52 protein-coding genes (2 of these 52 only partly in view) are annotated in these 57,123 nt (G+C 64.2%); 29 read left to right on the top strand and 23 right to left on the bottom strand.

The window, feature by feature from the left end; all coding sequences use genetic code 11:
- The 4 genes from WG900_RS03125 to WG900_RS03110 form a co-directional block, all read right to left on the bottom strand.
- On the bottom strand, positions 1-1,258 hold the 5' portion of the coding sequence (locus tag WG900_RS03125; RefSeq protein WP_339964592.1) for an XrtA system polysaccharide chain length determinant. It extends 263 nt beyond the left edge of the window; only the first 1,258 of its 1,521 coding nucleotides appear in the window; it begins with the start codon at positions 1,256-1,258; the stop codon falls past the left edge of the window.
- A 23-nt stretch (positions 1,259-1,281) separates the two neighbouring features.
- Entirely contained in the window at positions 1,282-1,926 is a 645-nt protein-coding gene (locus tag WG900_RS03120) for an XrtA/PEP-CTERM system exopolysaccharide export protein (protein WP_339964591.1), read from the bottom strand.
- A gap of 200 nt (positions 1,927-2,126) precedes the next feature.
- Positions 2,127-3,353, bottom strand: a complete 1,227-nt coding sequence (locus tag WG900_RS03115) for a pyridoxal-dependent decarboxylase, exosortase A system-associated (protein ID WP_339964590.1) — start codon at positions 3,351-3,353, stop codon at positions 2,127-2,129.
- Positions 3,350-4,885 (bottom strand): acyl-CoA ligase (AMP-forming), exosortase A system-associated, encoded by a 1,536-nt coding sequence (locus tag WG900_RS03110; protein ID WP_339964589.1) that lies wholly within the window; start codon positions 4,883-4,885, stop codon positions 3,350-3,352. Before WG900_RS03110 ends, WG900_RS03115 begins: the two co-directional genes overlap by 4 nt.
- Positions 4,886-4,916: 31 nt before the next feature.
- On the opposite strand from WG900_RS03110, the gene WG900_RS03105 reads away from it, so the two are divergent.
- Genes WG900_RS03105 through WG900_RS03090 form a run of 4 tightly spaced genes read left to right on the top strand, consistent with a single transcriptional unit; the run spans position 4,917 to position 7,687 of the window.
- On the top strand, positions 4,917-5,930 hold the full coding sequence (locus tag WG900_RS03105; RefSeq protein ID WP_339964588.1) for a GNAT family N-acetyltransferase: 1,014 nt from the start codon (positions 4,917-4,919) through the stop codon (positions 5,928-5,930).
- A 43-nt stretch (positions 5,931-5,973) separates the two neighbouring features.
- The gene (locus WG900_RS03100) at positions 5,974-6,237 is read left to right on the top strand and encodes an acyl carrier protein (protein ID WP_339964586.1); all 264 of its coding nucleotides are present in this window, start codon (positions 5,974-5,976) and stop codon (positions 6,235-6,237) included.
- Positions 6,234-6,914, top strand: coding sequence for an alpha/beta hydrolase family protein (locus WG900_RS03095; protein ID WP_339964585.1), 681 nt, complete (start codon positions 6,234-6,236; stop codon positions 6,912-6,914). The genes WG900_RS03100 and WG900_RS03095 overlap by 4 nt, the downstream gene beginning before the upstream one ends.
- On the top strand, positions 6,911-7,687 hold the full coding sequence (locus WG900_RS03090) for a hydrolase 1, exosortase A system-associated (RefSeq protein WP_339964584.1): 777 nt from the start codon (positions 6,911-6,913) through the stop codon (positions 7,685-7,687). Before WG900_RS03095 ends, WG900_RS03090 begins: the two co-directional genes overlap by 4 nt.
- Before the next feature lie 35 nt (positions 7,688-7,722).
- Here the strand turns inward: WG900_RS03090 and trxB are convergent, their stop codons facing one another.
- Positions 7,723-8,679, bottom strand: a complete 957-nt coding sequence (trxB, locus tag WG900_RS03085) for a thioredoxin-disulfide reductase (RefSeq protein WP_339964583.1) — start codon at positions 8,677-8,679, stop codon at positions 7,723-7,725.
- Positions 8,680-8,805: 126 nt separating this feature from the next.
- On the opposite strand from trxB, the gene WG900_RS03080 reads away from it, so the two are divergent.
- Complete coding sequence (locus WG900_RS03080; RefSeq protein WP_339964582.1) at positions 8,806-9,678, top strand: alpha/beta fold hydrolase; 873 nt, start codon at positions 8,806-8,808, stop codon at positions 9,676-9,678.
- On the opposite strand, the gene WG900_RS03075 is transcribed toward WG900_RS03080, so the two are convergent.
- Entirely contained in the window at positions 9,675-10,448 is a 774-nt protein-coding gene (locus tag WG900_RS03075; protein WP_339964579.1) for a tyrosine-protein phosphatase, read from the bottom strand. The genes WG900_RS03080 and WG900_RS03075 overlap by 4 nt on opposite strands.
- Positions 10,449-10,531: 83 nt before the next feature.
- Here WG900_RS03075 and WG900_RS03070 point away from each other — a divergent pair, with 83 nt between their 5' ends.
- Both WG900_RS03070 and WG900_RS03065 read left to right on the top strand, forming a co-directional pair.
- On the top strand, positions 10,532-11,620 hold the full coding sequence (locus WG900_RS03070) for an HlyD family secretion protein (protein WP_339964577.1): 1,089 nt from the start codon (positions 10,532-10,534) through the stop codon (positions 11,618-11,620).
- Positions 11,621-11,625: 5 nt separating this feature from the next.
- Entirely contained in the window at positions 11,626-13,065 is a 1,440-nt protein-coding gene (locus WG900_RS03065; protein ID WP_339964575.1) for an efflux transporter outer membrane subunit, read from the top strand.
- Positions 13,066-13,164: 99 nt separating this feature from the next.
- On the opposite strand, the gene WG900_RS03060 is transcribed toward WG900_RS03065, so the two are convergent.
- Positions 13,165-14,607 carry an NAD-dependent succinate-semialdehyde dehydrogenase gene (locus tag WG900_RS03060; RefSeq protein WP_339964573.1) on the bottom strand — a complete coding sequence of 481 codons (1,443 nt, stop codon included), beginning with the start codon at positions 14,605-14,607 and terminating at the stop codon, positions 13,165-13,167.
- A 107-nt stretch (positions 14,608-14,714) separates the two neighbouring features.
- Between WG900_RS03060 and WG900_RS03055 the strand changes: the two genes are divergently transcribed.
- Positions 14,715-15,143, top strand: a complete 429-nt coding sequence (locus tag WG900_RS03055; RefSeq protein ID WP_339964572.1) for a nuclear transport factor 2 family protein — start codon at positions 14,715-14,717, stop codon at positions 15,141-15,143.
- Here the strand turns inward: WG900_RS03055 and WG900_RS03050 are convergent.
- Both WG900_RS03050 and WG900_RS03045 read right to left on the bottom strand, forming a co-directional pair.
- Positions 15,128-15,511, bottom strand: coding sequence for an EthD domain-containing protein (locus WG900_RS03050; protein ID WP_339964571.1), 384 nt, complete (start codon positions 15,509-15,511; stop codon positions 15,128-15,130). The two genes, WG900_RS03055 and WG900_RS03050, sit on opposite strands and share 16 nt — an antisense overlap.
- Complete coding sequence (locus tag WG900_RS03045) at positions 15,508-16,281, bottom strand: SDR family NAD(P)-dependent oxidoreductase (RefSeq protein WP_339964569.1); 774 nt, start codon at positions 16,279-16,281, stop codon at positions 15,508-15,510. Before WG900_RS03045 ends, WG900_RS03050 begins: the two co-directional genes overlap by 4 nt.
- A 136-nt stretch (positions 16,282-16,417) precedes the next feature.
- Here WG900_RS03045 and WG900_RS03040 point away from each other — a divergent pair, with 136 nt between their 5' ends.
- Positions 16,418-17,656, top strand: a complete 1,239-nt coding sequence (locus WG900_RS03040; RefSeq protein WP_339964568.1) for a CaiB/BaiF CoA transferase family protein — start codon at positions 16,418-16,420, stop codon at positions 17,654-17,656.
- 10 nt (positions 17,657-17,666) lie between these two features.
- Here the strand turns inward: WG900_RS03040 and WG900_RS03035 are convergent, their stop codons facing one another.
- Entirely contained in the window at positions 17,667-18,524 is an 858-nt protein-coding gene (locus WG900_RS03035) for a LysR family transcriptional regulator (protein WP_339964567.1), read from the bottom strand.
- Positions 18,525-18,610: 86 nt separating this feature from the next.
- Between WG900_RS03035 and WG900_RS03030 the strand changes: the two genes are divergently transcribed.
- From WG900_RS03030 to WG900_RS02980, 11 genes are all read left to right on the top strand, one after another.
- Complete coding sequence (locus WG900_RS03030; protein WP_339964565.1) at positions 18,611-19,765, top strand: acyl-CoA dehydrogenase family protein; 1,155 nt, start codon at positions 18,611-18,613, stop codon at positions 19,763-19,765.
- Positions 19,765-20,025, top strand: coding sequence for a hypothetical protein (locus tag WG900_RS03025; protein ID WP_417596765.1), 261 nt, complete (start codon positions 19,765-19,767; stop codon positions 20,023-20,025). Before WG900_RS03030 ends, WG900_RS03025 begins: the two co-directional genes overlap by 1 nt.
- Positions 20,022-21,623, top strand: coding sequence for a carboxyl transferase domain-containing protein (locus tag WG900_RS03020; RefSeq protein WP_339964563.1), 1,602 nt, complete (start codon positions 20,022-20,024; stop codon positions 21,621-21,623). The genes WG900_RS03025 and WG900_RS03020 overlap by 4 nt, the downstream gene beginning before the upstream one ends.
- A 5-nt stretch (positions 21,624-21,628) precedes the next feature.
- The gene (locus tag WG900_RS03015) at positions 21,629-23,473 is read left to right on the top strand and encodes an acetyl/propionyl/methylcrotonyl-CoA carboxylase subunit alpha (protein ID WP_339964560.1); all 1,845 of its coding nucleotides are present in this window, start codon (positions 21,629-21,631) and stop codon (positions 23,471-23,473) included.
- Position 23,474: 1 nt separating this feature from the next.
- The gene (locus tag WG900_RS03010; protein ID WP_339964558.1) at positions 23,475-23,933 is read left to right on the top strand and encodes a MaoC family dehydratase; all 459 of its coding nucleotides are present in this window, start codon (positions 23,475-23,477) and stop codon (positions 23,931-23,933) included.
- The gene (locus WG900_RS03005) at positions 23,933-24,397 is read left to right on the top strand and encodes a pyridoxamine 5'-phosphate oxidase family protein (protein WP_339964556.1); all 465 of its coding nucleotides are present in this window, start codon (positions 23,933-23,935) and stop codon (positions 24,395-24,397) included. Before WG900_RS03010 ends, WG900_RS03005 begins: the two co-directional genes overlap by 1 nt.
- Before the next feature lie 106 nt (positions 24,398-24,503).
- Positions 24,504-25,298, top strand: coding sequence for a carboxymuconolactone decarboxylase family protein (locus tag WG900_RS03000; protein WP_339964555.1), 795 nt, complete (start codon positions 24,504-24,506; stop codon positions 25,296-25,298).
- Positions 25,299-25,302: 4 nt separating this feature from the next.
- Positions 25,303-26,055: an SDR family NAD(P)-dependent oxidoreductase gene (locus WG900_RS02995; RefSeq protein ID WP_339964554.1), complete on the top strand. Its 753-nt coding sequence runs from the start codon at positions 25,303-25,305 to the stop codon at positions 26,053-26,055.
- Positions 26,052-26,861: an NAD(P)-dependent oxidoreductase gene (locus tag WG900_RS02990; RefSeq protein WP_339964553.1), complete on the top strand. Its 810-nt coding sequence runs from the start codon at positions 26,052-26,054 to the stop codon at positions 26,859-26,861. The genes WG900_RS02995 and WG900_RS02990 overlap by 4 nt, the downstream gene beginning before the upstream one ends.
- 70 nt (positions 26,862-26,931) lie before the next feature.
- A complete protein-coding gene (gene hppD, locus WG900_RS02985; protein WP_339964552.1) occupies positions 26,932-28,032 on the top strand; it encodes a 4-hydroxyphenylpyruvate dioxygenase in 1,101 nt (366 codons plus the stop codon).
- Positions 28,029-28,574 (top strand): VOC family protein, encoded by a 546-nt coding sequence (locus WG900_RS02980; RefSeq protein ID WP_339964551.1) that lies wholly within the window; start codon positions 28,029-28,031, stop codon positions 28,572-28,574. The genes hppD and WG900_RS02980 overlap by 4 nt, the downstream gene beginning before the upstream one ends.
- A gap of 4 nt (positions 28,575-28,578) precedes the next feature.
- Here the strand turns inward: WG900_RS02980 and WG900_RS02975 are convergent, their stop codons facing one another.
- Entirely contained in the window at positions 28,579-29,526 is a 948-nt protein-coding gene (locus tag WG900_RS02975; RefSeq protein ID WP_339964550.1) for a 2-hydroxyacid dehydrogenase, read from the bottom strand.
- A gap of 116 nt (positions 29,527-29,642) precedes the next feature.
- On the opposite strand from WG900_RS02975, the gene WG900_RS02970 reads away from it, so the two are divergent.
- From WG900_RS02970 to WG900_RS02960, 3 genes are all read left to right on the top strand, one after another.
- Positions 29,643-30,443, top strand: coding sequence for a crotonase/enoyl-CoA hydratase family protein (locus WG900_RS02970; RefSeq protein WP_339964549.1), 801 nt, complete (start codon positions 29,643-29,645; stop codon positions 30,441-30,443).
- Positions 30,444-30,559: 116 nt separating this feature from the next.
- Positions 30,560-32,635: a malate synthase G gene (locus tag WG900_RS02965; RefSeq protein WP_339964548.1), complete on the top strand. Its 2,076-nt coding sequence runs from the start codon at positions 30,560-30,562 to the stop codon at positions 32,633-32,635.
- A gap of 116 nt (positions 32,636-32,751) precedes the next feature.
- Positions 32,752-34,959, top strand: coding sequence for an acyl-CoA dehydrogenase family protein (locus WG900_RS02960; RefSeq protein WP_339964547.1), 2,208 nt, complete (start codon positions 32,752-32,754; stop codon positions 34,957-34,959).
- 82 nt (positions 34,960-35,041) lie between these two features.
- Here WG900_RS02960 and WG900_RS02955 read toward each other — a convergent pair whose 3' ends face one another.
- From WG900_RS02955 to WG900_RS02935, 5 genes are all read right to left on the bottom strand, one after another.
- Positions 35,042-35,272 (bottom strand): lipoyl domain-containing protein, encoded by a 231-nt coding sequence (locus WG900_RS02955; protein WP_310532980.1) that lies wholly within the window; start codon positions 35,270-35,272, stop codon positions 35,042-35,044.
- A 37-nt stretch (positions 35,273-35,309) separates the two neighbouring features.
- Positions 35,310-37,337, bottom strand: a complete 2,028-nt coding sequence (locus WG900_RS02950; RefSeq protein WP_339964545.1) for an alpha-ketoacid dehydrogenase subunit alpha/beta — start codon at positions 37,335-37,337, stop codon at positions 35,310-35,312.
- 193 nt (positions 37,338-37,530) lie between these two features.
- Positions 37,531-38,856 carry an MFS transporter gene (locus WG900_RS02945; RefSeq protein ID WP_417596759.1) on the bottom strand — a complete coding sequence of 442 codons (1,326 nt, stop codon included), beginning with the start codon at positions 38,854-38,856 and terminating at the stop codon, positions 37,531-37,533.
- Between the two features lie 79 nt (positions 38,857-38,935).
- Positions 38,936-41,053: an acetate--CoA ligase family protein gene (locus WG900_RS02940; RefSeq protein ID WP_339964544.1), complete on the bottom strand. Its 2,118-nt coding sequence runs from the start codon at positions 41,051-41,053 to the stop codon at positions 38,936-38,938.
- 23 nt (positions 41,054-41,076) lie between these two features.
- Complete coding sequence (locus WG900_RS02935) at positions 41,077-41,910, bottom strand: p-hydroxycinnamoyl CoA hydratase/lyase (RefSeq protein ID WP_339964542.1); 834 nt, start codon at positions 41,908-41,910, stop codon at positions 41,077-41,079.
- 93 nt (positions 41,911-42,003) lie between these two features.
- Here WG900_RS02935 and WG900_RS02930 point away from each other — a divergent pair, with 93 nt between their 5' ends.
- Positions 42,004-42,456 carry a MarR family winged helix-turn-helix transcriptional regulator gene (locus tag WG900_RS02930; protein WP_339964540.1) on the top strand — a complete coding sequence of 151 codons (453 nt, stop codon included), beginning with the start codon at positions 42,004-42,006 and terminating at the stop codon, positions 42,454-42,456.
- Position 42,457: 1 nt separating this feature from the next.
- Here WG900_RS02930 and WG900_RS02925 read toward each other — a convergent pair whose 3' ends face one another.
- Positions 42,458-43,642, bottom strand: coding sequence for a cytochrome P450 (locus WG900_RS02925; RefSeq protein WP_339964538.1), 1,185 nt, complete (start codon positions 43,640-43,642; stop codon positions 42,458-42,460).
- Positions 43,643-43,716: 74 nt separating this feature from the next.
- On the opposite strand from WG900_RS02925, the gene WG900_RS02920 reads away from it, so the two are divergent.
- The 4 genes from WG900_RS02920 to WG900_RS02905 are packed head-to-tail and all read left to right on the top strand — an operon-like array spanning position 43,717 to position 48,447.
- Positions 43,717-45,006 (top strand): MFS transporter, encoded by a 1,290-nt coding sequence (locus tag WG900_RS02920; RefSeq protein WP_339964537.1) that lies wholly within the window; start codon positions 43,717-43,719, stop codon positions 45,004-45,006.
- Positions 45,003-46,184: a multidrug effflux MFS transporter gene (locus WG900_RS02915; RefSeq protein ID WP_339964536.1), complete on the top strand. Its 1,182-nt coding sequence runs from the start codon at positions 45,003-45,005 to the stop codon at positions 46,182-46,184. The genes WG900_RS02920 and WG900_RS02915 overlap by 4 nt, the downstream gene beginning before the upstream one ends.
- Positions 46,181-47,671 (top strand): hypothetical protein, encoded by a 1,491-nt coding sequence (locus WG900_RS02910; protein ID WP_339964535.1) that lies wholly within the window; start codon positions 46,181-46,183, stop codon positions 47,669-47,671. The genes WG900_RS02915 and WG900_RS02910 overlap by 4 nt, the downstream gene beginning before the upstream one ends.
- Positions 47,668-48,447, top strand: coding sequence for a hypothetical protein (locus WG900_RS02905; RefSeq protein ID WP_339964534.1), 780 nt, complete (start codon positions 47,668-47,670; stop codon positions 48,445-48,447). The genes WG900_RS02910 and WG900_RS02905 overlap by 4 nt, the downstream gene beginning before the upstream one ends.
- Here the strand turns inward: WG900_RS02905 and WG900_RS02900 are convergent.
- From WG900_RS02900 to WG900_RS02875, 6 genes are read right to left on the bottom strand one after another with little or no spacing between them, the layout of a single operon-like run.
- Complete coding sequence (locus tag WG900_RS02900; protein WP_339964533.1) at positions 48,444-49,805, bottom strand: MmgE/PrpD family protein; 1,362 nt, start codon at positions 49,803-49,805, stop codon at positions 48,444-48,446. The genes WG900_RS02905 and WG900_RS02900 overlap by 4 nt on opposite strands.
- A complete protein-coding gene (locus WG900_RS02895; RefSeq protein ID WP_339964532.1) occupies positions 49,802-50,812 on the bottom strand; it encodes a hypothetical protein in 1,011 nt (336 codons plus the stop codon). The genes WG900_RS02900 and WG900_RS02895 overlap by 4 nt, the downstream gene beginning before the upstream one ends.
- Positions 50,809-51,930 carry a CapA family protein gene (locus WG900_RS02890; protein ID WP_339964531.1) on the bottom strand — a complete coding sequence of 374 codons (1,122 nt, stop codon included), beginning with the start codon at positions 51,928-51,930 and terminating at the stop codon, positions 50,809-50,811. Before WG900_RS02890 ends, WG900_RS02895 begins: the two co-directional genes overlap by 4 nt.
- A gap of 10 nt (positions 51,931-51,940) precedes the next feature.
- Positions 51,941-52,903 (bottom strand): poly(ethylene terephthalate) hydrolase family protein, encoded by a 963-nt coding sequence (locus WG900_RS02885; protein WP_339964530.1) that lies wholly within the window; start codon positions 52,901-52,903, stop codon positions 51,941-51,943.
- Entirely contained in the window at positions 52,900-54,456 is a 1,557-nt protein-coding gene (locus WG900_RS02880) for a carboxylesterase family protein (protein WP_339964529.1), read from the bottom strand. The genes WG900_RS02885 and WG900_RS02880 overlap by 4 nt, the downstream gene beginning before the upstream one ends.
- On the bottom strand, positions 54,438-55,889 hold the full coding sequence (locus WG900_RS02875; RefSeq protein WP_339964528.1) for a tannase/feruloyl esterase family alpha/beta hydrolase: 1,452 nt from the start codon (positions 55,887-55,889) through the stop codon (positions 54,438-54,440). Before WG900_RS02875 ends, WG900_RS02880 begins: the two co-directional genes overlap by 19 nt.
- 207 nt (positions 55,890-56,096) lie before the next feature.
- Here WG900_RS02875 and WG900_RS02870 point away from each other — a divergent pair, with 207 nt between their 5' ends.
- Positions 56,097-57,123: the 5' portion of a CapA family protein gene (locus tag WG900_RS02870; protein ID WP_339964527.1), read on the top strand. It continues 74 nt past the right edge of the window; 1,027 of the gene's 1,101 nt are visible here — the first part of the coding sequence; the start codon lies at positions 56,097-56,099; its stop codon lies beyond the right edge, outside the window.

Raw genomic sequence — 57,123 nt, 5'->3', positions numbered from 1 at the left:
CAAACAGCAGCAGCGGGCGATTGGGTGCCGCAGGGCCGCGCGGCGTGGTCGGCGGATCGATGATCTGGAACTTGGCGGTGCCCTGTTCGGTTTCCACCTGGCCACGCAGGCGCAGCGCCTCGCGGTCGGCGAACAGCTTGTCATACTGCGTCTTGAGCTGCTCATAATCGCGGCTGATGCGCTGGGCCTCGGCGGCCACTTCGGGATTCTGGATCTGCTTGGCTATGACCTGCGACATCTCGGTCTGCACCGAAGCGCGGCGCGATTGCAGCGCCTGAACATTGGCCTGGCGTTCGGCACGGATCGACACCAGCGAAGAATAGGCCGGGTTCGGCTGGCCCACCGGGCCGCCTTCATTGGCAGCGGCGGAACGGAGCGAGGCGATCTGGTTCTTGAGCGTGATGACGTCCGGATGGTTGTCGGTCAGGCCGCGCGCGCGCATTCCGGCCAATTGGCCCTGCGCCTCAGCGAGCGCGCCCCGGGCGCCGCCCGACTGGCCAATGCCCTGCAAGGTCTGCGGCGTGCCGGCAAGCTGGCCGTTGATCGCAGCCAGCGCACTCTGCGCGGCTGCGAGGTCGGCATCGAGACCGCGCAGTTCAGACCGGCTGGCCTCCATGCGCTGCAAGACCGACGAACCGCCCTGTGCAAGTTCAGGGAAGCGCGCTTCGAATTCGGTGCGCTTCTTTTCGGCTTCTTCCAGCGCCTTCTGGCGCGAGGCGAGCTGCTGGTCGAGGAATTCGAGATTGGAGCCCATGGCGCCATTGCCGCCAACGAGATTTTCCTCGCGGAAGATATCGATCAGTTTCTGGACGATGTCCTGCGCCAGCTTGGCGGTTTCGGCATCGGACAGAGATCCATCGCTCGCGACGGCGCTGATCTTGAACAGGTTGTCCTGCTCGCTTTCGACCTTGATCTTCTTAGACAGTGACTGGATCACCGATTCCATCTGCTTGGGCGTAGTGACGCCGTCGCCAAGACGGGTGGAGCGGACGACCTTTTCCAGGTTCACCGCGCCGGTCAGCGTCTGGCGAACGCGTTCAATGTCGCGCTTGCGATCGTTGACGCCAACGCCGATCTGTTCGGCCAGCGGGTCTTCGAGGTGGACGAAAATGCGGGCTCGCGATTCATAGCTGTTCGGGATCATCGCCACGACAAGCCAGCCCAGCATGCAGACGGCCCAGGCGACGGCCAGCACCACCCACCGGCGATGCCAGACGCTGTAGACCGCAGAGCGGAGTTCGTCGAAAACCGAGTTCATGTGTTCCCCTGCCCCCCGCGCTCTCAGAACGCGCTTTCGGGGATGATGATCACATCACCGGGCATCAGCATGACGTTGGCCTTGCTCTCGCCCTTCTTGAGCAGATCGCCGAGCCGCAGCGCGAATTCCTTCTGGCTACCGGTCGACTTGTCGAAGCGGATCAGCTTCGCGCGGTTGCCGGCGGCGAATTCGGACAGGCCGCCCACCGCGATCATCGCGTCGAGCAGAGTCATGTTGGCGCGGTATGGCAGCGAGGCCGGCTTTTCGGTCGCGCCGATCACGCGCACCTGCTGGCTGAATGTCCCGGCAAACTTGTTTACGATGACCGAGACCAGCGGGTCCTGAATGTACTGCGAAAGCTGGAGCTTGATATCTTCCGACAGCATTGAGGGGGTCTTGCCCACGGCTGGCATGTCGGTGATCAGCGGCGTGGTGATGCGGCCGTCAGGGCGGACCTGCACGTTCGCGCCAAGCTCCGGATTGCGCCAGACGAACACGGTCAGCTCGTCTAGCGGCCCGATCACGTATTCCTCGCCCGGACCTTCCTGCATCGACACGAAGCTGGCCGCAGGAAGCTGCGGTCCGCTCGACGAACCAGCGCAGCCGGTCAGCATCAGGCTGGCCACGGCAGTACCGGCTAGCAGTCGGGACAAACGATCGGTCGGCATACAAGCACACCCTCAGTTGTGGCGGCTTGTGAGGTGCAGAATACGACGGGCCCGTCCCATTCGTGCACATGGCATGCCGCCAGTTCAGCAGCGGCTATCGCCAAAAAGGGTGAACATACCGTTATCCTTGAGCGGATATTCCGGATTTCAGGCGGGTTTTTCCAGGACAATCCCTTAATGGGACAGACTGTTCCTTAACTCTAAACGAGCATTTCGTGCGCCGGACCATGGCCCAGAAAGGCCGCCGGACTGGCACTTGCTCCATAGGCACCGGCGCAGAATATGGCCACGAGATCACCGACATCGGCACGCGGGAAACCGGCCTTTTCAGCCAGCTTGTCCATCGGCGTACACAGGCAGCCGACCACGCTCGCCTCTTCCTCGACCGGCGCGCCGAAGCGCGTGGCAATGGCCACCGGATAATTGCGCCGGACAACCGTGCCGAAGTTGCCCGAAGCGGCCAGTTGGTGATGCAGGCCGCCGTCTGTGACCAGAAAGACCTCGCCATGGCTGATCTTGCGGTCGACGATGCGGGTCAGGTAAATCCCGGCTTCACCGACAAGATAGCGCCCCAGTTCGATATTGAAGCGGGTATCGCGCAAAACATCAGGAAGCGCGGCGAAGCGAGCTTCCAGCGCCGCCCCAATGGCGGCAACATCGACGGGCTCATCGCCTGGGAAATAGGGAATGCCGATGCCGCCGCCCAGATTGCAATGCGGCAGCGGCGCGCCAATTTCAGTGGCTAGCCTCGCGGCAAGGTCGAGCGTCTGTCCCTGCGTTTCGATGATCGCGTCCGCCGAAAGCGCCTGGCTGCCGGCGAAGATATGCAGGCCGTGCCATTCCGCGGCTGCTTCGATGATCCGCCGCGCCAGCGCCGGAACGCGTTCGGCATCGACGCCGAACGGCTTGGCGCCGCCGCCCATCTTCATGCCAGAGCCCTTGAGGTCGAAATCGGGGTTCACGCGGATGGCGAGGCGAGCAGTTCGCCCTTCCCGAGCGGCAATGGCGAGTGCGCGTTCCGCCTCCCCCTCGGATTCAAGGTTCAGCGTGACGCCGTGATGGATCGCTGCCGCCAGTTCGCTGTCGCGCTTTCCCGGCCCGGCAAAGCTGATCTTCTGCGGCGAAACACCCGCCGCAAAAGCCATGGTCATCTCACCTGCCGAAGCGACGTCGAAGCCATCCACCAGATTCGACATGACATCAAGAACCGGCGCGAAGGGATTGGCTTTCATGGCAAAATGAATGCCAAGCCGCTGCGGCATTGCAGCCCTTAGCTGGGCCACTTTCTCCATCAGCATCCGCCGCGAATAGACAAACAGCGGCGTTTCATGCGCGCGTTCGACCAGATCACTGACCTTGTGCCCGTCGATGGCGAGTTCGCCGTCGATCGCGGCGAAACCGGCGGGAATAGGACCGAGTGCCTTCATGCGGCTTCTGCCTGCTGGAGTTCCTGCGCCAGACCCGCGCGGTCAATCTTGCCATTGGGGCCGATCGGCATGGCATCGCGCCAGTGAATGACTTTAGGCTGCATAAAATTCGGCAAATCCTGCATAAGTTTACGCGGCAATTCTTCTTTAAAACCTGAACTTCCGGGTGCTGGCCTGACGACGAGGTGAACCACCTGCCCGAGCCGCGCGTCCTTCACGCCCAGCGCGACCGCCTCGGCGACCAATCCTGTTGCCAACGCCGCCTCCTCAACCTCTTGGGGGCTAATCCGATTGCCCGCGCTCTTGATCATCGCATCGCGCCGCCCGACGAAATAGAGCAGGCCTTCGGCATCGCGTTTTACCCGGTCACCGGACCATACCGCCATGCCTCCATATCTCGATGCCGCGGGTGCGGGCTTGTAGCGCTCTGCTGTTCGTTCAGCGTCTTGCCAGTAGCCCTGCGCCACCAGCGGCCCGCAGTGGACGAGCTCGCCCTCTTCACCATCGGCCGTGACTTCACCGTCGTCGCCAATGACGAGGATTTCGGCGTGAGGGATTTCCTTGCCCATCGAAGTCGGGTGGCTGTCAATCAGCGCGGGATCGAGGAAAGTTGAACGGAAAGCCTCGGTCAGGCCGTACATCGCAAACAAGCGGGCTTGCGGGAACTGGCCGCGCAATCGGCGAACCAGGTCTTCCGTCAGCGCACCACCCGAATTCGTCATCCGCCGCAGCTTTGCCGCCGTTTCCGGTGGCCATTCCAGTTCGGCCAGCTGCACCCACAGCGGCGGCACGGCAGCCAGTGTGGTCACGCCATTGCGTTCGACCGACTTCACCACATCGCGCGGTGTCAGGTAATCGAGCGGGACGACAGACCCGCCGGCATACCACGTCGAAAGCAGCTGATTCTGGCCGTAGTCGAACGACAGCGGCAGGACCGCCAGGGTCACATCATCATTCGTCAGCCCAAGATAGGAAGCGACACTTTCCGCCCCCAGCCACATATTTGCGTGGCTGAGCATCACGCCCTTGGGCCGACCCGTGGACCCAGACGTATAAAGAATGGCTGCCAGTTCGTTCGGATCAGCCTTCGAAGGCGCGAGATCGCCGCCGAAAGCCGCCGCCTGTTCAAGCGCCTCGCTCTCACCAACAAGCACCGCCTCCGCAGCATCCCCATCCTCAAGCGTCTGCAGCCGCGCGGGCGAACCGATCAGCAGCCGCGTGCCGCTGTCGGCAAGGATGTGCGCAACCTGCGCCCGCTTCAGCAGAGAGTTAACAGGAACGTGGACGAGCCCCGCCCGGGCCGCAGCCAGCGGCATCAAGCACGTCAGCTCACCCTTGGCCGCCCAGGTCGCCACCCGCGCGCCTTTTTCGAGCACCTGCGCCGCCAGCCAAGCCGCAAGGCGCGAGATACGCGATCTTAAGTCCTTGTAGCTAAGCGTCTCACCGCGCAGCACCAGCGCCGCCGCATCCTCCTCGCCCCTGAGGGCAAGATGGTCGAGCGGAAGGATGGTGGAAGACCGCGAGGTAGACACGAGTGGACAGGCTCCGGGGGGTACGTATCAAGTGATCGTGGTTACCTATCACGATGATCTTAAGGAAGTCCAAGCAGATGCTCCGTGGTCGGAGTTGCTGGGCGATGCGCAGTCCTGCGCACCTTTCGATCGTCTGGCCTGGTGGCAGAACCTGGCCGAAACCTGCGATATCCTCCCCCTGATCGCCGTTGCCCGCAGTGGCGAGCAGCGCGCCGTCCTCGGCCTGATGCGCCGCCAGCGGTCGATCCTTGCGCTGGCCAACTGGTATGCCTTTCGCGTGCGTCCGCTGTTCACCAAGGGCGCGGACGAGGCCGCACTCCTCACCGCCCTCGCTGCCGATCTGGCGGGACAGGCTCCGCATATCGAGCTTTCGCCGCTGCCGAACGAGAACGGCGAGACTGACCTGATCGAGGCATGTTTTCGCAAGGCCGGCTGGGCGGTGTTCCGCGAGCAAAGCGACGTCAACCACGTGCTGCCCGTCAATGGCCGCAGTTTCGCCGAATACCTCGCCTCGCGCCCCGGCCAGCTCCGCACCACGCTCAAGCGCAAGGGCGGCAAGGTTACGGTCGAACTGTTCGACCACTTCGATGCAAACGCCTGGGCCGCCTATGAAACGGTCTACGCGCAAAGCTGGAAGCCGGAAGAAGGCTCACCGCCATTCCTGCGCCGCTTCGCCGAGGAAGAAGGGACTGCGGGCAGGCTGCGCATGGCCGTTGCCCGTCACGAGGGCGAACCTGTCGCCGCGCAATTCTGGACGGTGGAAGGCGGCACGGCCTTCATCCACAAGCTGGCCCACACCGAAGCGTCAAAGCCGCTGTCCCCCGGAACGACCCTCAGCGCCGCGCTGTTTGAACGGGTGATCGACCGCGATAGGGTCACGCTTGTGGATTTCGGCACCGGCAACGATGGCTACAAGCGCGACTGGATGGAAGTGGTGCGCCCCCGCTACCGGCTCACGATGTTTCGGCCCGCTTGGCCGCAAAACTGGCTGCCTATGGCCAAGATCGCGCTGCGCCGCCTTGCAGCGGGGGCAAAGCATGTCTAGAGGCCGCGCCACCGCTACGCGGCTCGCTATGTTCGGGGAAGACATGAGCACCAAGACCGACCGGGAATTGCGCCGTATCCTTGCCGACGTGCTGGGCCTCAAAGCCGAGCAGGTTGCCGCGTTCGACGCCGATACCGGACTGTTCGGGCATTTGCCCGAACTCGATTCGATGTCGGTAGCCGGCCTGCTGACCGAAATGGAAGATCGCCTTGGCTTCATCATCGATGACGACGAGATCGATGGCGAACTGCTTGAAACCTATGGGTCGCTCCTCGCCTTTGCCGAGGCGAAACGCACGGGCGAATGACGCCGGCGACCTATCAGGTCGTGCAATCGGGCGGTGAGGTCATCGCCGAATATGCGCTGAGCTTTGATCAAGGCCGCACCGACCGGCTGCTGGTGATCCCTGCCCTGTTCGACGAAGCCAACCGCCTGCGCCGCCTGACAGTAGAGGTCATGCGGCGGCTCGATCATGCTGGCATCGATTCGATGCTTCCCGACCTTCCCGGCTGCAACGAGAGCCTGCAAGTGCTTGGCGAGCAGGATCTTGGCCACTGGCAACACGCGATGGTGTCGGCCGCGCGCGAATTTCGCGCCACCCGCGTCCTCGCTATTCGCGGCGGATCGCTGGTGGTGCCGCGCTCGCTGCCCGGCTGGCGCTATGCCCCGACTGGCGGCGCGACGATCCTGCGGCAGATGCTGCGGATGCGGATCCTGTCATCGCGCGAGGCCAGCCGCGAAGAAACGCAGGGCGGCTTGCTCGAACAAGGGCTGGCTGAAGGGCTCGAACTTGCGGGCTACCAGCTTTCCGCAGCCATGATCGCCGATCTGCAGGCCGCGATGCCGCCCGAGGAAACCGAGCAGACGATCATCGGGCAGGACATGCTGGGCGGCGGCGCGCTGTGGCTCCGCGCTGAACCGGGCGAGGCACCGGCACAGGCAGATGCCCTTGCCGCGATCATCACCGTGGGGATCAAGGCATGAGCCGCCGGCACATCGCTTTCGATTGCGAAGGCGCGCAGCTAATCGGCACGCTTGATGAGGGCGGTGAGACCACCGCCTTGCTGATCGTCACCGGCGGCAATGAAATACGCGCAGGGGCTTGGAACGGGCAGGCCCAGTTCGCAGCGCGGATCGCCAGCGCGGGCTTCCCGGTGTTTCGTTTCGACCGGCGCGGCGTGGGCGACAGCGATGGAGTCAACACTGGCTTCACCGAATCCGCTGCCGACATTGCTGCTGCCATCGCCGCCCTTCGCACAGCAGCGCCGCATTCCACCCGCGTGGTCGGCATGGGCAACTGCGACGGCGCCACGGCACTTGTACTGGCAAAAGGCGCTGGGTGCGATGCGCTGGTCCTGTCGAATCCGTGGACCATCGAAGGCGATGACAGCGATGAACCCGCCGCTGCCCCGCCGGCTGCCGTCCGCGCGCATTACTTGCGCCGATTGCGAGACCCGAGGGCTATCCTGCGCCTGCTGCGCGGCGGCGTGAAAATCGGCCAGTTGTTCAGTTCGTTGAAATCGGCGCTGCGCCCCGCACCGCCGCCAAGCTCGCTGGCGCAGATCTTTGCCGCTGACCTCAAGGCGTTCGGCGGGCCGGTCACGATCCTGCTGGCTGGCCGCGACCGCACCGCGCAAGTGTTTGAGGCGAGCTGGGACAAGTCAGACCCGCGCGTCAGGCGCTGCGCGGAGGCGACCCATTCCTACGTCGAATCGCAGGACTGGCTGGAAGCGCGGGTGCTGGAGGCACTGCGATAACATTCGTCGTCCCGGGCGTGATCCGGGTCGACGCATCATTCGGCGGCTTTGAAGTCCTTTTCGCCAAGGTAACGTTCGGCATCGAGCGCGGCCATGCAGCCCGTGCCTGCCGCCGTGACGGCTTGGCGATAGGTGTGATCCATCACGTCACCGCAAGCGAAAACGCCCGGAATCGCCGTCTTGGGCGTACCGACCTCAACAACGATGTAGCCCGATCCATCCAGCTCCAGCTTGTCCTTGAACAGTTCGGTTGCCGGCGCATGGCCGATGGCGACGAAAGCACCGTCCGCCGGGATGATCGAGGTTTCACCGGTCACCGTATCGACCACTTCAACGCCCGTCAGTCCGCCGCTCGCCGGATCACCGACGAAGCGCTTGACCGCCTTGTTCCACTCGACCGAGACCTTCTCGTTGGCGAAGAGGCGGTCCTGCAGAATCTTTTCCGCGCGGAACGAATCGCGGCGGTGGACCACCGTTACGTCGGGCGAATGGTTGGTAAGGTATAGCGCTTCCTCGACAGCCGTATTGCCGCCGCCGATCACCACGACCTTCTTGCCGCGATAGAAGAACCCGTCGCAGGTCGCGCAGGCCGACACGCCCTTGCCGCCCAGTTCCTGCTCACCCTCGACTCCAAGCCACTTGGCCTGCGCGCCGGTGGCGATGACCAGCGTTTCGCCTTCATAGACATCACCGCCATCGCCGATCGCGCGGAACGGCGAACCGTCCATCTGGACCTCAACGATGGTGTCCCACATCATCCGCGTGCCGACATGTTCGGCCTGGGCCTGCATTTCCTGCATCAGCCACGGACCCTGGATCACGTCGCGGAAGCCGGGATAATTTTCGACATCGGTGGTGATGGTCAGCTGGCCGCCCGGCTGCAGGCCCTGCACGACAATCGGCTCCATCCCGGCGCGCGCGCCGTAAATCGCGGCGGAGAGGCCAGCGGGGCCGGAGCCGATGATCAGCATGCGGGTCTTGTGAGTGGCCATGCGGCGATTCCTTGAAGAGAGGCGGTTGCGGCCAGATAGTTGCCCCGGCGCGCGATTGCGAGTCCCCGGCGCGGCAATTCCACACGGGCGATTGACGCAGGGCCACGCGCCGGGCCAAGTGCGGCCATGCTGACGACCGGACCCACCTCGAACTCTTTCATTTCGCAGCGCCTGCGCCTTCATTACGTCGACTGGGGCAATCCCGAAGCGCCGCCGCTGATCCTGCAGCATGGCGGGCGCGATCACTGCCGGTCGTGGGACTGGGTGGCGCAGGAATTGTCGCGGGACTGGCACGTTATTGCCGCCGACCTGCGCGGGCACGGCGATAGCGCGTGGTCGCCCGATGGGGACTATTCGGCCCACGCCTTCGTCTACGACTTCGCCCAGCTGGTGCAGACGCTCGGCCATGAGCAAGTGACAATCATCGGACACTCGCTCGGCGGGAATATTGTCATGCGTTTCACTGGGCTTTATCCGGAAAAGGTCCGCAAGCTGGTGAACATCGAGGGCCTTGGCCTTTCACCGCAGATGTTGGCCGAGCGGCAGGCGCAGGGCACGGCGGACAATCTGCGCACTTGGATCGAAAACAAGCGCGCGGCATCAGGCCGTACGCCCAAACGCTATGCTACGATCGAAGACGCCTATGCCCGCATGAAGGCGGAAAACGGGTTCCTGTCCGACGAACAGGCGCGCCACCTGACCATTCATGGGGCGAACCGGAATGAAGACGGCACGTGGAGCTGGAAGTTCGACAATTACCTGAATGTCGGGACCCCGTTCGATATTCCGCAGGCGGATATCGAGGCGCTGTGGTCAGCCGTCACCTGCCCTCTGCTGCTGCTTTACGGAGCCGACTCGTGGGCCTCGAACCCTGAAAAAGATGGCCGCGCCCGGCACTTTCAGGATGCCCGCGTGATCGAATATGAAAAGGCCGGCCACTGGTTGCACCACGACCAACTCGACAGGTTCCTGACAGACGTGAAGTCCTTCCTGGCCTAGCCCTCGAGCAGAGCAGCGCGCAACCGATCGCGCAAGGCATTGTCCACGCCGAGCATGTCCGCCTGATAGGCATCGACCGATCCGTGGCTGTCCTGCATCGCTTGCCACGCCGTGGCGAGGTATTCGGGCTCCACGCCCATGAGCACATGCAGGGCTTCGTGTTCGATATCGCCCAGCAGGCTGCTGACCGAGCGCATGCCGGCGGCGATGCGCTCCTCGGGGTTGCCGGCCGTATTAGTCAGCAGGTAATCGGCAACGATGTCATCGTAATGCACGCCCAGCGCGTGGTGGACCATGGCGACCGCAAAGCCGGTGCGATCCTTGCCGGCCATGCAATTGACCAGACTGGCCCCGTCGCCGCTCGCCAGCCGATCAATCATATTGCGCACCATCGCTACCAGCAGCGGGCGATAGGGCATGCCGGCATAGGAGCGTACCATGTTAGCCCGCGTAGTTTCCGCATCGCGGCGGGCAGAGGACACGTGCGGCGCATGATTGCCCGAGTCGTCGGCGACAGTATGGACCTGCGCCCCAAAACCCGCAGGTCGCCTGCAAGGATGGCTTGCCCGCTCGCGATCGCTGCGCAGGTCGAAGACATGGGCTATGCTGAGCGACTCGAGCCTGCCGAGATCCTCGTCGCTTGCGTCAAAATGCTGACCTGAACGCCACAGAACATCGCGCCGAACCGCGCCGCCGCCTTCTACGGCATAGCCGCCGTAGTCGCGAAAATTGTGTATTCCCGTGAAATCGACGACGCGGTCATTAGCCATACTGCTATCCCTCTTGCTGATTATAGCATTGCTTAGTATCTGCGGCCGCTCAACGCGCCCGGCAGCGCGCAGCGGAGATTCCTGTGAGCGATAACGCCCCTGTAGCAGAACCCCAAGTGTCCGGTTCGCGGCTGCGCCGTCCGCTGATGTTGGGCGGAATTCTCATCGCTGCGGCGGTCTGTCTGTGGTTCTATCTTTCCGGCGGCCGCTATGTCGAAACCGACAATGCCCAGTTGCAGGCGGGCAAGGTCATGATTGCCGCCAATGTCAGTGGCAAGGTCGTGGCGGTTGAGGTCAAGGAGAACCAGTTCGTCCATGCCGGCGACGTGCTGTTCCGCATCGATCCGTCTGACTTTCAGGCCGGGGTCGCCTCTGCCGAAGCCCAGCTTTCGGGCGCAATTGCCGAAGTCGGCGCCACCCGCGCCGATTACCTGCAGGCGCAGTCGGAAGTCAGCCGGATGCAGGCCCAACTCGCGTTTGCACGTTCACAGGCCGCACGGCAGCAATCGCTGCTGAAGGAAGGCATTTCCTCGCAGTCGCAGGTCGATCAGGCCGTGCTGGCCGTTCGCACCGCGAGCGACGGCATCGCCGCGGCACAGGCCCATGCCGCTGCGATTGCCGCGAAGATGCCCGCCGGTTCCCCCGCCACCCAACCTGCCTCGCGCCGCGCCGCTGCGATGGTCCAGACGGCCAGGATTGCGCTTGAAAACACCGTCGTTCGCGCCGCGCAGGACGGCATCGTCACCAAGGTCAACCAGGTGCAGGTGGGCAGCTATGTCACCGCCGGCAAGCCGCTCTTCGTCATGACCGGCACGCGTTATTGGGTCGAGGCGAACTTCAAGGAAAACCAGCTCCGCTACATGCGGCTTGGCCAGCCGGTGACCATCCACATCGACGCCTTTCCCGACGAAGAGCTGACAGGCCGGATCGCCAGTTTCAGCCCCGGAACCGGCAACAGCTTTTCCGTGCTCCCGGCCGAAAACGCCACCGGCAACTGGGTGAAAGTGACCCAGCGACTGCCGGTTGAAATCGCCGTTGACCGCTTGCCCAAGGACCTGCCGCTCCACGCCGGGCTCAGCGTCAAGGTGACTGTCGATACCGGCCACCAGCGCCGGCTGCTGGGCAAGGACACGCCGCCCAATGCACCGCTGGCGGCGAAATCAGGCAAGTGACCGCGATGCGCCGCAAGCTGCTTATCGCCCTGTTGCCGCTCACCGCGCTGGCCGGCTGCAAGACTGTCGGGCCGGATTTCACCGCCCCTGTGGCGCCGGCCGGAAGCTATGCCGGCACCTTGCAGAGCGGCAAGGCACCGGTCGCCGTTCCCGGCCAGGGTCCGCAGGCACGCTGGTGGGAGGTTTTCGGATCAGCCGAACTCAACGCCCTCGTCGACAAGGCGCTGACCGGCAACCAGAGCCTAGAAGCCAGCCGCCAGACCCTGACCCGCAGCCTTGAGTACGTGAAATCGGTAGCTGGCAAGAGCCAGCCGCAGGTGAACGGACAGGCGCAGGTCAATCACCAGCAGATCAACCTTTCGAGCTTCGGCCTCAGCGGCGGCTCGTTGGGGTTTGGCAATCCGGAATTCACGCTGTTCTCACTGGGCGGCGGGGTCAGCTATGACCTCGACCTGTTCGGCGGACATAAACGCGCCAATGAGAAGGCGCTGGCCGAGGCGGAAACCCAGCTGCACGAAACCGAAGCGGCGCACCTGACGATTGCCGGACGCGTGGTTCTGCAGGCCCTCACCATCGCTGCGCTCAACGACCGGATCGCCACGCAGCAGGCACTGATTGATGAGGACCTGCGCAATGTGAAGCTGACCGACGCCAAGCGGCGCGGCGGTGATGGCACGATGGTTGAAGTGCTCAGTGCGCAGGGTGAACTCGCCGCCGATCAGGCCGGCCTGCCGCAGCTCGAACAGGCCCGGGCCGAGGCGCGCAACCTGCTGGCGATTCTGTTGGGCGTCGCGCCATCGGAACTTGGCGATACTCGATTTTCGCTCTCCAGCCTGCACCTGCCGCAGGAAGTTCCGGTCACCCTGCCCTCCGAACTGGTGCACAAGCGGCCTGATATCCTCGCCAGCGAAGCGCGGCTCCACGCCGCAACTGCGGCGATCGGCGTTGCCGAAGCGCGGCTCTATCCAAGCCTCACTCTGGGTGCCTCTTTTACGCAATCGGCGAAGAGTCCGGATGACCTGTTCAGTCCATCAAACACCGCCTTCAGCCTGCTGGGCGGGCTGACCGCGCCGATCTTCGACGGCGGCACGCGTAAAGCTGAAAAGCGCGCGGCAGAGGCCGAGGCGCGGGCGGCGGCAGCGCGTTATCGCCAGACCGTGCTGGAGGCCTTCGGACAGACTTCAGACCTGCTAGCTGCGCTGGCCAACGATGCCCGGGCGGTTGCGCTGCGCGGCGAATCGCTGGGCATTGCCGAGCGGTCGCTGCACTTGTCGCGGCGCAGCTTTCAGGTGGGAAATTCGGGCGTGCTGCAAGTGCTCGATGCCAGCCGGGTGGCGCAGCAGGCGCGGCTTGGAATGCTGGACGCGCGATCAAAGCAGTACATAGACGTTGCGCGGCTCTACCTTGCCACGGCCGGCGGCTGGACGGAGCCGGCGGTCAAGTAGCCGTCGTCCCCGACCTGATCCGGGGCCGGTTGCCGGATAACTCCAATTTTGCGTTGATTAGGCCAGCGATCCCGGGCCAAGCCCGGGACGACGCGCCAATCAGATCCCCATGCAGAGGTACTTCAGCTCCATGAAGTCATCGAGCCCGTGGCGCGAGCCTTCGCGGCCAAGGCCCGACATCTTTACGCCGCCGAACGGGGCAACCTCGGTCGAGATCAGGCCGGTGTTGATGCCAACAATGCCCGATTCGAGCGCTTCCGCCACACGCCACACGCGGCCCAGGTCGCGGGCGTAGAAATAGGCGGCAAGGCCGAATTCGCTGGCATTGGCTAGCGAGATTGCTTCAGCTTCGTTGTGGAAGCGGATCACCCCGGCGAGCGGACCAAAGGTTTCCTCGCGCGCCAGCTTCATGTCCGCCTTCACATCGGCAACGACGGTGGGTTCGAAGAAATTGCCGCCGCGTGCGTGCCGCTTGCCACCGGTGAGCAGCCGCGCCCCGCCAGCGAGCGCATCAGCGAGGTGTTCCTCGACCTTTTCAACCGCAGCTTCATCGATCAGCGGGCCGATGGTGACGCCTTCTTCCATGCCGTAGCCGATCGGCATCGCAGCCGTCCGCGCGGCAAGCTTGGTGACGAATTCGTCATAGACCGAGTCCTGAACGTAAAAGCGATTGGTGCAGACGCAGGTCTGCCCGCAATTGCGGAACTTCGAGATGATCGCGCCTTCGATAGCCTTGTCGATATCGGCATCGTCGAAGACGATAAACGGCGCGTTTCCGCCCAGTTCCATCGAGAGCTTCTTCATCGTGTCGGCGCTCTGGCGCATCAGCTCGATGCCAATCTCGGTCGATCCGGTGAAGGTAATCTTGCGGACGATCGGGTTGCGGGTCAGCTCCCCGCCGATGGCGCGGGCCGATCCGGTGACAACGTTGAACACGCCCGCCGGAATGCCGGCTTCCTCGGCCAGTACCGCCAGAGCCAGCGCCGAATAGGGCGTAGCCGAAGCCGGCTTGAGCACCATGGTGCAGCCTGCCGCCAGCGCCGGTCCCAGCTTGCGCCCGATCATCGCCGAAGGGAAGTTCCACGGCGTGATCGCGCCGACCACGCCGATGCCCTGCTTGAGCGTCACGATCCGGCGATCCGCCGCATGGCTGGGCACGACTTCGCCGTATGCGCGCTTGCCCTCTTCAGCGAACCATTCGATGAAGCTGGCGGAATAGGCGATTTCGCCCTTGGCTTCGGCAAAGGGCTTGCCCTGTTCGCGGCTGAGCAGTTCGCCCAGCGCATCCTGATTGGCGATCATCAGGTCAAAAAACTTGCGCATGATCTTGGCGCGGTCGCCGGCGGTCTTGGCCCGCCATGCCGGAAGCGCCGCATCAGCCGCAGCAATCGCGCGTTCGGTTTCAGCCGCGCCCATGTTCGGCACGGTGCCCAGCTTTGCGCCGCTGCCCGGATCGGTGACATCGAACGAACCGCCGCTATCGGCATCGCACCATTTGCCATCGATGTAGCACTGCTGCTTGAGGAAACGGGTATAGCTCATTGGAACCTCGCGATTGGGCACGTGAGCCGCCTTTGCGCGGGAAAAGGCTTGCCGTCCAGTAGCAGGCGCGCAACATCCGCATAGCGATAGACTGGCAGGAGAGCCACGTGTCCGACACCGTCAAGACCCTGGCCGCGAAGGCGGAGATCGCCGACCTCGTGCACACTTATGCGCTCAATATACGGCGGGGCCGCCCGGAGGCCTGCGGCGCGCTGTTCACGCACGATGCCACTTTCGAAGTGCGCGATGCCGATCCGCTCCATCCGGAAGCGGCGGTGCAGCGCTATCGCAAAGTGGGACGGGAAGAGGTTGCTGCCTCGATCGGCTCCTCAGGCGCGGCATCGCGGGTGTTTCCGGCGATCCACAACCTTATTGTCATTGTGGACGGCGAGAGGACGTCTGCCACTTCGCTGATGATCGCCACGGTGTTCCCAACCGGCAGCGAACTGATCGGCGACTATGAAGACACATTCCGGCGCGAAGACGGGGAGTGGCGCTTCTCCTCACGCATCTACACGATTTACCGGTCGCCCTGATCCAGAGCGGTGACGCATTCGGTCGTCATGAAATAGCGGGTCTTTGGCCGGTCGAAGACATTTTTCTCGTCCTCGAAGACGTCGGCGGGCAGCTTGCCTTCACTGACCATCCAGATCAGGCCAGCCGCTGCCTTGGGATCGTCGTACCACAGCTCGGTGATCACATCGAACTCGGGCTCGTGCACTTCCTTGGTGTCCAGGTGCGGCAGCGGATCGAGGTAGCGCCGGGCATAATGGATCATGCCCGGCTGGGTGTACTTGCCAGCGACCTTGGTGTGGACATTCTCGTAATAGTTGCGGAATTCCTGCACCGACATGCCCGGGCGGCGTTTCAGCCCGATGATGATCTTGGTGACTTCGCCGCTCACTGTTCGACCCATTTGGTGCTGGTCGCGCGGGGGCTGAGGTACTTCGTGTTGTTCCAGCCGCCATCGACGACAATCGACTGACCGTTGATCATCTCGCTGCCAGGCGAACACAGGAAGGCAATGACGCTGGCGATGTCTTCCGGATTGGCAAGGCGCGGATAAGGTGTGGTTTCCACGTTGGCGCGCTTGAACACTTCGTCATCGAAGCGATGAGCGACCATTTCGGTCATGGTCACGCCGGGGGCCACGCAGTTCGAGCGGATTCCGCGCGGGCCATATTCGCAGGCCATGTGCTCGGTGAGCGACTTGAGCCCACCCTTGGCCGCTGAATAAGCGCCACCGCGACGGCCGCCGATGTGGGCGAAAGTGCTGGTCACGTTCACGATCGATCCGCCCTCACCCATGTGGCCAAGGCATTCACGGATCAGGCGGAACGGGGCCTTGAGCATGATGTCGATGAAGCTGTCGAAATCGCTGTCGCTGGCCTCGTGCACCGGCTTCGGGCTGCCGACGCCGGCATTGTTCACCAGGCAGTCGATGCGGCCGAACCGTTCGAGCGCGAGTCCCACGATCCGCGCCGGTGCATCCTCCGCCGTCACGTCGACCGAGATGGTCGCGACGAGGTCCGGATTGCCGATCGCCGCTTCGAGCGTGGCCAGCTTGCCCGTGTCGCGGCCTACGCCGACAACCGCGGTGCCCGCTGCCGCCAGCATCTTCGCGGTCTCGAGACCAATGCCGCTGCCTGCTCCGGTGATGATCGCAACTTTCACGCCATGCCCTTTCGGTATTCTGTCAGAGCCTTCGGATAGCCCCGGCCCCGCTCCGCGTCGAGAACGCTGGAGCGGTATTGGCGGCCCTGCCCGCCGTCCGCTTGGCGCGCGGGGGCCGGCTGGCTAGATAGCGCACATGACCGACAATAGTGCACTCGCGGGTATCCGCGTCATCGACATGTCCCGCGTTTTCGCCGCGCCGGTGGGCGCGCAGATCCTGGGCGACCTTGGCGCCGACGTGATCAAGATCGAACGCCCCGGCGTGGGCGATGACGGGCGCGGCTATGGCCTCGCCTTCCTGCAGGGCAAGGACGGGCTTGACGCCCGCCAGTCGAGCTTCTTCACCGTGGCAAACCGCAACAAGCGATCGATCACGCTCAACCATTCAAAGCCGGAAGGGCAGGAAATCCTGCGCGAACTGGTCAAGACGGCGGATGTGCTAATCGAGAATTACAAGGTCGGCGACCTGAAGCGCTTCGGGCTGGATTACGAGAGCCTGAAAGCGATCAACCCGCGGCTGATCTATTGCTCGGTCACCGGGTACGGCCAGACCGGCCCGATGGCGCCGAAGCCCGGCTATGACGGGCTGTTCCAGGCGACCGGCGGCATGATGGCGGTAACGGGCGTTCCGGCCGGCCAGCCCGGTGCCGGTCCGCTGAAGGCCGGCCCCAGCCTTGTTGATTTCGTCACCGGCCACAACACGGCGATCGCCATCCTCGGCGCGCTGATGCGCCGCAGCGTGACCGGCGAAGGCCAGTACATCGACATTGCGCTGCTCGACACCTCGGTCGCCATGGTCAGTCACATCATGCAGGACTACCTGCTCAGCGGTGATGCGCCACCCCGGCTTGGCAATGGCGGCAATGGCGGCGGGCCGGCTGACCTGATCTATGGCAGCGACGGCATTGTCTATCTCACCGCCGGAACCGACGAGCATTACCGCCGGCTCACCGTGCTGATGGAACAGCCGGAACTGTTCACCGACGAACGCTTCGACAGCAATTTCAAGCGGGGCAAGACCAACCGGGCCGAACTGATCGACATCATCAATGCGTGGAGTGGCCAGTTCACTGCAGTCCAGCTCCTCGACATGCTCGACGGCGTCGGCATACCGGCGGCCAAGTACAACGAGCTTCCCGAGGTCTGGGAAGACGAGCAGGTCAAGCATCGCGGCCTGCGCGCCCGGACGCCGCATCCCCATGCCGAAGCGGGCTATGTCGACCTGATCGCCAGTCCGCTGGCCGGCATGTCGGAAAGCCCGGCAACGATCCGCCGCCCCCCGCCGCTGATCGGCGAGCATACCGACGAAGTACTGAGCGAGCTCGGCTTTGACGCGACCCGCGTCGCACAGTTCAAAGCCGCCGGCGCGATATAGGCCATATCCTTTAGGCAAGCCCCTGCCGGAACGCGAGTGCGAGCGGGTGATCACCCGCCTCGCCGGCATGGGCGCGTGGCAACAAGAGCCCGATGCGGCGGCGAAAGTCATAGCCTGCCAACGGCACCGCGCTGACGCCTGCGCGCGCCAGGGATGCAGGCGCGGTCGTCACGCCCATGCCGATCCGCACCATTTCCATGCAGCGATCATCATTGGCAGAGCGCATGAAGAATGGCGGCCTTACTCCGCGCTGGGTGAACCAGCGGCTGGTATCGGCAAGGATCTCGCAGGAACGGCGCGCGATCATGGTTTCGCCCGCCACCTGCGCGGCTTCAATGATCTCCGTCCCGGCCAACGGATGGGCCAGAGACAGCATGAGGACATAGGGCTCCTCGAAGAGTTCCAGCGAAGGTCGCTCGCTGTCTTCAGGACGCAACAGTGTGACGACGGCATCCAGTTGCCCTTCGGACAATCGCTTGCGCAATTCCGCATCGGTGCCGTCGGTCAGGACCAGCGCGCGTTCGCCGCTCCAGGCGCTCATGCATCGCGAAAGCATGTCAGTCGCCAGCGAAGGCAGGACGCCGATCACCAAGGGCGAGGCAACCGGCGCAGAGGCGGCGAGACTCGCCTCAGCCTCGCGGAATTCGCGTTCGATGGCGCGGGCGTGGGCGAGCAGGCGGTTGCCCGCATCCGTCAGGCGGATGCGGCGGCGATCGCGCAGGAACAGCTTGGCCCCCACCAACCGCTCCAGTTCGGCGATACCCGCGGACAGACTGGGCTGCGCCACGCCGACGCGCTCCGCCGCACGGGTGAAGTTGCCAGTATCGACCACGGCGAGGAATTGTCGAAGGTGCGCGCGTTTAATCATAGATTGAATCTATCGCAACTCTCGCCATCAATCAATTTTGCTCTGTGGTTGCTCGGTGCTAGCCTGCCGCCTGAGAGGATTTTCCCATGCGCGCTACCCCCCACTTCGATTTCGGCCTTGGCGATTCTGCCGACATGATCCGCGAAGCCACCGCCCGCTTCGCCGACGAACAGATCGCCCCGCTGGCCGCCAAGGTCGATGCCGACGACTGGTTTCCCCGCGAACTTTGGCCGGCGATGGGCGAACTCGGCCTGCATGGCATTACCGTGGAGGAAGAATCCGGCGGCCTCGGACTCGGCTATCTCGAACACGTAATCGCGGTCGAGGAAGTCAGCCGCGCATCGGCTTCGGTCGGGCTCTCGTACGGCGCACATTCGAACCTCTGCGTTAACCAGATCCGCCGCTGGGGCACGCCTGAGCAGAAGGCGAAGTACCTGCCGGGCCTCATCTCCGGCGAGCACGTCGGCAGCCTCGCCATGTCAGAAGCTGGCGCAGGTTCGGACGTCGTCTCGATGAAGCTCAAGGCAGAGGCTGTCGAAGGTGGCTTCCGGCTTAACGGCACCAAGTTCTGGATCACCAACGGCACCTATGCCGATACGCTGGTGGTCTATGCCAAGACCGGCGAGGGATCCCGCGGGATCACCGCTTTCCTGATCGAAAAGGAGGACGCCGGGTTCTCTATCGGGCAGAAGATCGACAAGATGGGCATGCGCGGCTCGCCCACGGCAGAGCTGGTGTTCGACGATTGCTTCGTCCCCGAAGACCGCGTCATGGGACCGCTCAACGGCGGCGTTGGCGTGCTTATGTCAGGGCTCGATTACGAACGCGTCGTACTCGCCGGCTTGCAGCTCGGCATCATGCAGGCCTGCCTCGATACAGTCATTCCCTTCGTGCGTGAACGCAAGCAGTTCGGCCAGGCCATCGGCACCTTCCAGCTGATGCAGGCCAAGGTCGCGGACATGTACGTGTCGCTGCAATCAGCACGGGCCTATGTCTATGCCGTGGCCAAGGCCTGCGACCTTGGGCAGACCACCCGCTTCGATGCCGCCGGAGCGATCTTGCTGGCCAGCGAGTCGGCTTTCCGTGTCGCGGGCGAGGCGGTTCAGGCATTGGGCGGCGCAGGTTACACGAAGGACTGGCCGGTGGAACGATACCTGCGCGATGCCAAGCTGCTCGATATCGGCGCGGGCACCAACGAAATCCGCCGGATGCTGATCGGCCGCGAACTGATCGGCGCCTGATGGACACCGTCACCACCATTTTGCAGTGGTACGGCGCGGCGGCCAGCGTTATTGCCGCTGCCGTTGTCTCTCTCGACCTTGGTCGCAAGCAGACTGGCTGGGCATTTGTTCTCTTCGTCACATCGTCGATCGCCCTGATCGCCTGGGGCTTCCTCAACCGCGATAGCGCAGGGATCGGCGTGCAGAACATCCTCATGCTGATCATCAACTGCATCGGCGTGTACCAATATCTGATCCGCAAGAAAAAGGACGCCAAATGAGCGCCCCCGTACTCCAGACTTCAATCGATATGTCTTCTCCACAAGCGCAAGACCGCGCCGCGCATAACCGCGCGCTCGTGGCTGAACTGCGAGAGAGAGTAGCCAAGGCCGCACTCGGCGGTGACGAGCGCAGCCGCGACCGCCACGTTGGCCGGGGCAAGCTGCTCCCGCGTGACCGTGTCGAGCGCCTGCTCGATCCCGGCGCGCCGTTCCTTGAAGTGGGCCAGTTGGCGGCGAACGGCATGTACGGCGACGAGGTTCCCGGTGCAGGCATCATCACCGGCGTTGGCCGCATATCCGGCCGCCAGTGCATGATTTTCGCCAATGACGCGACGGTCAAAGGTGGCACCTATTTCCCGCTGACAGTCAAGAAGCACCTGCGCGCGCAGGAAATCGCTCAGGAGAACCGCCTGCCCTGCATCTACCTGGTCGATAGCGGCGGCGCGAACCTGCCCAACCAGGCTGAGGTCTTCCCTGACCGCGACCACTTCGGCCGCTTCTTCTACAATCAGGCGAACATGAGCGCGCTCGGCATCCCGCAGATCGCCAGCGTAATGGGTTCATGCACCGCCGGCGGCGCCTATGTCCCGGCGATGAGCGACGAGAGCATCATTGTGCGCGAACAGGGCACGATCTTCCTCGCCGGTCCGCCGCTTGTTCAGGCGGCAACCGGCGAAGTGATCTCCGCCGAAGACCTTGGCGGCGGCGACCTGCACAGCCGCAAGTCGGGCGTGACCGACCACCTGGCCGAGAATGACGAACACGCGCTGACCATCGTGCGCGACATCGTCAGCCACCTTGGCGGCGTGCACCGGCACAATGTGCCGCTGAAGGAACCGCGCCCCCCGAAGTACGACGCGGAGGAGCTGTACTCTATCGTCCCGCAGGACGTTCGCGAACCCTATGACGTCAAGGAAGTCATCGCCCGCATTGTCGACGGCAGCGAATTCCACGAATTCAAGGCGCTCTACGGCACCACGCTGGTCTGCGGCTTTGCCCATATCTGGGGCATGCCGGTGGCGATCCTTGCCAACAACGGCATCCTGTTCTCCGAGAGTGCGCAAAAAGGCGCGCACTTCATCGAACTCGCCTGCCAGCGCGGCATTCCGCTGCTGTTCCTGCAGAACATCTCGGGCTTCATGGTCGGCGGCAAGTATGAGGCTGAAGGCATCGCCAAGCATGGCGCCAAGCTGGTGACAGCAGTCGCCACGGCGAACGTGCCCAAGCTCACCGTGCTGATCGGCGGCAGCTTTGGCGCCGGCAACTACGGCATGTGCGGCCGCGCCTATCAACCGCGCTTCCTGTTCACCTGGCCCAATGCCCGCATCAGCGTGATGGGCGGGGAGCAGGCGGCCTCTGTACTGGCGACGGTCCACCGCGACGCCGCCAAGTGGACGCCCGAAGAGGCCGAGGCCTTCAAGGCACCCGTCCGCCAGAAGTACGAGGATGAAGGCAATCCCTATTACGCCACGGCCCGTCTGTGGGACGATGGGGTGATCGACCCCGCACAGACCCGCGACGTGTTAGGGCTGGCGCTTGCCGCCGCGCTTGAAGCTCCCGTTCCAGAACGCCCCGCGTTCGGCGTGTTCAGGATGTAATGACCATGATCAAATCCCTCCTCATCGCCAATCGCGGCGAAATTGCCTGCCGCGTGATCCGCACTGCGCGGGCCATGGGTATCCGCACCATCGCGGTTTATTCCGATGCTGATGCCAAGGCGCTCCACGTTCGTTCGGCGGACGAGGCGGTGCATATCGGCCCCGCGGCGGCGCGCGAATCCTACCTTGTCGGCGAGAAGATCATTGCCGCTGCCAAGGCGACCGGGGCAGAGGCCATCCATCCCGGATATGGCTTCCTCTCCGAAAACGCCGAGTTCGCGCAGGCTGTGATGGACGCCGGCCTTGTCTGGGTCGGTCCCAAGCCTGCAAGCATCACCGCGATGGGCCTGAAGGACGCGGCCAAGAAGCTCATGATTGCCGCCGGAGTCCCCTGCACTCCGGGCTATCTCGGCGACGATCAGGACCCGGCGCACCTCGCACAGGAAGCCGGAAAAATCGGCTATCCGGTGCTGATCAAGGCGGTCGCTGGCGGCGGCGGCAAGGGCATGCGGCTGGTCGAGGCGGCGGAAGACTTCGCCGATGCCCTCACCTCGTGCCAGCGTGAGGCTGCGAATTCCTTCGGCAATGCCCATGTTCTGATCGAGAAATACATTCTCTCCCCCCGGCACATCGAAGTTCAGGTGTTCGGCGACAGCCACGGCAATGTCGTCCACCTGTTCGAGCGCGACTGCTCGCTCCAGCGCCGCCACCAAAAGGTGATCGAGGAGGCCCCTGCCCCCGGCATGGACGCGGCCACCCGCGAAGCCGTCTGCGCCGCCGCCGTGCGCGCCGCCAAGGCCGTGGACTACGAAGGCGCGGGCACGATTGAATTCATCGCCGATGACTCCGAAGGACTGCGCGCTGACCGGGTGTGGTTCATGGAAATGAACACGCGCCTGCAGGTGGAACACCCAGTGACCGAGGAAATCACTGGCGTCGACCTCGTCGAATGGCAGCTCCGCGTCGCCAGCGGCGAGCCGATCCCGCTGCGGCAGGACGAACTCAGCATCAACGGCTGGGCAATGGAAGCGCGGCTTTATGCCGAGGACCCGGCGAAGGGGTTCCTGCCCTCCATCGGCACGCTCGAACTGTTTGAACTGGGCGAGGTCGAAGGCGGACGCATCGATACCGGCGTCTATGAGGGCGGTGAGGTCACCCCGTTCTACGATCCGATGATTGCTAAGCTGATCGCCCATGGCGAGACCCGCGACGAGGCGATGGATCGGTTGTCCGACATGCTGCACGACAGCGCTGTCTGGCCGGTCAAGACCAACGCCGCCTTCCTGATCAACGCGCTGGACCATGAGGACTTTGCCTCAGGCAAAGTCGACACTGGTCTGATTGGCCGCGATGGGGAAGCTATGGCCGCAGACCCGGAACCATCAGATGAAATGCTGCTCGAAGCCGCAATGTCGCTGACACCCGTCAGTTTTGCGCCCGGCCTGCGGCTGAATGCCGCGCCGCGCCGGGTTGCGTCATTCCTGCTTGAGGGAGAGCCGATCGACGTCGAACTGGATGGCGAGACGGAAGGGGGCGGTGAAAGCTCGGTCCTCATCGCGGAAAACGGCAAGGTCTGGCAGATGCTGCCGTGGCGCGTCGATGGCTCTGGCCACCACGGCGCGCATGACGGCGATATCCTCTCCCCCATGCCTGGCAAGATCATCGCGGTGGACGTCACCGAAGGCCAGACGGTCACAAAGGGGCAGAAGCTGCTCACGCTTGAGGCGATGAAGATGGAACACAGCCTCACCGCGCCGTTCGATGGCACGGTGGCGGAACTGAAGGCCGTGGCCGGAGCGCAGGTGCAGGTTGAAGCCCTGCTGGCGCGTATCGAAGCGGTGGAGGAATAAGATGCCCGGACGTTACTTCGATCAATGGCAGCTGGGCGACAAGATCACTCACCAGCCCAGCCGCACGGTCACCGAGACTGACAACCTGATGTTCAGCGCCATGACGCACAACATGCAGCCGCTGCATCTTGATGCCGAATATGCGAAGGCCAGCGAATTCGGCCAGATCCTAGTCAATTCGACCTTCACCTTCAGCCTCGCCGTCGGCCTCTCCATCGCCGACACCACGGTCGGCACGCTGGTCGCCAATCTGGGGTTCGACAAGGTGGTGACGCCCAAGCCGACCTTCATTGGCGACACCCTCACTTGCCACACCGAAGTGCTCGAGAAGCGCGAGAGCAAGTCGCGCCCGGGGCAAGGGATCGTCGTATTCCAGCACACGCTGACCAACCAACGCGGCGAGACGGCGCTGTCGATGACCCGCACCGTGTTGCTCAAACCCTCTCCCGCAGCCATCTGATGCCCAGCCGCCGCGACCTCATCCGGATGAGCGACGCGGAAGCGATCGAATTCCTGCGCTCCGAGTGCAAGACCGTGCTGGGCACGATCGGCAAGGACGGGATTCCGCACATGGTCACGCTCTATTACGGCGTCGATCCGGAAGGGCGCATTGTCATCTCCTCCTTCGCCAAGGCGCAGAAGGTGGTGAACTGCGAGCGCGATCCGCGCGCGACGATCACGGTCGAAACCGGCACGGCCTATCACGAAATCAAGTCGGTGATGGCCCAATGCAACGTGGAGATCATCCGCGATTTCGAGCCGATGCGCGCGGCCATGCAATATATCCGCAGCGCCAATCCGCGCCAGCACACCGAAGAGGCGCAGGAACAGATCCGCGCCTCCTATGCCAAGCGGGTGGTCCTGCGGCTGACCCCGTTCCGCCTGATCAGTTGGGATCATTCGAAGCTGGGCGAGAAATACTAGGCAAATCTAGGCACAGATTTACATCGCGGCGGCGCGTCTGTTTGCCTTTGCTTCACCATTCGCCGTCACGCTATCCCCGTCGCAATTACCTTCGGGGGAAATCATAATGTACCAGGGTTCCAACCTGCTCGATCCGGCTGAGCGTTCCGCGCGCGGAGAAGCGCTGCACCACGAGGTTACAGGGCTCAAACCAGCCAAGGCGGTCACGCCCTATGACCAGTCCTGGCGCGATTTCATCTTTGCCGAAGTGTGGTCGCGCGAAGGGCTGGACCGGCGCGCGCGGTATCTGGTCGCCATTGCCGGCGCGGCGCTGAGCAGCGGTGAGGATGGCCATCTTTACGGCTATGTCCACGGCGCGCTTAAATCGAAGATCCTGTCGGTTGTCGAAATGCGCGAAGCCGCGCTGCACCTGTCTGTCTATGGCGGCTGGTCGCGCGGCGGGCATGTCGATGCCGCGATTACGAAGGCGGTCAAGGCGCTCAAGCTGGTTGACGAGCCCTGCGCCCCGATCCGCGGCGAACCGTGGGACCAGCGCGCGCGCGGTGACTTTGGCGGCAATGAATTCATGAAGGTCATGACCTTCGCCGGCGGCGGCGGCGAGACGCCCTATCTTGAGGCGATCCGCAACTTCGTCTTCGGCGAAATGTGGAACCGCCGCGCGCTTGATGAACGCTCGCGTCGCTGGCTGACATTGGTGGGCGTCTGCGAAAGCTGCGCCGAAACCCCGATCAAGAGCCACATCTACGCCGCCATGGCGAGCGGCAATTGCAAGCCGGCAGAGATGCAGGAATTCGTCCTCGCTTACGGCATCCACGCCGGCTGGCCCAAGGCATCGGTGATCCAGGGCGCGGTCTTTGCCATGACGCGCAATTTCGAAATGGGACTGGGATGGAACGGGTAAACTGATGGCCGATATCGACATGACAGGTAAAGCCGCGCTGGTAACCGGCGCGGCGTCGGGACTGGGCCGGGCGACCGCCATTCGGCTGGCAAACGCGGGCGCGAACCTGTTCCTGGTAGACGTCAATGCGGCGGGTCTGTTCGAAACGGCATCGATGCTGTCTGGCGTCCAGGTGGAAATCAGTCCGGTCGATCTATCGGACTCTGCCGCCTGCCGCGCCGCTGTCGAGGCGGCTCACACCCGCTTTGGCCGGCTGGACGCGCTGTGCAATGTCGCGGGGCTGATCTACCTTGCCAACACGCCGGAGATGCCGGTCGACCAGTTCGAGCGGACCATTGCGGTCAACCTCAACGCAGTGTTCCACCTGTCAGCAGCGGCAATCCCGCACCTGCTCGAAGTGAACGGCGCGATCGTCAATGTCGCTAGTTCCGCGGCCTTCATCGGCGAGGCCTATGCCGCCGCCTATTGCGCCAGCAAGTGGGGTGTGGTCGGCATGACCAAGGCCATGGCGATGGAATATTCCAAAAAACCGATCCGCATCAACGCCGTCGCTCCGGGCGGCATGGTCACCAACATCGCCGCCAACTTCGTGCCGCCCGAAGGCTGCGACTTCGATCTAATCAAGCGCTTCTCTGGCCTGCGCGGCGTGGTGGAAGTGGATGACGTGGCCGACATGATCGCCCTCCTCGCTTCCGACGCCGGGCGCGGTTTCCACGGGGCATGCATCAACATTGACGCAGGGATTACAGCAGGATGAGCATCACCACGGGATTCATCGGCCTCGGCAGTCAGGGCGGTCCGATGGCGGAGCGTATGCTTGCGGGCGGCTTTCCGCTGACTGTCTGGGCACGGCGACCCGAAGCGCTTGAACCGTTCGCGGCGCAAGGCGCCAGCGTGGCGGGTTCGGTCGAGGACCTGGCGGCAAGCTGCGATCATATCGGCGTCTGCGTGGTGGACGATGCCGGCGTTGCGCAGATCTGCGATGCCCTGATCCCCGCGATGCGCCCGGGCAGCTTGCTGGCGATCCATTCGACGATCCTGCCCGAAAGCTGCATGGCGCTCGAAGCGCGCTGCGCGGAACGCGGCATTGCCTTCCTCGATGCGCCAGTAAGCGGCGGCGGCGGCGGAGCGGCGGCGGGAACATTGACCGTGATGTGCGGCGGCAGCGCCGAGGCTTTTGCTCAGGCCGGCCCGGTTTTTGCCACCTTCGCGGGACTTAACGTCCACCTCGGCCCGGCAGGTTCCGGCCAGCGCGCCAAGATCGTCAATAACACGCTGATGGCGGCGAACATGGGGCTCGGTCAGGCAGCACTTGATGCCGGCGAGGCGCTGGGGATCGACCGCAAGGCGCTCGCCGAATTGATCAAGGCTTCGAGCGGGCGCAGCTTCGGCTTCGAAGTCCTCGCCCGCCTGCCCACACCCGCTGCCTTCGCCATGGGTGCGCCGCTGCTGGCCAAGGATACCAACCTGCTGCGCGATATCCTGCCCGGCGATGAAAGCGCGGGCCTGCTACGCACCGCGGCAGAACCCTTTCTGACTGCAGCGACCGGCAAGCCTCTTTAGGGCGGATTTTCTTGACATTGGCGACTGCGATCCGATATAGTTTCACCAGAAACCATATCGGATCACTGCCATGACTGACCTGTTCGAAAATCCCATCGGCCTCGCCGGGTTCGAATTCGTCGAGTTTTGCGCGCCCGAGAAGGGCAATCTCGAACCGGTCTTCGCCGGCATGGGCTTCACCCTGATCGCACAGCACCGCTCGAAGGACGTGCAGCTGTGGCGGCAGGGCGGGATCAACCTCATCGCCAATTACGAACCGCGCAGCCCGGCAGCCTGGTTCGCCGCCGAACACGGCGCATCAGCCTGCGGCATGGGCTGGCGGGTCAAGGACGCCGCGCTGGCCTATGCCCGAGCGCTCGAACGCGGGGCCGAGCCGGTCGAAATGCGCACCGGCCCGATGGAACTGCGCCTGCCTGCGATCCGCGGCATCGGCGGTTCGATCATTTACCTGATCGACCGGTTCGAGGGGCAGGAAGCCGGCGACCTGTCGATCTACGACATCGACTTCGTCTATCTCCCCGGCATCGATCGCCACCCGGTCGGCGCGGGACTGAAGGTGATCGATCACCTCACCCACAACGTCTATGGCGGCCGCATGGCGCACTGGGCTTCGTTCTACGAGCGCGTCTTCAACTTCCGCGAGATCCGGTACTTCGACATCAAGGGCGAATATACCGGCCTCACCAGCAAGGCGATGACCGCGCCTGATGGCCTGATCCGCATCCCGCTCAACGAGGAAGGCGCCGGCGGCGGCGGCCAGATCGAGGAATATCTGCGCGCCTACAACGGCGAAGGCATCCAGCACATCGCCTTCTCCTGCGACGATCTGTACGATACCTGGGACCGCCTGAAGGCGAGCGGCAACAAGTTCGTCCCCGCCCCGCCCGCGACCTACTACGAAATGCTGGCCGAACGCCTCCCCGGCCACGGCGAGCCGGTCGACCAGCTGCAGTCGCGCGGTATCCTTGTCGATGGATCAACCGAGGCAGGCGACCCGCGCTTGCTCCTCCAAATTTTCGGCCAACCGGCAATCGGCCCGGTGTTCTTCGAATTCATCCAGCGCAAGAAGGATGAAGGCTTCGGCGAAGGCAACTTCACCGCGCTGTTCAAGTCGATGGAAGCCGACCAGCTGCGGCGCGGCACCCTTAAGGTCGAGGAGCAGGCATCATGAGCGCGCATCCGGTAGCTCTCGGCGGCATCCACCACGTCGCCTACCGCTGCAAGGACGCAGCAGAAACGGTCGAGTGGTACGAACGCGTGCTCGGCATGAAATATGTCACCGCCTTTGCTGAGGATCACGTGCCCTCGACCGGTGCTTACGATCCATACATGCACGTTTTCCTCGATGCCGGGAAAGGGAACGTGCTGGCCTTTTTCGAACTGCCCAACCAGCCGGCGATGGGCAGCGATCCGAACACCCCGGCATGGGTGCAGCACCTCGCCTTCAAGGTGCCGAGCCTTGAGGCATTGCTTGATGCCAAGATGCATATCGAGGCGCAGGGCGTGGACGTGCTCGGCCCGACCTGGCACGGCATTTTCCAGTCGATCTACTTCTTCGATCCCAACGGCCACCGCATCGAACTCGCCGCCGATATTGGCACGGCCGAGCAATATGCCGAGCTGGAAAAGGTCGCGCGGCCGATGCTGGAAGAATGGAGCCAGACGAAGAAGGCCCCGCGCCACGCTGACTGGCTGCACGCCAAGCCGGAATAGCCGTTTAGGCTACCCGGTTCGGCAGATCCCGCCCCGTCAGCCAGGCATCGATATTGTCGAGCGCCTGCATCCCCATCGCGGTGCGCGTTTCGATTGTTGCCGATCCGAGGTGCGGCAGCAGGACGGCGTTCTCGCAGGTCAGCAGCGCTGGATGGACCTTGGGTTCAGCCTCGAACACGTCGAGACCGGCGGCGTAAATGCGCTTCACGGTAAGCGCCTCGGCAAGTGCGGCTTCATCGACGACCGATCCGCGCGCGGTGTTCACCAGAACAGCGCTGGACTTCATCCGCGCCAGCCGCTCCGCATTGATCAGGTGCCGGGTCGCCTCACCGCCCGGAATGTGGAGCGAAACGACGTCCGCCTCGGCCAGCAGGTCTTCGAGCGAGGCGAACTGCTGCACATCGGGATCGCTGATCGCTGACCGCGAAAAACAGCCAATCCGCATACCAAAGGCCCGCGCCCGCGCCGCTGTCGCCTTGGCAATGCGGCCATAACCGACCAGCCCGAGCAGCTTGCCCGAAAGCCCCTGCCCCAGCATCGCCGTCGGCCCCCAGCCCTTCCATCCGCCCGCTCGCACCACTCGCTCGCCTTCGGCAGCGCGGCGCATGGCCATGAGCATCAGGGTTAGCGCAAGTTCAGCAGTCGCATCGGTCAGCGCATCGGGCGTGTTGGTCACGGCGATTCCGGCAGCCTTTGCGGCGGGAAGGTCGATATGTTCCACGCCTGCACCGAAATTCGCGAGCAGTTGCACCCGCGCGTCTGAGGCGAAAATTTCGGCGGAGAATTTGTCAGTGATTGTCGGCAGCAGCAGATCGAAATCGCGCAACGCCGCTTTGAGATCGCCACCCGAGACCGGCCCGGTCACGAAGACCGGATCGACCGGCATGACCCGAATCCGCTCCTCGACAAGCGGGGGCATGGCACGGGTGACGAGCAGGCGCGGTGCAGGCATGGCGCATCCATGGCGCAAGGCGCCTGTAAAGCAAAGCCCGTGGACGCCTGCGCCTTGCAGCCGCCTGCCAATGGCCTATCGACCAAGGTTCAAGCGAATCAGCGAAAGAACATCCGATGGAGCCCTTCCTGCTTGTCGAACGCGATGGACCCGTGGTCATCGCCACGTTCAACCGGCCCGACGACCGCAACACCATCACCCGCGCCGAGCAAGCCGAGGAAATCGTTGCCTTCAGCCACGCCATGACCCGCGACCGCACCGTCCGCGCCATCGTGCTGACCGGCGCCGGCAAGGCGTTCTGCGCCGGTGGCAACGTCAAAGATATGCAGGAACGCGGCGGGATGTTCGCCGGTTCGCCTTACCAGATCCGCAACTCCTATCGCACCAGCTTCCAGATGGTCGGCCCGGCGCTGACCGAACTGGAAGTGCCGATCATCGCCGCGATCAACGGCCCCGCGATCGGCCTTGGCCTAGACATCGCCTGCATGGCCGACATCCGCCTGATGGCCGATACAGCGGTCGTCGCGGAAAGCTACGTCAAGCTCGGCATCATTCCCGGCGGCGGCGGGGCATGGCTTCTGCCGCGCCTGATCGGCCCGCAGCGCGCCGCGCTGATGACGCTTACCGGCGACGCCATCGATGCGGCCAAAGCGCTGGAATACGGCCTTGTCGCCGAAGTCGTCCCCGCCGCGAACCTCCGCGCCCGCGCGGTCGAAGTGGCGCAGCGCATCGCCGCCAATCCCGGCCACGCCACGCGACTTGCAAAGCGGCTGATGCGCGAAGGGGCCGACGTGAAGCTCGACACGCTGCAGCAGATGGCCGCTGCCTTCCAGGCTCTGTCGCACCATACCGCCGATCACCACGAGGCGATCGACGCCTTCCTGAACAAGCGGCCGGGCAACTTTACCGGCGAATAGGCACTGGAAATCGCCTGACGATTGAGGCATAGGCGCGCCGTTCCTCCCCGGATACGGCAATTCAAGTTGGGTGCGGCCATGGCCGTCGCTCCGCCAATCTAGTGAGGAAGGTCCACATGACGTACCAGAACCGCGCCGGCCTGCAGGTCGCTGCCGAGCTCGCCCAGTTCATCGAGGCCAAGGCGCTCCCCGGCACGGGTGTAAGCACCGAGGTTTTCTGGAGTGGCCTTGCCGCGATCACCGACCGCTTTGTGCCGCGAAACCGCGACTTGCTCGCGCGGCGCGATGAGCTGCAGGCGCAGATCGACGAATGGCACCGCGCCAATCCCGGTCCGATTGCCGACATGGGGGGCTATCAGGCGTTCCTGCGAGAGATCGGCTACCTCGTTGCAGAACCGGCCCCCTTCTCGATCGGCACCGAGAATGTTGACGCCGAAGTGGCAACCATGGCCGGGCCGCAGCTCGTCGTTCCTGCGCTCAATGATCGCTTCGTGCTCAACGCTGCTAATGCGCGCTGGGGCAGCCTGTATGATGCCTATTACGGCACCGACGCACTCGATGCCGCCCCGGCGACGGGCGGCGGCTATGACAAGGTGCGCGGCGCGGCGGTAATTGCGGCGGCGCGGGCCTTCCTCGATTCCGCGATTCCCGGCTGGGAAGCGGCGTTGACTGGCGACGACTGTCCGCACGAATACGCCTCCAAGGACGGCGGGGTACTGTTCACGCACAACGGTCTGCATATCGAACTGGTGATCGACCGTGACCACCCCATCGGCAAGGACGACCCGCTGGGCATCGCCGATGTCGTGCTCGAAGCAGCGCTGACCGCGATCATCGACCTTGAAGATTCGGTCGCCGCCGTCGATGCCGAAGACAAGGTGCTCGGCTATACCAATTGGCTCGGCCTGATGCGCGGTGACCTGACCGCCAGCTTCCAGAAGGGCGGACAGACCATGACCCGCACGCTGGAAGGCGACCGGGAATGGACTATGGCGGACGGCGCTTCGTTCAGCCTGCATGGCCGCTCGCTGCTTTTCGTCCGCAATGTCGGCCACCTGATGACCAACCCGGCGGTGCTGCTGGCCGATGGCTCGGAAATCCCCGAAGGCATCCTCGACGCGCTGGTGACTTCGCTCTGCGGCGTGCACGATCTCAAGCATCTCGGCACACATCGCAACAGCCGCAAGGGCAGCATCTACATCGTCAAACCGAAGCAGCACGGGCCGGACGAATGCAAGTTCACCAATGACCTGTTCGACGCGGTCGAAGACGTGCTCGGCCTTCCCCGTCACACCGTGAAAGTCGGCGTGATGGACGAGGAACGGCGCACCAGCGCCAACCTTGCCGCCTGCATTCATGCGGTGAAAGACCGTATCGTCTTCATCAACACCGGCTTCCTCGACCGCACTGGCGACGAGATGCACACTGCGATGCAGGCCGGCCCGATGATCCGCAAGGCGGCGATGAAATCGAGCGCATGGATCACGGCTTATGAAGCGCGCAACGTCCAGATCGGGCTTGGCTGCGGGCTTTCGGGCAAGGCGCAGATCGGCAAGGGCATGTGGGCCGCACCTGACATGATGCGTGACATGATGGTCCAGAAGATCGGCCATCCCAAGGCAGGCGCGAACACGGCCTGGGTCCCCTCGCCCACTGCGGCGACGCTCCATGCGATGCATTACCACCAGCTTGATGTCTTCGCCGTGCAGAAGGAGCAGGCAAGCCAGCCGACGCCATCGCTCGATGCCCTGCTGACGATCCCCGCTGCGCCGCTCGGTCACAATTGGGCGGACGAGGAAGTGCGCGAGGAACTGGAAAACAACGCGCAGGGTATCCTCGGCTATGTCGTGCGCTGGATCGATCAGGGCATCGGCTGCTCGAAGGTGCCGGATATTCACGATGTCGGCCTGATGGAGGACCGCGCGACGCTGCGCATTTCCAGCCAGCACATGGCGAACTGGCTGCATCACGGGGTTTGCACCAAAGATCAGATCGATGCCGCGTTCGCCAAGATGGCGGCCAAGGTCGATGCGCAAAACGCCAGCGATCCGCTCTATGAAAAGCTGGAGGGTGACAGCATTGCGCTGAAGGCCGCGCGGGCGCTGGTGTTCGAAGGGCTCAGCCAGCCGAACGGCTATACCGAGCCTCTGCTCCACCGCTTCCGGCTGGAGAAGAAGGCCGCGCAAAGGTAACCTGTACCAAAGGGCAATCGCGCGGACGATGAACGCCCCCGCGCCATTGGCGCGGCGCCGCGCAATCCGATACCGTCCCCGGGACAGGCCTGATCTGGCCACTCCCGGGGATGAAAATGAACTTCGACCTTACCGACGAACAGGAAATGGTGCGCGACACCTTTGCGCGCTTCCTCGACGAACATAGCTCCACGATCCGCGTCCGCGCTGCCCACCCCTCGGGCTTCGATCCCGCGCTTTGGCAGGGCCTTGGCGAACTGGGCGCCTTCGGCATGCGCGTTCCTGAGGAATTTGGCGGGCTCGGCATGGGCCTGCTCGACGCGGCGGTTCTGATGGACGAGGCTGGCCGCACGCTGGTTTCCGGGCCGCTGGCGGAAACGCTGGTGGCGACGCGCCTGCTTTCGCAGCTTGGCGGCGACGCTCAGGCCGATGTGCTCAGCCGAGCCATTGGCGGCGAGACCGTCGTGACCGTTGCGCTCCACGACATTGCCGCCATGCCGCGCCAATGGGTGCCCGGCGGGCTGGTAGCCGAAGCGGTGATCGCCCGGCGCGGGAATGATATCGTGCTGGTGTCGGTGCCCGAAGCTGCGCGCAAGGCGGAAGAAAACCTCGCCTCCACCCCGATCGCCGAGATCGATCTTGGCGCGCTCGATGCCGCCGTTCTGGGCAGCGGCAGCGATGCCCTCGCCGTCTTTGCTGCCGGGATCGAGGAATGGAAGCTGCTGATCGCCGCCGGGCTTGCCGGCATCGGGCGCGAGGCGCTCAAGCTCGCCTCGGCCTATGCCAATGAGCGCATGGCATTCGGCCAGCTGATCGGCACGTTCCAGGGCATTTCGCACCCGCTGGCCGACCGGCTGTGCGAAGTCGACGGGGCGAAGTTCCTCGTCTGGAAAGCGATCCGCGACATCTATGACGGCTCGGACGAAGCCGCCGCCGGCATCAGCCTCGCTCTGCACTGGGCCAGCAAGTACTGCGTCGATGCCGCCAGCCAGGCGCTGCACACCTTCGGCGGCTATGGCCTGACAACCGAATATGACGTCCACCTTTTCGTCCTGCGCGCCAAGGCATGGCCGCTGGTGTTCGGCGATACCGATCTGCTGCTCGATGAAGCCGCGCGCCGGCTCTATGCGGGCGAAACCGCAGCCCTGCCCGATGCCGGCGACGTGCCTATCGATTTCGACCTTGGCGATGAGGCCCGGCAGGTCTGCGAAGAAATCGCCAAGCTGTTCGAGGAAAAGGTCACGCCCGAAATGCGGGCCAAGTTCCACTATTCGTGGGAAGGCTATGTCCCCGAAGTCCACAAGATGCTGGCCGACAACAAGCTGCTGTTCCCCGGCCTGCCCGAGGAGCTTTCCGGTCGCAACATCACGCCCTACGCGAAGATCGCCGCAATGGGCGAGCTGGAAAAGCAGGGCTACAACACCCCCGGCGCCAATGTCGCGGCGATGGTCTCGATGATCATCCACAAGTACGGCAGCGACGAACTGAAGCGCGATGTTCTGCCGAAAATCATCAACGGCGAGGTCCTCACCAGCCTCGGCTATTCGGAACCCAGCTGCGGCTCTGACGTCTTTGCCGCGCAGTGCAAGGCGACGCCAGACGGCAACGGCTGGCGCATCGACGGCACCAAGATGTGGACCTCGGGCGCGAACCTGGCGGACTATGTCCTCATGCTCTGCCGCACCAATACCGAAGTGCCCAAGCACAAGGGCCTGACGATGTTCATCGTGCCCCTGAAGGCCGAGGGCGTGACCGTGCAGGCGGTCCATACCTTCATGAACGAGCGCACCAACATCACCTTCTATGATGGCGTGCGCATTCCCGATTCATGGCGCTTGGGCGAGGTCGATGGCGGCACCAAGACCATGTCGGCCGCGCTGGAACTGGAACACGGCGGCGGCTTTTCGAAGGTGATGAAGGGCATGATTCACGCTGCTGAGGAACTTTGCGTTGAAATCGCAACGCCCGCCGGCAAGCTGATCGACCAGCCCCACGCCCGGCGCCGTTTGGCCAAGGCCGTGGCGCACCTGTGGATCTCTGAAATGATGACCTACCGCGCCCAGTGGGCCAGCGTCGAAAAGAAGCCGAGCGGCGGTTTCGGTCCGATGGCGAAGATGTGGTCGTCGGAGAAGTTCCTGCAGGATTCGCGCGATCTGCTCGACCTGACCGCACCGCTATCGCTGTCGAAGCGGACCGGGGCCGCTGCGCTGGTCAACCAGTGCTTCCGCCATGCCCACGGCACGACGATCTACGGCGGGACCAGCGAAGTGCACCGCTCAATGGTTGCCGAACGCTATCTCGGCCTGCCACGTACCCGCGGCTGAGCCGAGCCTGGCACAACAGAAAAGGGCCGCCGGTCATAACGACCGGCGGCCCTTTTACTTTGGCCTCAGCCTTGAGCGTAGATCAGACGATCTCGCCGATCTCGGTCCCGCAAGGGTAGGTCTCGCCATCGGCGGCCTTGATGATCAGCGTGCCGGCAACCGGTGCCTCGATCTCGCGCGCAGCCTTGTTGGTTTCGAGCAGGTAGATCACCTCGCCCTGCTGGACGGCGGTTCCGCTTTCCACCATCCATTCGGCGAGGGTACCTTCGCTCATCGACATTTCGAGCTTGGGAATGGTCAGGACTGTCGACATGATTGCGTTTCTTTCTTGATCAGGATTTCGCGTTTTTTCAGGACTTCACGGTGGCGCGGGCGCGAGCCGTAATGGCGGCGGCGCCCGGAACCTGGCTGAATTCGATGGCCTGCGAATAGGCAATCGGGGCATATTCCGCGCCGAGGCGGCTGGCCGGAGCCTTGAGCTGGCCCCACAGTTCCTCGTTGATCGTGGCGCAGATTTCCGAGCCGAGGCCGCAGAATTCAACCGCGGCGTGGACCACCAGCGCGCGGCCGGTCTTCTTTACCGAAGCCAGAACGCGGTGATAATCGATCGGCATCAGTGAGCGCAGGTCGATAACCTCGGCGCTGATCCCTTCCTTGGCCAGTTCCTCGGCGGCCGCCAAAGCCTGGTGCAGCATCCAGCCATAGGAGATCAGCGTGATGTCTGTGCCTTCGCGCACGACCTTGGCCACGCCCAGCGGCACGCGGTAATCGCCGGTCGGCACGTCGGCCTTCTGGGTGAACAGCAGCATCATCGATTCGATCATGACGCAAGGATCGGGGTCGGCGATGCACGAGGCGAGCAGGCCCTTGGCGTCGATAGGGTTCGACGGATAGACCACCTTGATGCCCGGCGAGTGGAGCAGCCAGGCTTCCATCGACTGCGAATGCTGCGCGCCGAAGCCGCCCATGCCGCCGCCCGCCTGAACGCGGATGGTCATCGGCGCGTGGGTGGCAGAGCCCGACATGTAGCGCTGCTTGGCGGCGTGGTTGTAGACCTGATCCATGCAGACGCCAAAGAAGTCGGTGAACATGATCTCGGCAATCGGGTTCATGCCGGCAATCGACGAGCCGATGGCCGCACCGATGATCGCCTGCTCGGCAATCGGGGTCGGACGGACGCGGTTCTTGCCGAATTCGGTCTGCAGACCCTTGTTGGTGCCGAATACGCCGCCCTGCGGATCGCCCACGTCCTCGCCGAGGATGAAGACCTCGGGGTTTTTGGTCATGGCGATGTGCTGTGCGTCGCGGATCGCTTCGACCATCGACATCGACTTGGTGTCGGCCGGCAAGGCGCCTTCGTCAGCGCGCTCCGGATAGACACCGCGCTGAGGCACGCAGGTGACATCGGCGAATACGTCGATAACGGTTTCGGTCGCCGGGGTAACCGGGCTGGCCATGGCGCGCGTGATGGCGTCTTCGACTTCGGCCGCCGTCGCGGTTTCGAGCGCGGTCAGTTCATCGTCGGAGCAGATCCCCGCTTCGATCAGCAGCGCGCGGGTCTTTTCGATCGGTGCGCGCTCGCGCGCGGCGGCGAGCACGTCCTTGTCGGCATTGTAGTTGTCACCCACGCCGGCGTGCGGGCCCATGCGATAGGTCATCGCCTCGACAAACACTGGCCCCTTGCCGGCGCGGACATGGTCGATCACGTCCTTCATGCCGTTGTAGAAGGCGGCGGGATCGTTGCCATCGAGCTGGACGCCCCGGAAACCGAGCGCTTCGGCGCGGCCGTAGAAGTTGGGGCTCGCCGTATAATCAGGGATCGGCGTGTATTCGCCCCACTGGTTGTTCTGGCACATGAAGATCACCGGCAGCTTCCATGCGCCGGCCAGGTTCATCGCTTCGTGCACCGCGCCGATCGAGGTGGCGCCGTCACCGAAGTTGACGATGGTCACGCGGTCCTCGCCGCGCTCCTTGGCGGAAATCGCAAGACCGTTGGCAATCGGTGCACCGGCGCCGACGATGGCCGTGGTGACCATCGAGCCCGACGACGGGTCAGAGATGTGCGGGCTGCCGCCCTTACCCTTGTTGACGCCGTCCTGACGGCCCAGCGCTTCGGCGAACATGCCGAACAGGTCGACGCCCTTGGCAACCTGATCGTGGATGCCGCGATAAGTGGTGACCATGTAATCGCGCTCGCTGGTGAGCTGCGAGATGGTGGCCGGAATGCATTCCTGACCCGTCATCGGCCAGTAGGTGAACATGAACTTGCCGGCGGACAGCCCGGCCTGGATCGCCTTGTCCACCGCGCGAATACGGGTCATCTGGCCGTAAATCGCCTTCAGGACTTCGGGTTCGATCCCAAGGTTGCCATTCGCCATTCGTAATGCTCCTCATCAGGCAGACCGGTGTGCCGCGCCGCCAAGGCAAGCGCATGCGCCGGTTCGATTCACCGCTTTGAGTGCAGGCTTTGCCAAGCCGGAGCCGATAAGTCACTGCCCCAGCCGGCAAGGGCAGCCTCTGTCCGCCCCCGCGTCCCAGAATCCGCCCAAGCGATGCCGTATCAGGGCTGGGTCAGGCGTGACTTTTGACCCGGTGCAAGGCGATAATAGCCAGCGCGCCGAGCAGCGAACCAAGTCCCATGGCGATCGAAACGCCCTGAAGTCCGGCGCCGAACTGGAACAGGAAACCTGCCGCAACTGGCCCCAGAACCGCGCCGCCGCGGCCTAGCCCGATGACAAAGCCGGTGCCGCCGGCACGCGCCTCGGTCGGGAACGTCGCGGCCATCAGCGGATAGAAACCGGCCATGCCGGCATTGGTGAAAAACCCGGCAGCCGCAGCTGCGATGGCCAGCCCCTGCAGGTCCGCCTGTCCGCGCCCAAACAGGACCACCATCACCGTCGACATCAGCAGAGTGCCGATCATCAGGTAACGCAGACCGAAGCGGAGCGTGAGGAGACTGAGCAGCAGCGAGCCGATCAGCCCGCCGACATTGGCCCAGACGAGCACGCCGCCAGCCGCCGAGGGCGCATAGCCCATGTCGACGACGATCTTCGGGATCCACTTGAGGATGTAGTAGAATGTCATCACGTGGAAGAAATAGGCGAGCAGCAATAGCAACGTGCGGCTGCGCAGGTCTGGCTGCATCAGGCGGCTGAGCGCGATGCGCGGGCGTTCCTGCCCGGAATCGGCGGGCAGCGCGGCAACTGGTGCGTGGCCGATCGCCGTCAACGACCTGTTGACGCGGGCCAGCGCGTTGTCCGGATTGCGCTGGACGATGTGGCCAACGGTCTCGGGCACGAGGAAGTAAAGCACCGGCAGCATGGCCGCACTAATGTAGCCGCCGAAGGTGAACACGTCGCGCCACGTGCCATCGACCAGCAGCGAGCTGGCAAAGGCCCCTCCGGCAATCGCGCCCATCGGATAGCCGGCGGCCATGATGCCGATCGCGGCGGCGCGCCATCGGTTGTTGGCGAATTCGGCGACCATCGCATTGGTGCAAGCCAACATACCGCCGATGCCAAGGCCGGTGATTAGCCGCAGCAGGCTCAGTTCCTGTATCGAAGTGACATGGGCCGCGCCAAACATGCCGAGCGCCATGACGAAGAGACACCCGATGGCCGTCGGTCGCCGGCCAATCTTGTCAGCAACATTGCCGAGGAAGAATGACCCGACCGCCATGCCCATCAGCTCGGCGGAGAGCACAATGCCCAGCGCCCCGCGTTCGATGCCCCAGTCCTTGGCAATGCCCGGCGAAGCGAAGCTGATCGACAGCACGTCGAACCCGTCGAGCCCGTTGAGCACGACGCAGATCGCGATCACCAGAATCTGCCGCCAGCGCATCGACTGGCCGGATATGACCTGCCGAGGATCGGTAGCCGCCGCATGGACTGAGGACATCGTATTCTCCCGTTTGGCGGCGCAGACCGCCTCCGCATTGTCCGGCCGGGTCTGTTACCCGTACCGGCGGATGTTCTGGTTATTGCACAAGCATCAAGGCGTCGAGCGCTACCACTCCGTCACCCTCAGGATAGAGGATTACCGGGTTGAGATCGATTTCGGCAATGCCCGGTTCGCTTGCCAGCAGCGCGCCGACTTGTCCGATAAGCGCGGCGAGCGCTGGCACATCGAGCCGGGGCGAACCGCGATAACCGGCGAGCAGGGCCGCGCTTTTCAGCCCCATCAGACCAGCGGAAATCTGCGCCTCAGTCATGTCGGGGGTGAACAGGCAGACGTCCTGCAGGATTTCCGCCGTCACGCCGCCAAACCCGGCAAGCACCACCACACCCCATTCGGGATCGTTGCGCCCGCCGACAATCATTTCCATGCCCCGCGCGCCCATCTTTTCGATAAGCACGCCGTCGAGCGCGATTGATGCGTCATAGGCGGCAACGTTGGCGTGGATGCGGTGCCATGCATCGCGGACGGCATCGGCATCGGCGAGGTTCAGGATAACCCCGCCCGCATCGCTCTTGTGACCAAGCCGCTGCGCCTGCGCCTTCATCGCGACCGGATAGCCAACCTTGTCAGCCGCCGCCGCCGCTGCGTCCGCGCTGGCGGCGAAACCGCCTTGCGGGAACGGGAAGCCGAGCGGGCCGAGCAGGTCCTTTGCCTGATACTCTGCGACAACGCCGTGGAATTCGCCCAAGCGTACCAGCGGAGTCGCCGCCGTCTCGCCGCGCGACAGGTCCAGCGTGGCGCGCTTGCCGAGCCGTGCGAGCGCGCGGAACACACGTTCGGTGCTGGGGAAGCAGGGCACGCCGTGCGAGCGCAGCGCCGCGACATATTCGCCCGGAACCGGTGCGCCTTCGTCAAGGCCCGCGTAGATCAGCGGCTTGGCAATCTCGCGGCCTTCCAGAGCGGCAAGAATCGCGGGAATCTTGATCTTGCAGGTCACCGGATCGGTCTGGATGATCCCGGCGACCACCGCGCCAACCCGTGCGTCATCGAGCAGCGCGGAAAGCGTCTGCGTGTAGATCTGCGGCTGGCTGAGGCCCTGCGCGGTAATGTCGAGCGGGTTGCTCACCGGCACGAATGCCGGCAACGCCGCGCGCAATTCGGGGGCGTTTTCGTCGTTCAGGTCTGCCAGCGGAACTTCGAGTGCCTCCGTCAGATCGAGCATCAAGGCTTTGAAAGCGCCAGATTCTCCCAGAACGGCTACATCGGGCCGTGCCATGGCAGCACAGCGGATCAAGATTTCCGAAATGTCGCCGAGTTCTTCCAGCGTTTCGGCAAAGATCACGCCTTCGCGCTCCACCTTGCGTCGCATCAGCTTGTAGTCACCGGCCATCGCCCCGGTGTGAGTCGCTGCGGATTCACGCGCCGCGCTCGAGGTGCCCGGGTGCAGCAGGACAACAGGCTTGCCAGCCTCACGCGCGCGGCGGGCGGCGGCGAGGAAGCGGCGCGGTTTGCGGAATTGTTCGACGATCATCGTGATGACATGGGTGGCGTCATCATCGACCAGCCAGTCGACATAGTCCTCGACCCCGCTGCCCGCCTCATTCCCGGTGGAGATCGAATAGCTGACCGGCAGGTCACGCGCCTGAAACGTTGTCGAAAGCACCGCCGCCATCGCACCCGACTGCGAAACGATGCCCAGCGCGCGCCGGCCTTCCGGTGCCAATGTCACGGTTTCCACGAACGTCAGCGGAATGCCCGCCACGTGATTGACGAAGCCGAGGCAGTTCGGCCCTTCGATCACCATGCCGTGTTCGGCAGCGATCCGGCCAATCTCCGCCTGCTGCGCCTTGCCTTCCTCGCCGCCCTCGGCAAATCCGGCGGAGAAGATCACCGCCCCGCCCGCTCCGCGCCGGGCAAGTCCGCGCACGGCATCGAGCACGGCAGCCTGCGGGATTGCCAGCACGGCAACATCCACACCCTCCGGCAGATTATCGACCGAGGCGAGGCATTTCAGTGACCCGATCCTCTCGCGCTTCGGGTTGATCGGATAGACCTCCCCTGCAAATCCGTTGCGCATGAGGTTGCCCAGCACCGACGCGCCGAGCGAACCCGGCGTATCGCTGGCACCGATCACTGCCACTGATCGCGGCCGCAACAGCCGTGAAATGGCTGCGCGCGGCAGGCTGCCTTCGGTCATCATAGTCTCCCGTGGACCCGTGTTCAGCGCGACTTGTTGAGGTCGTAAGCGCCGAGGCCCGGCTTGAAAGTCTTGTCGTCGATGAACTGCTTGGTCGCTTCCTTGCGGCCTTCGCCATCGAAGAAGTTTGCCGCTTCCTGCGCGCGGACGAGGTAGTCCATCGAATTGTCGAAGGTCATTTCGCCAACGCGGCGGACCGCCCACTTGGTGGCGCGAAGCGCCGTGGGGTTCTTAGCCAGCAGGACTTCGGCGATGGCGGTCACGCGCGCCTTGAGCTGGTCGGCCGGAACCGCTTCATTGACGAGGCCCCATTCGGCGGCCTTCTTGCCATCGATATTCTCGCCCATCATCGCGTGGTACATGGCGTTGCGGAAGCCGGTCAGTTCGACGATGATCTTGCTGGCGCCGCCGCCGGGCAGGATGCCCCAGTTGATTTCCGACAGACCGAACTGCGCGTCCTCAGCCGCCACGGCGAGGTCGCAGCCATAGAGCGGGCCATAGGCGCCGCCGAAGCACCAGCCATTGACCATGGCGATGGTCGGCTTTTCCAGCCAGCGCAGGCGTTCCCACCAGCCATAGGCTTCGCGCTGCGCCTTGCGAATCGCGCCAAGGCCCTTGGCCTCGTTCTCGCGGAAGTATTCCTTGAGATCCATGCCCGCGGAAAAGGCCGTGCCCTCGCCCGTCAACACAACAACGCCGACATCATCGCGGAATTCGAGCGATTCGAGCACTTCGAGCATCCGGCGGTTGAGCGAAGGGCTCATGCAGTTGCGCTTTTCAGGCCGCGCGAACGAGACCCACGCGATGCGGTTCTCCACGACAAACGAAACGGTATCGGCTTCTGAACGTTCAGACATGGCATTTCTCCCGCTATGCTGTAATTGGACCTGAATTTGGCTATTTCCAATAGCCAATATTTAGCTATATGCAATAGCAATCTGGAGCACGACGTGGCGCGGCCGCAAAACAGGAACCAGAACACCCCGGCAGTCAGCGATGATCCGCTGGCTCATCTCCCCGGATATGCCCTGCGCCGCGCTGCAAACGCGATGATGGCTGAACTGGGGGGGCTGCTCGATTCGATCGACCTGCGGATTTCCGAGGCATCGATCCTGCTGCTGATCGACGGGCGGGACGACATGACGTCAAGCGCGATTGGCAGCGTGCTCGACATCCGTTCGGCCAACATGGTGCCGCTGCTCAATCGCCTGTCGAGCGCCGGACTGATCGACAAGGTGCGGATCGACGGCAAGTCGATGGCCATCGTGCTCAGCGACAAGGGGCGCGAAAAGGCGGCCGAAGTGCGCGCGGTCACGGACAAGTTCGAAAGCGACTTGCTGCGCCGCATTCCCGCCGCACACCGCCCGCATCTGGTCCCTGCGCTCAACGCGCTCTGGCGCTAGGTCAGGCTGCGACCAACTTCAGCGGCACTGAAATCGCGCCGATTTCCGGCCAGCGCGCCGGCGCAACCGGACCGTCGATCTCGAAGTGCGTGGTCATGGCCAGCAATTCGTCGAGCATGACCCGCACCTGCATACGCCCCAGGTGCACCCCCGGACAATTGTGCGGCCCGCGCCCGAAGGCCATGTGATCGGCGATATTCGCGCGGTTCAGAATGAATTCCTCCGCATTTTCGAACACCGCCTCGTCTCGGTTGGCCGAGGCATAGACCAGAGCGATTCCCTCGCCTTCAGGGATCGTGCGCCCGCCGAATTCCACCGGGCATTTCGCCGTGCGGGCGAAACCGCGATAGGGCGTGTAAAGCCGCAGGAATTCCTCCACCGCTGCCGGCACGAGGCTGCGATCGGCGCGCAATTGGGCTTGCAGATCAGGGTGATGCGACAGGTGCACCGCCATCGATCCCATGAACACGGTGGGAGCGACAATGCCAACGACCAGCACTTGCCGGACCATGCCGACGATCAGGTCCTCGGTCATGTCTTCCCCGCGTTCCAGCGAGGCCAGCAGGGCAGAGGTAATGTCCTTCTCGGGATCGAGCGGTTCGGCCTTGCGCAATTGCAGCAGTTCGCGTGCCATCTCGTAAAGCTTGAGGCTGGTCGCCTTCATCTGCTCGGGCTGGTTGAGGTTCACCGCCAGAATGAAGGCCCGGCCCGACTGGTGCAGCGGCCCGACCCAGTGATCGGGTACGTTCATCCATTCACCGAACACCTGCACCGGCAGGAAACTGGCGAATTCACCGCAGACGTCGCCGTGTCCGCGCGCGATCATCGGTGCCAGCAGGTCCCGCGCACATTGCCGGGCGTATGGCTCGAACTTTGCGGCACGATCGGGCGAGAGCAGTGGATTGAGCGTGCGGCGATAAGGCGTGTGCTCAGGCGGATCGAGGTGCAGCGGGGGCCGGCGACCGGTGAAGGCCACCTTGGGCACGACATTCTGCACCGATGTGATGAAAGTCGCCGGATCGCTCGCCGCGCGGCGCACGTCGTCATAGCGCGTCAGGGCCCAGAAGCCGCCAAGCCCCTCGCTATGCGCGACCGGGCATTCGCGCCGCAGACGGGCAAATTCGGCGTGGCCGCTGTCGAAGTCTTCCGGTGCTTCGGAATCGAAATCGTTCAGGCTATGTGACATAGTCATCGCATAGGTATCGACGGCGCGCTATGCAAGCGCTATCATCGGCAGCAACATTGATCGGGAGTCAGGATTTGAGCGACCAGCTGGAACAGGAAATTGGTCGCAAGGTCGTGAAGAGACTCGTGCTTCCCTGCGCTCTTTTTACCCTGATCGGATCGATAGACCGCACCAATGTCGGCTTTGCCGCATTGCAGATGAATGCCGATCTTGGCCTGTCGGGAACGCAATACGGTTTTGGTGCCGGGGTGCTGTTCGTCGGCTATGTTCTCGCCAAGTATCCCAGCGTCCTGCTGTACGAGACAATCGGCTTCCGGCGCTGGCTGGCGATCATTACGTTCGCCTGGGGCATCGCCGCCTGCAGCCTTGCCGCCATCGGCAACCAGGTGGAGCTTTACATCCTTCGTGTCCTTATCGGGTTTGCCGAGGGCGGACTTTCGTCGGGGCTGATGCTTTATCTGGCACACTGGGCGCCGGAGCGCTGGCGGGCGACGATCCTCGCCCTGCCGATCATGTCGATCAACGTTGCGCAGGTCTTTGGCGCGCCGATTTCGGGCTGGCTGCTCGATATCGAAAATCCGCTGGGGATCGCCGGCTGGCGGTTCATGTTCCTTGTCGAGGCCCTGCCCGCCGTCGCGCTGGCGTTCTTCGCCTGGTTCTATTTCCCCGACCGCCCGTCGCAGGCCAGCTGGCTGAGCGACAGCGAGCGCACATGGCTGGCCACCAATATCCACGCCGAGACCAAGGCCGCGCCCGATGGCAGCCGCGAAGGGCGCTGGGACGCGCTCAAGAGCCTCGACGGGTGGCTGTGCTCGCTGATCTGGTTCTGCATCCTCGCGAGCAATTACGGCATCATGTTCTGGCTGCCTACCATCGTGAAGGGCATGTCGGGCCTGACCGCCACGCAGGTCGGCTTCATCGTCGCCTTGCCGCACGCCGCCAGCGCCATCGGCCTGCTGCTCAACGCGCGTCATTCGGACAAGACGGGCGAGCGGTTCATGCACATCGCAGTGCCGGCCATGGTCGGCGGGTTGGGCCTGCTGGCTGCCTTCCTCCTCGGGTCGGGCCTGCCGGGTCTGGCCATGCTGGTGCTGGGCGGAGCCTGCACCGGCTGCACCGTCGCCGCCTTCTGGGCGATCCCGATGAAGATGCTCAGCCCGCGGGCGATGGCGATGGGCGTGGTCATGATCAACATGCTCGGCTCGCTTGCCGGGGCGACCATCCCGCCGCTGATGGGCTTCCTGCGGGAAAGCACCGGGTCGTTCCTGCCGCCGACCCTGCTGCTGACCGGGATCGCAGCGGTCAACGTGATGCTGTGCCTCGTCACTCGCCGCCGGATGCGCGGCAAGGGAGAGATGGCGTGAATGCCAAGGGCGGTAATACCGGGAGTGGCACGGCGATCATCCTGACCCTGGCAGCGATTGCCGCGCTGGGATCGCTGGCGACGCAGCTCGTGGTTCCCGCCCTGCCCCCGATTGCCGCGGAATTTGGCGCATCGACCGTGGCAGCGCAGCGGGTGATCGGCATCTATTTGCTGGGTCTCGCCGGCGGGCAACTGTTTGCCGGGCCGATGGCGGACAAGTACGGCCGCCGCCCGGTCATGCTGGGCGGACTGGGGCTTTTCGTGATCGGCAGCGCGGCGGCTCTGGCAGTTCACTCCTTGCCGTGGCTGCTGTCTGCAAGGCTCTTGCAGGCGCTTGGCGGCGCGGCCGGGATCGTCACCGCGCGCGTCATGGTGAGCGATATCTTTCCACCCGAGGAAGCCGCGACACGGCAGGCCACCTTGATGTCGGTCGTGCTGCTTTCCCCGGCCATAGCGCCGGTCATCGGCGGGGCCATGACCGAGGTCGCCGGCTGGCGGTCAATCTTCGTGCTGCTGGTTTTGACCGGGCTGGGAGCGGCGCTGTTCGTCAAGGTGCGGCTGGCAGAGAGTCCCCGGCGGGCTGCGGCACCGGCGCGCAACCTGCTCCACGCCTGGGGCATGCTGCTCGCCACTCCGCGTTTCACCGGCAATTCGTTGGCGATGACTCTGGCAAGCTCATCGCTCTACGCCTTCCTCGCCGCGACTCCCTTCATCCTGTCGAGCCAGCATGGCATCGGCCCGCGAGACACCGGCCTGTTCCTGCTTGGAATCGCTGCGGCCGGAATTGTCGGCACGAAATTCGTTGGCGTGATCAACCGCCGGAGCAATGGCAGCATCGTCGGTGCCTCACTCGTTGCCAGCGGCGCCATGCTGCTGCTGGTCGGAGCGGTCGCGGGCGCCCACAGCCTCGCCGCGTTCTTCCTGCCGATGGTCCTGATGGGTTTCGGCACCGGCGTGCTCGGTCCATCGACGATCAGCGCCATCATGCAATCGCGCCCCGGACTTGAAGGCACGGCCACCAGCCTTGCGGGTGCCTTGCAGATGGGTGGCAGTGCCCTTGCAAGCAGCATGATCGGCGCGGCTGACACGCTGCGGCTGGGTATCGTACTCTCCATCATGACCCTGCTTTCTCTCGCCGCCGCGATGGCCGCGAGCCGGACCCGGATGCAAACCGCATGACCCTGATTCGCTTTCGCCCCTTGCTCGCCGCCGCCGCGCTTTTGGTCCTCGCCGCCGCGCAAAAGGCACCGCCGCCGCGCTGGTGGTCCCCAGGTGAAGGCCGCAGTTTTCCGGCCACGCTCGACTATGCAAACGAACATGGCACGCAGCGCAGCCTGCTGGTCGGCGGGCCAATGCCGACCAAGGGCCACCCGTTTTTCGAACCCATCGGTCCCAACGGACGCGCCTGCGTAACTTGCCACCAACCCGCTGACGGCATGAGCCTTTCCGCCGCAACCGCGCGGCAGCGGTGGGACGAAACCAGGGGCCGCGATCCATTGTTCGCCGCGTCAGACGGCTCCAACTGCCCCAGCCTGCCGCAATCGGAAAAGGCATCGCACTCGCTGCTGCTGGAGCGCGGATTGATCCGTATTCAACGCCCCTGGCCGGTGCGCGAATGGCAGGGCAAGCCGGTGACGCCGGACTTCACCATCGACGTTGTCCGCGATCCCAACGGCTGCAACAGCGGCGAGAAATACGGTCCGAAGGCCGGAAATGTCTCAGTCTACCGCCGCCCGCGCCCGGTATCGAATTTCAAATACCTGCTCGCCGTCGGCTTTGCCTACGACCCCAAGCAAGGCATCGCCCTGCCGCGCGATCCGGACAGCGGCGCGATGCAGTCGGGCAACCTGATGGCCGACAACCGCGCGCGGAACCTGCGCGAACAGATGGAAGATGCGTCAAGCACGCACCTCGAATTCGCCAAGCACCTCACCCCGGCACAGATCGACCGGATTACCGACTTCGAGATGCGGCTCTACACCGCGCAGCAGGTCAGCAAGCAGGGCGGCGCGCTCGATAGCGGCGGGGCAACGGGCGGGCCGGCCAAGCTGCGCGACAGCGAACCCGGCGCGCTTGGCTCGATCGGCACGCCGGTGTGGAGCGAATATGCCGCGTGGGAAAAGATATCGTCTGAAGACGCGGCCAAGCTCACGCCGGAACAGCTTGCCTTCCGGCAGTCCGTGGCCCGGGGCGCGCGGACGTTCCGCGACAAGACCTTCCTGATCACTGACAGTTCGGGGATCAACTCGCCGGTCGGCTTCGGCAATCCCGTGCGCAATTCCTGCGTGTTCTGCCACAACATGGCGCAAATGGGGAACGACGTTGCACCGGGGCAGGTCGATCTGGGTACGACCACCCTGCCCTATGCCGATCCATTCGACGACCTGCCGCTGTTCCGCATCACCTGCCTGAAGGCGCCGCATCCGTTCTATGGCCGCACCTTCTACACCTATGATCCCGGCTTTGCCCTGACCACCGGGCGCTGTGCCGATGCGGGCAAGATCACCCTGCAATCGATGCGCGGACTTGCCGCCCGCGCGCCCTATTTCTCCAACGGACTTGCCAAGGACCTGCGCGCCGTCGTCGACTATTACGAGCGGCGCTACAACATCAGTTACACCGAGCGGGAGAAGCAGGACCTGGTCAACCTGATGAGCGTGCTGTGAAAAACCTAAGCAAACTGTCCACCCTGATCGCGCTTGCCGCGCCGCTATCCGCCTTCGCCGCCGAGACGGGCGACTATGTCCGCTTCGTGTCCTGCCCGGTGTACCGCGACGCCGACAGCGGCAAGAAATCGGGCTGCTGGCTGGCCGACGAGCGCGCATCGGGCAAGCGCTACGACGTCAGCCAATCGCCGTATAAGCCAGACTGGAACCGCGCCGTACTGGTCGAAGGTCTTGTCACCGCAGATAGCACCGCTCCGTGTGGTTCCACCGTGCTCAACCCGGTGCGCACCTCGATCCTCAGCGAGCCCTGCCAGCGGCACATGCTGCCGGCGGAAGGTCACCCGGGGCGGAAGTTCGTGCTTCCGGCACGCAACCTGACCCCGCTTTCGGTGCCGCGCAAGCCCCCCGCCGGTCCCTTCGCGGCGCGCACATTCCCGGTGTTCTTCGAATTCGACCGAGCCTTTGTGGTCTATCAGTACAGCGACTTCCTGCTCGACAATGCCGCGCAGTGGATCATCGCGGCGAAACCGGCGAAGGTGGTTGTGACGGGCTATGCGGCGACCGATCCGGAGAGCGTCTCGGGCGTAACGCTGGCCGAGCGGCCCGAGGTCGCCCTCGAACGCGCGGAGATCGTCGCGGAATCGCTGCGTCGGCTGATCCCGGGATTGATCATCGAAACGCGCATGAAAACCGGAGCCAAGCCGGCAGACCTTCCCGATGCTGACGGACTTCCCGGACAATCCCAGCGCCGCGCAGAAATCAGCGCCGAATTCTAGGCGAACAGCGCGCCCACGTCATCGCAATCAGCCAGCGCAAGGATTGCCCGCGCCAGTTGCTGCGGGTCGCTGGGCGGCACCTGCGCGCGGGCAGCACAGTCAACAAACTTCGCGACAAGGTCCGCCTCGCTCAGCGGGTTTTCGGGACAACCCCGAGCGTTATGGACCTCAGCTTGGAAAAGTGTGCCGTCGACCATCTCGATCTCGATCGTCCCGCCCGATCCGGGGTGGCGGTTCGATGCCGAGTCAACTTTCGCCTGCACTTTCGAGGCGACCGACAGCACAGCCGGATCAGCGAGCGCCGCGGGAGTGAAGCTATCGAGGTCTACGCGCCCTCGAACCAGCGCCAGCGCGGTGCAGAACTGGACCGAAAACTTGGCATCGATGAGCACGCCGGGAGCCTGCTTGCGTTCGGCCGGTTCGATCAACATCCGCTGGATTTCGTCGCAAGTCACCGTGATCCGTGCGATGCCGGCCGCATCGATGCCGTGCCGCTCGCGCAGGTCGAGCGCCATCTCGATGAACGGATGCGTACCTCGGCAACTCGGCCAGGCCTTGAAGGTCAGGTGGTCGATCCAGAAGCGTGATCCCAAACCATCGGTCAGGTCCGCGCTGTCAAACTTGCCGCCGGCATAGAGAGCGAAGAAGCCGTCCTTGCCCTCCAGCGGTTCCTCGAATCCGGCAACGCCTTCGCGGGCGAGCAGCGCCGAAGTCACCGCCGCCTGCGCCGGGAAACTTTCCCGCACGGCGCGGATGACCGTGCCGGGGCTGTGCTTGATCTCACCAGGCATGGTGACTTGGCACAGCGCCAGCGAAAGCGCATCGCGGATGCCCGCGCCGTCCAGCCCTAGCAGTTTGGCCGCCCCCACTGCCGCGCCCAATCCGGCGACGATCGGCGGCGGATACCAGCCGCCCAGCTCCATCGCCTGCCGCTGCGCTACGCCGATCCGGCAAGCGAAATCGCACCCAGCCGCCAACGCGGTGAGGAAGCGCGGGCCATCGATCGGCCCTTCCGACTGCGCCAGGGCAATCAGCGCGGGGACCAGACTCGCGTTGGGATGGCCGGGCCGGATGTCGAAGGCGTCCTCATAGTCGAGCGCGTGCGACATGGCCCCGCCGGCCAGCGCGGCAGCAGCGGGCGGGACGCGCATTGCCGTGCCCAAGGCCGTGCTCGGCCCGATGCCCGATGCCCTTGCCAGAGCGAGGAACGGGCGCACCTCTTCCGACAGGCCACTCGCTCCGAGGATAACGCCGCTGGCATCAAGCAGCACATGGCACGCCGCTCGCCGGGTCGAGGCAGGCAAGTCCGCCCATTGCAGGCGGGCAATGGTGCTGCAGATATCCTCGCTGAGCGTCATGCGGATTTCTTGCGCGACAGGCGCGGTGCGAGCGAGAGCAGGACAATCGCGCCGACGAGGATCGCAGCGCCCACCAGTTCCGCTCCGCGCGGCATCTTGGCCCCAAAGAACCACGCCAGCAGGATCGATCCACCGACCCCGGCGACCAGGCTGGCCGCGCGTTCCAGCGGAACGCAATAGGCGTTCTCACGCGGGTCGAGCAGGATGATGATCGCGATCACCGAAATGATCGTCAGCGTTACGCCGATCATCACCAGCGGCCAGATGGCAGGGCTGCTCCATGCCCCGATGAAACCCCATTCGAGTTCACCCGCCTGCCCCCCGATCCCCGATGCCGAGATGATCGCCAGAATGATGATCGAAAGCGGCAGGGCGACCATCTTCTCCTCGACGAAATAGCGGCGCACCATCGCTTCGTCCCCGTTCTTGGCGATCCGCGTCATCACCGCGAGCCGCACGAAGTAGCCCAGCGTGTACAGAACCACGGTCAGGATCGCGAGCGGCGGCAGCTTCAGCCCGCCTCGATCGGTAACGGCGATGACCAGCGCGACGAACACCATCACCAGCGCGGTCCAGCTGAACCAGCTCACCCGGCGGCCGAAGGCTATGTCGACCAGCGGCGCGATGATCAGGATATCGCCGCGCATGATCAGCTGGATGAAGGGAATGCTCACGCCTTGGAACGTGTAGGACAGCGGCACGGTGAACAGCACCAGCGAAGTGCCAAAGCCGGACAGTAGCGTGAACTTGTCCGGGCAGGGAATGCTGAACCTGCCGATCCGCACCTTGTTCGCATCTCGGTGCCAGCCCGACAGCCAGATAAACAGGTAGGTCAGCACAAGGTTGACGATCAGCGACACCGGAAGGGTTTCCAGACCGGTCAGCGGGCGCCCCAGCGAAGGGTCCGGATTGGTCGCCACCCAGCGGGTGATCATCACGTTGGGCAGATAGGCGAGGAAGTAGAAGAAGACGATCATTTCGAGCGGCAACTTGCGGCGGGCAGTCATGCGGAAAGCTCCAGTTCGATCATCGAGTCGCCCGGGCGGTACCGCGCATTGAGTTTAGCTTCGTCTGTCACGGCTGTGAGGTAATCGAGCACTTCGGCATAGTCGGCGCTACCTTTAGGTGCGCAGCGCGGAACGGCGTCGCGGCCAATGACGACGGGCAGCATCCCGGCCTTGGTGACCTTGCCGCCGGCAATCTCCAGCCGGGCGAGCAGCGCCAGACGGCTCGCCTTCGGGAAGTTGTAGAGGCTGCCGAAATCAGGCTCCCACTCTTCCGCCAGGACGCGGATCTCGTTCCAGCTTTTCGACTTCGCGTGCTCCTCATCCATCGCCAGGTCGGTGGCAAAGTTGCACAGCGAATGGAACACCGGCTTGCCCTCGATCATTTCGCAGCCCTTGATGATGTGGGCATGGCCGCCGATCACCGCATCGGCCCCGGCGAGCACGGCGGCGCGGGCGACTTCGCGCTGATAGTCGGCAATCGACGCCCGCACGAAATGTATACCCCAATGCTGCGAAACGATCACGACATCGGCCTGCGCCTTGGCCGCCCGAATGTCCGCCTCCATCGCCGAAAGGTCTTCACGGTGGGCATAGGTGTGGATCCGCGCCGGAGTACCCGGCTGGTCGAGTTCGACCTGCTCATAAACCGTATGCGCGCGCATCGGGGCGCAGCCGGGGCGGCGTTCGGTTGCCCAGTAGTCCTGCGGCAGGATCGACGAATAGGCGAGGATCGCCACCCGCGTGCCATCGCCCAGCGTGCGGATGACCGGGCGGCGGGCCTCGGCGATGTTCGCGCCGGCACCGGCCACCGCAATGCCCGCGGCCTCAAGGTTGGCCTTGGTTTCGAAGAACGCCTCCTGCCCCCAGTCCATGCAGTGGTTGCCGGCCATCGAGATCACGTTGAACCCTGCCCGCGCCAATGCTGCCGCGCCATCGGGGCGCGCGAGCACGGCGTGGCGGGCCTGCGGCATCCGGCTTCCCTTGCTGGCAAAGCTCGTTTCCAGCTGGCCAAAGGCAATGTCCGCCGAGCGCAGCAGATCGCGCGTTGCGACAAAACTTTCGTCGTAATCATCGCGGTCCATCGCAAGGTCGCCAGTGGCGAGGAAGACATGAGTCATATAGGCAAACTCACCACAGCGGCCGCGGGACGGACCAGTCCGTCTTGGTGCACAGCCCGCAATTGCGACCACGGAAATAGAGCCCGTCCTTCGCGCGACCCTTGAGATGGAAGTTGAGCCACTTGCGCGCGATTACGCCGTATTCGCCGCCATTGGGCGCAGTCCAGAAGGTGCCGCTGTGGCCGATCGGCGAATGGGCGAAGAACACGGGTACGTGGACGATGCGCGCGCCGTCATCGATCGCCTGCGGCCAGGCGATGTCGGCCGGCCCGCCGATGATGTAGGCAATCGGCGCGTGGAGCTTGAGCAGTTCCTTCTTGGTAATCGACAGCGCGCTGCGACCTTCCATCGCATTGTTGAACACGCCGCTGTTGAACAGGACGGTCGCCTTGATGCGGGGATCGGCCGATACGCGGATCGATTGCAGGCCGCCGCAGGAATGGCCCATGACCGCAACGCGCGAAGGATCGAGCTTGCCGAACCACGGGCTTTTGGGGTCGGCGTTCTGCTTCGTCACCCAGTCGAGCCCGGCGAGAATCTGTTCCGGGCTGGTCGCATCGGGACCGCGCTTGGCGATCTGGGCGTTACGGTCGGCGTCGACTGCCGGAGGCTCGGTCATGCGCACCGGCGCGGTCATCGGGCGTTCGCTGCGCGGCGGTCCGGGGACGACGATGAAATAGCCCTGGCTCGATACTTCGCGCAAGAAAGCGGCCGCCGACAGGCTGTTGTCCGCGCAGCCGCCATTGCCCCACAGCACGATTGGCAGGCGCTCCTTCGGCATGACGGCGGGATGATAGAAGGTGTGGTCGGGCATGGCCGCCAGGTATTCTGCCACCGCCGGCATCGCGCCCGAACCGCCCGGCGCGCCGACGATCCCGAACGGTTTCGGCTCGGCCTTCGGCGGCGGCGTGGTCTGTGCGGCCAGCGGCATGGCGGACAGGGCAAGGGCCATGGCGGCAAGCTTGCGGATCATCTTGCTTTCTCCTTTGAATGCAATGCGAAGAAGTCGAAAATCTGGTCGAGCACGCTATCGAACGCGCGGTGTCCACCGTTCTGAACGGCAAGCATCCGGCCCTTCCCGCCGGCACGATCAAGTCGTTCGATCATGTCCTTGGTGGCTGCGAACGAAATGATCTCATCCGCATCGCCGTGAACGCCGAGCACGGGCAGCTTGCCCAGCCGGGCGTAGGGAAAGCGCGGTGGGTCGATAGCTCCGGCTCCGGGCGCTATCGCCGCCCACAGCTGCGGATGCCGCGCCGCGAGGTGCCACGTGCCCTCCCCGCCCATCGAATTTCCGGCGAGGTATATCCGGGCCGCGTCGATCGGATAGGCGGCGCGAACTGCTTCCAGCGCATCGAGAACATCGGCCTCCGCAGGTTCGGGTTCGACCCCGTCCTTGCGCTGGACGATACCGCCTATCGTGCTCGGACGCGGCGCTGGCATCGAACCGTTGGCGAGCACCACCGGCAAGTGATTGCCCCAGCCCGAATTGGGCGAATAGCCCATCGGCGCCATCACCGCCCAGCCCTTTGCCCGGGCCAGTTCGGCCGCCTTGCCACTGGCAAAAGGACGGTTGTGATCGGAGTTCGAGCCGTGGAGCAACACGACAAGTGGCAATCTGGCCTTGCCGTCCCATCGCTCGGGCACGAACAGGCGAAAGGGTTCGATGCGGCGCGACACGGCGCTGGCATAGTGCCGTTCGTGACTTCCACGAGCGAGGCGCAGCGGGTCCCTGCCGCTCTGCGCTTCTGCAGCCAGCGCAAGCGTCCGATCCAGCAAGGCGCGCCAGTCCACATCGATCGGCTGTCGTGAGCGCCCGTCAAGCGTCAGCGCCAGATTGGCAGGCCAGTCGAGCGATGCCGACAGGTCCTGAGACGGTTTGAAAGCAGCCTTGCGCCGCGCGATTTCGGCGAGATCCCGGCGCAAGTGCTTCACGATCCACACCGCGTGGGTCGCCTGACCGATCACCCGATCACCCTCGCGCGCTTCGATCACGAGGTCATGACTGCCATCCGGCAAGCCCTGCGGCGATGCGGGTATCTGGAAACCAGCGTGGTAGAGGTCCGCCGAAGCAGGCTCCGCACGCATCCGCCAGACAATCTCTGCGCTGCCTTTGCGACGAAAACCGATCCGCAATTCGAGCCGTTTTGCCGAAGAGTCCGCCACGAACCATTGCCGCGCGATCACGTGGAAAGGTTCGTCCGGATCGATCACCCGGTGCTTGGCAAACAGCGCGAGCGAATGCGCGAAGGCAGCGTCCTTGTCCCATGTGCCGCCCGCCAGAATGACCCGCGCCTGCGCCAGATAAGCGCGCATCTGGCCAAGGTCTCCCACCGCGCGCGATTTGCCGGCCATGTCCATCAACTGCCGCGCCTGCCCGGCGGCCTCAGCACTCGGCGGCTTGATCAGTGCGACCGTGTCCTCGATGAACAGCCATTGCAGGTCATCGATAGGCTCTGGCTGACGAGACTGTGCCGGCAGGGCGGCGGAGAGCAGCGCAAGCGCGATCAGCGTGGCGGTACGCACGCCCAGCTCTCCGCAAGATTGACATCGCCTTTGCCGCGATAGCGCAGCGAAGTAGGCCACTGGCAGACCGGCCGCGTCATCGTGACCTTGCCGTCCGTTAGCTTGCTGGCGACGATGCGGCCCGGCTCAACGCCCTTTTCCACCCAGTCGATCATCGCCATCAGCAGGTCGTTGCCGGAGTTTGGATCAGGCAATTCCTCGCCAAAGCTGGCGCCGAAATTGTCCGGTCCGACGCCGCCGCGGCAGTGATCCATGCCGCTCGGCAGATAAAGCTTGTAGAAAGCTGCCGCCTTGTCCGCGCCCATGTAGCGCTGAACCTTCTCGTAATAGTCGATCGTCGAGCGGACCGGCACGATCTCGTCATTCCAGCCGTGGAACGAAATGAACTTGCCCCCACGCGCGGCGAAAGCCTCAAGGTTGGGGTTGGTTGGCGAAGCGCCCGCCACGGCATTTTCGGCCGCCGGCACATCGCGGCCCGCGTCGAACTGGCGGACGTCCCACGTCGGATCGCCATAGAGCCACTGCGCGAACAACTCGCCCGGGCGGCCCGGATCGCTGATCGGCGCATAGGCCACGCCGGGAGTGAATCCGGGGTACAGCACCTTGCCGCCCTTGCCATAGACCGGGCCGTAAAGCGTCCGCGCGGTCGCTGCCTGCGCAGCGGAAAGGCCCGGCGCAGTGCCCGGATCGAAGGTGCAAAGGCGCGGATCGGCAATAATGCCGTCCACCGCGCCGTCTTTTGCATCGCAGGCCTTGGTGGCGGCCGCCGCTACGCCTTGCCAGTCCTTCGCGGTCATGTGCGCCGCCGGCGAATACTTCGCGATCAGTGCGGAATTGAGCCAGCGCGCCGAGATGCCGACGATTGACTGACCATGCGCCCCGGCAATGATGCCATCGTAGTCGGCGGGGTACTTCTGGACCTCGTTCATCCCCTGCATGCCGCCGCCTGAGCAGCCCATGAAGTAATTGTGGTCAGGGCGCCGGCCATAATAGGCAGCGATGATCGCCTTGCTGTTCACCGCCAGCAGGTGTTGGCCGCGATGCCCGTAATTCTCCAGCCGGCGCGGCTTGCCGATAGACCAGTTGGCTTCGCTGATCCGGTGGCCGGTGTCTGTGCTGGCCGCCGCCATGCCGCGATTGACCCCGCGTGCGAGGCCTTCGTAACGGATAAAGCCGGCGAACCCGCCGTTGCCGGTGCCGAGCATCCGCCCTGTCCACTCGGCGGGCAGCGGCAGCCACAGTTCAAAGCCGATCTCGTCCTCGATCATGCCTTCGACGCGGCAGAATGCCTTGCGGACAGGGGCGGCATAGCCAGAGGGCGGCGTGGCAAGCGGGGCGGTCCAGACGGGGTCGGGCCTGATCTCGCTGGCGCGGACGATGCGAACATCAGGGATGCGCAGCGCGGTGAGCTGGGCACACGTGGGTGCAGCCATGGCTGCCGATGAGGCCAGCAAAGAGGCCAGCAATGCGCCACCGGCGCAAACCTGTCGAACCACAGCCCTTCTCCCAAACGCAGGAATGCCGACAAAGTTGTCGACAATCCGCACCCGTTCTTGCAACCTCGAGCCGCGAGACGCAAGAGCGCTTCGGTATTTTTCGGGAGAGAGCACGCAATGGTGCGGATTTGTGCAGTCGGAGACGTGGCACCGCGCCGCGAGGACCCTGCCGGGATTTTCGCGCAGGTGGCATCGGCGCTGGGAGCGGCAGACCTCTGCTTTGGACAGATGGAATGCCCGATCAGCGAACGCGGCACGCCCTCGCCGCACGCCCGGCTCGCAATGCGCACTTCGCCCGATGTCGCTCCGGCGCTCGGCAAGGCCGGGTTCGACGTGATGTCGGTCGCCGGGAACCACGCGCTTGATTTCGGCGCCGATGCGCTGGCTGATACGCTGGTGAACCTGCAGCAGGCGGGCATTGCCGCAGCCGGTGCCGGCACCAACCTTGCCGAGGCACGCCGCCCGGCGATGATAGAGGCAGGTGGCAAGCGAATTGCCGTGCTCGCCTATAGTTCGATCCTGCCAGCCGGCTATGCCGCCGATGCCGCGCGTCCGGGCTGCGCCCCGCTGCGCGCCCACACCTGTTACGAGCAGATCGAGCACGATCAGCCCGGCACTCCGCCGCGCATCCACACTTTTGCCGAACGGAGCGATCTGGCAAACATGGAGGCAGACATTGCCGCTGCCCGAGCCGAGGCAGACCATGTGTTCGTCTCGGTCCACTGGGGCATCCATTTCGTCCGGGCGAGCATTGCCGATTACCAGCGCGAGATCGCCCGCGCCGCGATTGGTGCGGGTGCGGACGCCCTGTTCGGACACCATCCGCACTTGCTCAAGGGCATCGAATTCATCAACGGCAAGCCGGTGTTCTACAGCCTCGGAAATTTCGCCATCGAGCAGCCCGCCGCCTTCAACGAGAAAATCCGCGAGCATGAAAGCTTTGCCCATCTGCAAACCCTGTCAAAGGGCTGGCAGCCGCAAGCGAAGTACCAGACCCCCCCGGAAACCCGCCATACGGTGATCGCCTGGCTCGACATGGCAGGCGGCGGCGCTCCGGCGGTCACCTTGCAGGCCTGCCGGATCGACGATGATTCGGTGCCGCACCCGATCCTTCCCGGTAGCGCCGATTTCGTCGATTGGCTCGGCTATGTCGAAGCAATCACCACCGAGG

The sequence above is a fragment of the Novosphingobium aquae genome (assembly GCF_037572715.1).
In the GTDB taxonomy this organism is placed as follows: Bacteria; Pseudomonadota; Alphaproteobacteria; order Sphingomonadales; family Sphingomonadaceae; genus Novosphingobium; species Novosphingobium aquae.
Note: the sequence above shows the minus strand (reverse complement) of the source record. Positions and strands in the feature narration are given on the sequence as shown.

Excerpts from the sequence above, each read along its gene's own strand:
- WG900_RS03035 (WP_339964567.1), bottom strand. The coding sequence starts at position 18,524 with ATGATTAAACGCGCGCACCTTCGACAATTCCTCGCCGTGGTCGATACT.
- WG900_RS03025 (WP_417596765.1), top strand. The coding sequence starts at position 19,765 with ATGGACACCGTCACCACCATTTTGCAGTGGTACGGCGCGGCGGCCAGC.
- WG900_RS02990 (WP_339964553.1), top strand. The coding sequence starts at position 26,052 with ATGAGCATCACCACGGGATTCATCGGCCTCGGCAGTCAGGGCGGTCCG.
- WG900_RS03095 (WP_339964585.1), top strand. The coding sequence starts at position 6,234 with ATGACGCCGGCGACCTATCAGGTCGTGCAATCGGGCGGTGAGGTCATC.
- trxB (WP_339964583.1), bottom strand. The coding sequence starts at position 8,679 with ATGGCCACTCACAAGACCCGCATGCTGATCATCGGCTCCGGCCCCGCT.
- WG900_RS02935 (WP_339964542.1), bottom strand. The coding sequence starts at position 41,910 with ATGTCTGAACGTTCAGAAGCCGATACCGTTTCGTTTGTCGTGGAGAAC.
- WG900_RS03015 (WP_339964560.1), top strand. The coding sequence starts at position 21,629 with ATGATCAAATCCCTCCTCATCGCCAATCGCGGCGAAATTGCCTGCCGC.
- WG900_RS02965 (WP_339964548.1), top strand. The coding sequence starts at position 30,560 with ATGACGTACCAGAACCGCGCCGGCCTGCAGGTCGCTGCCGAGCTCGCC.
- WG900_RS02900 (WP_339964533.1), bottom strand. The coding sequence starts at position 49,805 with ATGACGCTCAGCGAGGATATCTGCAGCACCATTGCCCGCCTGCAATGG.
- WG900_RS03115 (WP_339964590.1), bottom strand. The coding sequence starts at position 3,353 with ATGAAGGCACTCGGTCCTATTCCCGCCGGTTTCGCCGCGATCGACGGC.
- WG900_RS02875 (WP_339964528.1), bottom strand. The coding sequence starts at position 55,889 with ATGGCTGCACCCACGTGTGCCCAGCTCACCGCGCTGCGCATCCCTGAT.
- WG900_RS03065 (WP_339964575.1), top strand. The coding sequence starts at position 11,626 with ATGCGCCGCAAGCTGCTTATCGCCCTGTTGCCGCTCACCGCGCTGGCC.
- WG900_RS02885 (WP_339964530.1), bottom strand. The coding sequence starts at position 52,903 with ATGATCCGCAAGCTTGCCGCCATGGCCCTTGCCCTGTCCGCCATGCCG.
- WG900_RS02960 (WP_339964547.1), top strand. The coding sequence starts at position 32,752 with ATGAACTTCGACCTTACCGACGAACAGGAAATGGTGCGCGACACCTTT.
- WG900_RS03080 (WP_339964582.1), top strand. The coding sequence starts at position 8,806 with ATGCTGACGACCGGACCCACCTCGAACTCTTTCATTTCGCAGCGCCTG.
- WG900_RS02975 (WP_339964550.1), bottom strand. The coding sequence starts at position 29,526 with ATGCCTGCACCGCGCCTGCTCGTCACCCGTGCCATGCCCCCGCTTGTC.
- WG900_RS02950 (WP_339964545.1), bottom strand. The coding sequence starts at position 37,337 with ATGGCGAATGGCAACCTTGGGATCGAACCCGAAGTCCTGAAGGCGATT.
- WG900_RS02980 (WP_339964551.1), top strand. The coding sequence starts at position 28,029 with ATGAGCGCGCATCCGGTAGCTCTCGGCGGCATCCACCACGTCGCCTAC.
- WG900_RS03060 (WP_339964573.1), bottom strand. The coding sequence starts at position 14,607 with ATGAGCTATACCCGTTTCCTCAAGCAGCAGTGCTACATCGATGGCAAA.
- WG900_RS03100 (WP_339964586.1), top strand. The coding sequence starts at position 5,974 with ATGAGCACCAAGACCGACCGGGAATTGCGCCGTATCCTTGCCGACGTG.
- WG900_RS03030 (WP_339964565.1), top strand. The coding sequence starts at position 18,611 with ATGCGCGCTACCCCCCACTTCGATTTCGGCCTTGGCGATTCTGCCGAC.
- WG900_RS02955 (WP_310532980.1), bottom strand. The coding sequence starts at position 35,272 with ATGTCGACAGTCCTGACCATTCCCAAGCTCGAAATGTCGATGAGCGAA.
- WG900_RS02895 (WP_339964532.1), bottom strand. The coding sequence starts at position 50,812 with ATGACTGCCCGCCGCAAGTTGCCGCTCGAAATGATCGTCTTCTTCTAC.
- WG900_RS02940 (WP_339964544.1), bottom strand. The coding sequence starts at position 41,053 with ATGACCGAAGGCAGCCTGCCGCGCGCAGCCATTTCACGGCTGTTGCGG.
- WG900_RS03120 (WP_339964591.1), bottom strand. The coding sequence starts at position 1,926 with ATGCCGACCGATCGTTTGTCCCGACTGCTAGCCGGTACTGCCGTGGCC.
- hppD (WP_339964552.1), top strand. The coding sequence starts at position 26,932 with ATGACTGACCTGTTCGAAAATCCCATCGGCCTCGCCGGGTTCGAATTC.
- WG900_RS03010 (WP_339964558.1), top strand. The coding sequence starts at position 23,475 with ATGCCCGGACGTTACTTCGATCAATGGCAGCTGGGCGACAAGATCACT.
- WG900_RS02910 (WP_339964535.1), top strand. The coding sequence starts at position 46,181 with ATGACCCTGATTCGCTTTCGCCCCTTGCTCGCCGCCGCCGCGCTTTTG.
- WG900_RS02995 (WP_339964554.1), top strand. The coding sequence starts at position 25,303 with ATGGCCGATATCGACATGACAGGTAAAGCCGCGCTGGTAACCGGCGCG.
- WG900_RS03075 (WP_339964579.1), bottom strand. The coding sequence starts at position 10,448 with ATGGCTAATGACCGCGTCGTCGATTTCACGGGAATACACAATTTTCGC.
- WG900_RS02925 (WP_339964538.1), bottom strand. The coding sequence starts at position 43,642 with ATGTCACATAGCCTGAACGATTTCGATTCCGAAGCACCGGAAGACTTC.
- WG900_RS02970 (WP_339964549.1), top strand. The coding sequence starts at position 29,643 with ATGGAGCCCTTCCTGCTTGTCGAACGCGATGGACCCGTGGTCATCGCC.
- WG900_RS03000 (WP_339964555.1), top strand. The coding sequence starts at position 24,504 with ATGTACCAGGGTTCCAACCTGCTCGATCCGGCTGAGCGTTCCGCGCGC.
- WG900_RS03090 (WP_339964584.1), top strand. The coding sequence starts at position 6,911 with ATGAGCCGCCGGCACATCGCTTTCGATTGCGAAGGCGCGCAGCTAATC.
- WG900_RS02890 (WP_339964531.1), bottom strand. The coding sequence starts at position 51,930 with ATGACTCATGTCTTCCTCGCCACTGGCGACCTTGCGATGGACCGCGAT.
- WG900_RS03020 (WP_339964563.1), top strand. The coding sequence starts at position 20,022 with ATGAGCGCCCCCGTACTCCAGACTTCAATCGATATGTCTTCTCCACAA.
- WG900_RS03040 (WP_339964568.1), top strand. The coding sequence starts at position 16,418 with ATGACCGACAATAGTGCACTCGCGGGTATCCGCGTCATCGACATGTCC.
- WG900_RS02945 (WP_417596759.1), bottom strand. The coding sequence starts at position 38,856 with ATGTCCTCAGTCCATGCGGCGGCTACCGATCCTCGGCAGGTCATATCC.
- WG900_RS03005 (WP_339964556.1), top strand. The coding sequence starts at position 23,933 with ATGCCCAGCCGCCGCGACCTCATCCGGATGAGCGACGCGGAAGCGATC.